General features: G+C 45.9%; 54 protein-coding genes, 7 pseudogenes and 1 riboswitch. Of the genes and pseudogenes, 36 read left to right on the forward strand and 25 right to left on the reverse strand.

The genetic code is table 11. The features are described 5' to 3' along the window. Positions 1-2,329 (reverse strand): ATP-binding protein (locus JEU20_RS09000; RefSeq protein ID WP_198245155.1); only part of this gene is annotated, 2,329 nt, incomplete at its 3' end. A 245-nt stretch (positions 2,330-2,574) separates the two neighbouring features. Between JEU20_RS09000 and JEU20_RS09005 the strand changes: the two genes are divergently transcribed. The 4 genes and pseudogenes from JEU20_RS09005 to fliF form a co-directional block, all read left to right on the forward strand. Beyond that, positions 2,575-3,771 carry a sensor histidine kinase gene (locus JEU20_RS09005; protein WP_245395164.1) on the forward strand — a complete coding sequence of 399 codons (1,197 nt, stop codon included), beginning with the start codon at positions 2,575-2,577 and terminating at the stop codon, positions 3,769-3,771. Continuing rightward, complete coding sequence (locus tag JEU20_RS09010; protein ID WP_198245159.1) at positions 3,758-5,122, forward strand: sigma-54-dependent transcriptional regulator; 1,365 nt, start codon at positions 3,758-3,760, stop codon at positions 5,120-5,122. The genes JEU20_RS09005 and JEU20_RS09010 overlap by 14 nt, the downstream gene beginning before the upstream one ends. A gap of 122 nt (positions 5,123-5,244) precedes the next feature. Next, a complete protein-coding gene (fliE, locus tag JEU20_RS09015) occupies positions 5,245-5,556 on the forward strand; it encodes a flagellar hook-basal body complex protein FliE (RefSeq protein ID WP_198245161.1) in 312 nt (103 codons plus the stop codon). An 18-nt stretch (positions 5,557-5,574) separates the two neighbouring features. Then, positions 5,575-6,300 (forward strand): annotated as a pseudogene (gene fliF / locus JEU20_RS09020) (flagellar basal-body MS-ring/collar protein FliF); the annotation flags it as partial. A gap of 16 nt (positions 6,301-6,316) precedes the next feature. Here fliF and JEU20_RS09025 read toward each other — a convergent pair. From JEU20_RS09025 to JEU20_RS09040, 4 genes and pseudogenes are all read right to left on the reverse strand, one after another. Then, positions 6,317-7,066, reverse strand: a pseudogene (locus tag JEU20_RS09025) (IS5 family transposase). A 45-nt stretch (positions 7,067-7,111) separates the two neighbouring features. After that, positions 7,112-7,582 carry a hypothetical protein gene (locus JEU20_RS09030; RefSeq protein WP_198245165.1) on the reverse strand — a complete coding sequence of 157 codons (471 nt, stop codon included), beginning with the start codon at positions 7,580-7,582 and terminating at the stop codon, positions 7,112-7,114. Positions 7,583-7,684: 102 nt separating this feature from the next. After that, a riboswitch (cobalamin riboswitch) is annotated at positions 7,685-7,908 on the reverse strand. 84 nt (positions 7,909-7,992) lie between these two features. Then, positions 7,993-9,216 (reverse strand): hypothetical protein, encoded by a 1,224-nt coding sequence (locus JEU20_RS09035; RefSeq protein WP_198245167.1) that lies wholly within the window; start codon positions 9,214-9,216, stop codon positions 7,993-7,995. Between the two features lie 7 nt (positions 9,217-9,223). After that, positions 9,224-10,066, reverse strand: coding sequence for an outer membrane protein assembly factor BamD (locus JEU20_RS09040; protein WP_198245169.1), 843 nt, complete (start codon positions 10,064-10,066; stop codon positions 9,224-9,226). A gap of 104 nt (positions 10,067-10,170) precedes the next feature. On the opposite strand from JEU20_RS09040, the gene rluD reads away from it, so the two are divergent. The 6 genes from rluD to JEU20_RS09070 all read left to right on the forward strand — a co-directional run bounded on the left by rluD (position 10,171) and on the right by JEU20_RS09070 (position 13,473). Next, complete coding sequence (gene rluD, locus JEU20_RS09045; protein WP_198245171.1) at positions 10,171-11,115, forward strand: 23S rRNA pseudouridine(1911/1915/1917) synthase RluD; 945 nt, start codon at positions 10,171-10,173, stop codon at positions 11,113-11,115. Continuing rightward, complete coding sequence (gene pgeF / locus JEU20_RS09050) at positions 11,087-11,833, forward strand: peptidoglycan editing factor PgeF (RefSeq protein WP_245395165.1); 747 nt, start codon at positions 11,087-11,089, stop codon at positions 11,831-11,833. Before rluD ends, pgeF begins: the two co-directional genes overlap by 29 nt. An 11-nt stretch (positions 11,834-11,844) precedes the next feature. Continuing rightward, positions 11,845-12,672, forward strand: a complete 828-nt coding sequence (locus tag JEU20_RS09055; protein WP_198245175.1) for a ZIP family metal transporter — start codon at positions 11,845-11,847, stop codon at positions 12,670-12,672. Next, positions 12,669-12,953: a nucleotidyltransferase domain-containing protein gene (locus JEU20_RS09060; RefSeq protein WP_198245177.1), complete on the forward strand. Its 285-nt coding sequence runs from the start codon at positions 12,669-12,671 to the stop codon at positions 12,951-12,953. The genes JEU20_RS09055 and JEU20_RS09060 overlap by 4 nt, the downstream gene beginning before the upstream one ends. After that, entirely contained in the window at positions 12,950-13,111 is a 162-nt protein-coding gene (locus tag JEU20_RS09065; RefSeq protein ID WP_198245179.1) for a hypothetical protein, read from the forward strand. Before JEU20_RS09060 ends, JEU20_RS09065 begins: the two co-directional genes overlap by 4 nt. A gap of 134 nt (positions 13,112-13,245) precedes the next feature. Then, the gene (locus tag JEU20_RS09070; protein WP_198245181.1) at positions 13,246-13,473 is read left to right on the forward strand and encodes an RpnC/YadD family protein; all 228 of its coding nucleotides are present in this window, start codon (positions 13,246-13,248) and stop codon (positions 13,471-13,473) included. Positions 13,474-13,642: 169 nt separating this feature from the next. On the opposite strand, the gene JEU20_RS09075 is transcribed toward JEU20_RS09070, so the two are convergent. Then, on the reverse strand, positions 13,643-14,557 hold the full coding sequence (locus tag JEU20_RS09075) for a PglL family O-oligosaccharyltransferase (RefSeq protein ID WP_198245183.1): 915 nt from the start codon (positions 14,555-14,557) through the stop codon (positions 13,643-13,645). A gap of 113 nt (positions 14,558-14,670) precedes the next feature. Between JEU20_RS09075 and JEU20_RS09080 the strand changes: the two are divergent. Beyond that, positions 14,671-15,418: pseudogene (locus JEU20_RS09080) on the forward strand (IS5 family transposase). On the opposite strand, the gene JEU20_RS09085 reads toward JEU20_RS09080, so the two are convergent. The 8 genes from JEU20_RS09085 to JEU20_RS09120 all read right to left on the reverse strand — a co-directional run bounded on the left by JEU20_RS09085 (position 15,407) and on the right by JEU20_RS09120 (position 22,297). Further along, positions 15,407-16,183: a hypothetical protein gene (locus tag JEU20_RS09085; RefSeq protein ID WP_198245185.1), complete on the reverse strand. Its 777-nt coding sequence runs from the start codon at positions 16,181-16,183 to the stop codon at positions 15,407-15,409. The pseudogene JEU20_RS09080 and the gene JEU20_RS09085 sit on opposite strands and share 12 nt — an antisense overlap. Before the next feature lie 110 nt (positions 16,184-16,293). After that, on the reverse strand, positions 16,294-16,740 hold the full coding sequence (locus tag JEU20_RS09090; RefSeq protein ID WP_198245187.1) for a pilin: 447 nt from the start codon (positions 16,738-16,740) through the stop codon (positions 16,294-16,296). 171 nt (positions 16,741-16,911) lie between these two features. Beyond that, positions 16,912-17,352 carry a pilin gene (locus JEU20_RS09095; RefSeq protein WP_198245189.1) on the reverse strand — a complete coding sequence of 147 codons (441 nt, stop codon included), beginning with the start codon at positions 17,350-17,352 and terminating at the stop codon, positions 16,912-16,914. Between the two features lie 121 nt (positions 17,353-17,473). Next, a complete protein-coding gene (locus JEU20_RS09100) occupies positions 17,474-18,235 on the reverse strand; it encodes a methyltransferase domain-containing protein (RefSeq protein ID WP_198245191.1) in 762 nt (253 codons plus the stop codon). Next, positions 18,232-19,314, reverse strand: a complete 1,083-nt coding sequence (locus JEU20_RS09105) for an acyl-CoA dehydrogenase family protein (protein WP_198245193.1) — start codon at positions 19,312-19,314, stop codon at positions 18,232-18,234. Before JEU20_RS09105 ends, JEU20_RS09100 begins: the two co-directional genes overlap by 4 nt. Then, a complete protein-coding gene (locus tag JEU20_RS09110; RefSeq protein WP_198245195.1) occupies positions 19,311-20,726 on the reverse strand; it encodes an amino acid adenylation domain-containing protein in 1,416 nt (471 codons plus the stop codon). Before JEU20_RS09110 ends, JEU20_RS09105 begins: the two co-directional genes overlap by 4 nt. A gap of 3 nt (positions 20,727-20,729) precedes the next feature. Further along, a complete protein-coding gene (locus tag JEU20_RS09115; protein ID WP_198245197.1) occupies positions 20,730-22,058 on the reverse strand; it encodes a hypothetical protein in 1,329 nt (442 codons plus the stop codon). After that, entirely contained in the window at positions 22,055-22,297 is a 243-nt protein-coding gene (locus JEU20_RS09120) for an acyl carrier protein (protein WP_245395166.1), read from the reverse strand. Before JEU20_RS09120 ends, JEU20_RS09115 begins: the two co-directional genes overlap by 4 nt. Positions 22,298-22,513: 216 nt before the next feature. On the opposite strand from JEU20_RS09120, the gene JEU20_RS09125 reads away from it, so the two are divergent. The 3 genes and pseudogenes from JEU20_RS09125 (at position 22,514) to JEU20_RS09130 (ending at position 25,616) form a co-directional block, all read left to right on the forward strand. Continuing rightward, the gene (locus tag JEU20_RS09125; RefSeq protein WP_198245199.1) at positions 22,514-24,421 is read left to right on the forward strand and encodes a DCC1-like thiol-disulfide oxidoreductase family protein; all 1,908 of its coding nucleotides are present in this window, start codon (positions 22,514-22,516) and stop codon (positions 24,419-24,421) included. 98 nt (positions 24,422-24,519) lie between these two features. After that, positions 24,520-24,642, forward strand: a complete 123-nt coding sequence (locus tag JEU20_RS15505; protein WP_281066807.1) for a hypothetical protein — start codon at positions 24,520-24,522, stop codon at positions 24,640-24,642. Positions 24,643-24,865: 223 nt separating this feature from the next. Next, positions 24,866-25,616 (forward strand): annotated as a pseudogene (locus JEU20_RS09130) (IS5 family transposase). Between the two features lie 14 nt (positions 25,617-25,630). On the opposite strand, the gene JEU20_RS09135 reads toward JEU20_RS09130, so the two are convergent. Continuing rightward, positions 25,631-26,026, reverse strand: a complete 396-nt coding sequence (locus tag JEU20_RS09135; protein ID WP_245395167.1) for a hypothetical protein — start codon at positions 26,024-26,026, stop codon at positions 25,631-25,633. 158 nt (positions 26,027-26,184) lie between these two features. Here JEU20_RS09135 and JEU20_RS09140 point away from each other — a divergent pair, with 158 nt between their 5' ends. After that, entirely contained in the window at positions 26,185-26,544 is a 360-nt protein-coding gene (locus tag JEU20_RS09140) for a hypothetical protein (RefSeq protein WP_198245201.1), read from the forward strand. 60 nt (positions 26,545-26,604) lie between these two features. On the opposite strand, the gene JEU20_RS09145 is transcribed toward JEU20_RS09140, so the two are convergent. Both JEU20_RS09145 and JEU20_RS09150 read right to left on the reverse strand, forming a co-directional pair. Further along, on the reverse strand, positions 26,605-27,066 hold the full coding sequence (locus tag JEU20_RS09145; protein WP_281066808.1) for an RDD family protein: 462 nt from the start codon (positions 27,064-27,066) through the stop codon (positions 26,605-26,607). Further along, on the reverse strand, positions 27,067-27,246 hold the full coding sequence (locus tag JEU20_RS09150) for a hypothetical protein (protein WP_198245203.1): 180 nt from the start codon (positions 27,244-27,246) through the stop codon (positions 27,067-27,069). Between the two features lie 229 nt (positions 27,247-27,475). Between JEU20_RS09150 and pcnB the strand changes: the two genes are divergently transcribed. Genes pcnB through panD form a run of 6 tightly spaced genes read left to right on the forward strand, consistent with a single transcriptional unit; the run spans position 27,476 to position 33,341 of the window. Beyond that, positions 27,476-28,861, forward strand: coding sequence for a polynucleotide adenylyltransferase PcnB (gene pcnB, locus JEU20_RS09155; protein WP_198245205.1), 1,386 nt, complete (start codon positions 27,476-27,478; stop codon positions 28,859-28,861). Further along, positions 28,858-29,358 (forward strand): 2-amino-4-hydroxy-6-hydroxymethyldihydropteridine diphosphokinase, encoded by a 501-nt coding sequence (gene folK, locus JEU20_RS09160; protein ID WP_198245208.1) that lies wholly within the window; start codon positions 28,858-28,860, stop codon positions 29,356-29,358. The genes pcnB and folK overlap by 4 nt, the downstream gene beginning before the upstream one ends. Further along, the gene (panB, locus tag JEU20_RS09165; protein ID WP_198245210.1) at positions 29,355-30,170 is read left to right on the forward strand and encodes a 3-methyl-2-oxobutanoate hydroxymethyltransferase; all 816 of its coding nucleotides are present in this window, start codon (positions 29,355-29,357) and stop codon (positions 30,168-30,170) included. Before folK ends, panB begins: the two co-directional genes overlap by 4 nt. Beyond that, a complete protein-coding gene (panC, locus tag JEU20_RS09170; RefSeq protein WP_198245212.1) occupies positions 30,170-31,048 on the forward strand; it encodes a pantoate--beta-alanine ligase in 879 nt (292 codons plus the stop codon). The genes panB and panC overlap by 1 nt, the downstream gene beginning before the upstream one ends. Further along, positions 31,042-32,904: a mechanosensitive ion channel family protein gene (locus tag JEU20_RS09175; protein WP_198245214.1), complete on the forward strand. Its 1,863-nt coding sequence runs from the start codon at positions 31,042-31,044 to the stop codon at positions 32,902-32,904. The genes panC and JEU20_RS09175 overlap by 7 nt, the downstream gene beginning before the upstream one ends. 56 nt (positions 32,905-32,960) lie before the next feature. After that, complete coding sequence (panD, locus tag JEU20_RS09180; RefSeq protein WP_198245216.1) at positions 32,961-33,341, forward strand: aspartate 1-decarboxylase; 381 nt, start codon at positions 32,961-32,963, stop codon at positions 33,339-33,341. 6 nt (positions 33,342-33,347) lie between these two features. Here the strand turns inward: panD and fliW are convergent, their stop codons facing one another. Further along, positions 33,348-33,824, reverse strand: a complete 477-nt coding sequence (fliW, locus tag JEU20_RS09185) for a flagellar assembly protein FliW (protein WP_245395169.1) — start codon at positions 33,822-33,824, stop codon at positions 33,348-33,350. 126 nt (positions 33,825-33,950) lie between these two features. On the opposite strand from fliW, the gene rlmH reads away from it, so the two are divergent. The 9 genes from rlmH to JEU20_RS09230 are packed head-to-tail and all read left to right on the forward strand — an operon-like array spanning position 33,951 to position 45,083. Beyond that, entirely contained in the window at positions 33,951-34,418 is a 468-nt protein-coding gene (gene rlmH, locus JEU20_RS09190; protein ID WP_198245218.1) for a 23S rRNA (pseudouridine(1915)-N(3))-methyltransferase RlmH, read from the forward strand. Then, the gene (locus tag JEU20_RS09195; protein ID WP_198245220.1) at positions 34,418-34,996 is read left to right on the forward strand and encodes a Maf family protein; all 579 of its coding nucleotides are present in this window, start codon (positions 34,418-34,420) and stop codon (positions 34,994-34,996) included. Before rlmH ends, JEU20_RS09195 begins: the two co-directional genes overlap by 1 nt. Then, positions 34,993-36,447, forward strand: coding sequence for a ribonuclease G (gene rng, locus JEU20_RS09200; RefSeq protein WP_198245222.1), 1,455 nt, complete (start codon positions 34,993-34,995; stop codon positions 36,445-36,447). The genes JEU20_RS09195 and rng overlap by 4 nt, the downstream gene beginning before the upstream one ends. Before the next feature lie 46 nt (positions 36,448-36,493). Then, the gene (locus JEU20_RS09205; RefSeq protein ID WP_198245224.1) at positions 36,494-40,279 is read left to right on the forward strand and encodes a YhdP family protein; all 3,786 of its coding nucleotides are present in this window, start codon (positions 36,494-36,496) and stop codon (positions 40,277-40,279) included. A 22-nt stretch (positions 40,280-40,301) separates the two neighbouring features. Then, positions 40,302-41,126, forward strand: coding sequence for a carbon-nitrogen hydrolase family protein (locus tag JEU20_RS09210; protein ID WP_198245226.1), 825 nt, complete (start codon positions 40,302-40,304; stop codon positions 41,124-41,126). Continuing rightward, complete coding sequence (locus JEU20_RS09215) at positions 41,119-41,694, forward strand: outer membrane protein assembly factor BamC (protein WP_198245228.1); 576 nt, start codon at positions 41,119-41,121, stop codon at positions 41,692-41,694. Before JEU20_RS09210 ends, JEU20_RS09215 begins: the two co-directional genes overlap by 8 nt. Further along, positions 41,691-43,133, forward strand: a complete 1,443-nt coding sequence (gene tldD, locus JEU20_RS09220) for a metalloprotease TldD (RefSeq protein ID WP_198245230.1) — start codon at positions 41,691-41,693, stop codon at positions 43,131-43,133. The genes JEU20_RS09215 and tldD overlap by 4 nt, the downstream gene beginning before the upstream one ends. Before the next feature lie 28 nt (positions 43,134-43,161). Next, entirely contained in the window at positions 43,162-44,496 is a 1,335-nt protein-coding gene (gene pmbA / locus JEU20_RS09225) for a metalloprotease PmbA (protein WP_198245232.1), read from the forward strand. Continuing rightward, positions 44,493-45,083 carry a plasmid pRiA4b ORF-3 family protein gene (locus JEU20_RS09230; protein ID WP_198245234.1) on the forward strand — a complete coding sequence of 197 codons (591 nt, stop codon included), beginning with the start codon at positions 44,493-44,495 and terminating at the stop codon, positions 45,081-45,083. The genes pmbA and JEU20_RS09230 overlap by 4 nt, the downstream gene beginning before the upstream one ends. Before the next feature lie 8 nt (positions 45,084-45,091). Here JEU20_RS09230 and JEU20_RS09235 read toward each other — a convergent pair whose 3' ends face one another. After that, positions 45,092-45,640 carry a DUF1415 domain-containing protein gene (locus tag JEU20_RS09235; RefSeq protein ID WP_198245236.1) on the reverse strand — a complete coding sequence of 183 codons (549 nt, stop codon included), beginning with the start codon at positions 45,638-45,640 and terminating at the stop codon, positions 45,092-45,094. 45 nt (positions 45,641-45,685) lie between these two features. Then, a complete protein-coding gene (locus JEU20_RS09240; RefSeq protein ID WP_198245238.1) occupies positions 45,686-46,153 on the reverse strand; it encodes a CBS domain-containing protein in 468 nt (155 codons plus the stop codon). A gap of 187 nt (positions 46,154-46,340) precedes the next feature. Here JEU20_RS09240 and adk point away from each other — a divergent pair, with 187 nt between their 5' ends. The 5 genes from adk to JEU20_RS09265 are packed head-to-tail and all read left to right on the forward strand — an operon-like array spanning position 46,341 to position 51,210. Further along, a complete protein-coding gene (gene adk / locus JEU20_RS09245; protein WP_198245240.1) occupies positions 46,341-46,988 on the forward strand; it encodes an adenylate kinase in 648 nt (215 codons plus the stop codon). Between the two features lie 14 nt (positions 46,989-47,002). Then, positions 47,003-48,421 carry a 3-isopropylmalate dehydratase large subunit gene (leuC, locus tag JEU20_RS09250; RefSeq protein ID WP_198245242.1) on the forward strand — a complete coding sequence of 473 codons (1,419 nt, stop codon included), beginning with the start codon at positions 47,003-47,005 and terminating at the stop codon, positions 48,419-48,421. Then, positions 48,418-49,050: a 3-isopropylmalate dehydratase small subunit gene (gene leuD / locus JEU20_RS09255; RefSeq protein ID WP_198245244.1), complete on the forward strand. Its 633-nt coding sequence runs from the start codon at positions 48,418-48,420 to the stop codon at positions 49,048-49,050. The genes leuC and leuD overlap by 4 nt, the downstream gene beginning before the upstream one ends. Positions 49,051-49,100: 50 nt before the next feature. Next, positions 49,101-50,186 carry a 3-isopropylmalate dehydrogenase gene (gene leuB, locus JEU20_RS09260; RefSeq protein WP_198245245.1) on the forward strand — a complete coding sequence of 362 codons (1,086 nt, stop codon included), beginning with the start codon at positions 49,101-49,103 and terminating at the stop codon, positions 50,184-50,186. Between the two features lies 1 nt (position 50,187). Beyond that, complete coding sequence (locus JEU20_RS09265; protein WP_198245246.1) at positions 50,188-51,210, forward strand: aspartate-semialdehyde dehydrogenase; 1,023 nt, start codon at positions 50,188-50,190, stop codon at positions 51,208-51,210. A 19-nt stretch (positions 51,211-51,229) separates the two neighbouring features. Here the strand turns inward: JEU20_RS09265 and JEU20_RS09270 are convergent. The 4 genes and pseudogenes from JEU20_RS09270 to JEU20_RS09285 all read right to left on the reverse strand — a co-directional run. Further along, positions 51,230-51,706 (reverse strand): annotated as a pseudogene (locus tag JEU20_RS09270) (IS5 family transposase); the annotation flags it as partial. Next, positions 51,694-51,936 carry a hypothetical protein gene (locus JEU20_RS09275; RefSeq protein WP_198245248.1) on the reverse strand — a complete coding sequence of 81 codons (243 nt, stop codon included), beginning with the start codon at positions 51,934-51,936 and terminating at the stop codon, positions 51,694-51,696. The gene JEU20_RS09275 and the pseudogene JEU20_RS09270, both read right to left, overlap by 13 nt. Before the next feature lie 95 nt (positions 51,937-52,031). Further along, entirely contained in the window at positions 52,032-52,448 is a 417-nt protein-coding gene (locus JEU20_RS09280; protein ID WP_198245250.1) for a helix-turn-helix domain-containing protein, read from the reverse strand. 69 nt (positions 52,449-52,517) lie between these two features. Continuing rightward, a pseudogene (locus JEU20_RS09285) lies at positions 52,518-52,679 on the reverse strand (transposase); the annotation flags it as partial. A gap of 151 nt (positions 52,680-52,830) precedes the next feature. On the opposite strand from JEU20_RS09285, the gene JEU20_RS09290 reads away from it, so the two are divergent. After that, a complete protein-coding gene (locus JEU20_RS09290) occupies positions 52,831-55,341 on the forward strand; it encodes a motility hub landmark protein FimV (protein ID WP_198245252.1) in 2,511 nt (836 codons plus the stop codon). Positions 55,342-55,555: 214 nt separating this feature from the next. On the opposite strand, the pseudogene JEU20_RS09295 reads toward JEU20_RS09290, so the two are convergent. Next, a pseudogene (locus JEU20_RS09295) lies at positions 55,556-56,303 on the reverse strand (IS5 family transposase). Between the last annotated feature and the right edge of the window lie 305 nt (positions 56,304-56,608).

Here is a 56,608-nt window from a genome sequence, read left to right on the forward strand (position 1 = left end):
ATAATACCGGCATATTCAAGTCAATTAGGGCAATATCGTAGTTTTTTTTCAGAAGCTTTTCGAGTGCGAGTTGGCCATTGACGGCGGTATCGTAAGTACAATTGAGTTGATCGAGAATATTTTGCAATAACAAAATATTGATCGGGTTATCTTCTGCGATCAAAATACGTTGCTTATGTGACTGAGACGGATGTTTTTCAATAGCGTTTTCATGGCCTTGTTTACTCTGCTCGGATGTGTTTTGTAGTGGAATTGAAACGGTAAAGGTGCTGCCTTTGTTGAGCTGGCTTTTCACACTAATGTGGCCGCCTAACAAACAGACTAATTCATGCGTAATAGCTAAGCCCAGTCCAATGCCTTCTTTTGAAAAATCACGTTCATCAATTTGGATGAATGGCGTAAATATACGCTTTTGATCGGTTTCAGAAATCCCGCAACCGGTGTCTTTAATGACAATTGTCAGGCGTTTATCGTCGCCTGTGACAGATAATTTCACAGAGCCATAGCTAGTAAATTTAATCGCATTGTTTAACAGGTTAACGATAATTTGACGTAATCTTTTTTCATCTGTCGTAATCATTGAACAGCAGCAATCAATTTTGACATCGAAATGGATGTTTTTTTCCTTAGCCTTGAGTTTGAAAATGGAAATAATATCGTCCCAAAATGGTTTGCATTCAAAGGTTTGTAAATGGAGCTTGAGCTTGTTGGTTTCGATGCGGGAAATATCGAGCAGATCATCGATCAAGGTCAATAGATGCTTGCTGCAATGTTCGATAATATTGATATGCTGCTTATTGTTCTCTGATAAATCATTTTGTCTCTGTAATAGCTGAGTAAAGCCGATAATGCCATTTAACGGTGTACGCAATTCATGGCTGATATTGGAAATAAACCGGGATTTGGCCTGATTGCTGGCTTCGGCTTGATTTTTGGCTGCTTGTAGCTGGGCGGTGCGTTCTTTAACAATGGCTTCACTGGAAAAAAAACGGCCACTTAATAACAACAGCCCGGTCCCCAAAAAACTGACAAATAACAGGCCGATGATCAGTACAGACCACATCATCCAGTGCGTTGAACTATCAATATGGTTTGTAAACAGGTAGGTCAACGTCCAGTCTAAATTATGAATTTGAATCGGGTAGCGGAGTTTTTCGTCATAATGGCTTTTTTGTTGCCCGATAAAAATTGTTCTGCCTGTTCTGTTGTCCAGGATGGAAAACGTATTGGGGGTAAGCGGTGGTGTCAGCTTTAATATGGCACTGAACAATAGCTGTGGGTCAATGACAAAGCTCACCCACTCGGTTTTATCGCTTGTCTGATGTACGGGAACCTCAAACTGTAAAAACTTTTGAAAACGTATGACCGGTGAGAATGTGGCGTATGTTTGTGCTGACAAGGCAGAAATAGGCGGGTGAACAGCTAAGCCAAGCGTGTTTAACGTATTGTTAGCTGAACAGGCCTTGATCGAAACGGCGTGATCGGAGTGTCTAAGCTGATACCAACAAATCTGTTTGATTTCCGGGAAGTCTTGCAGATAGATTGACGTAAAGGGTTTGAATTCATTGTGTTCAATTTTTTCAGAGTTGATAAAAAAAGCATGAATGGCGCGGAGATTTCTGACATGTTCACGCAGACGATCGTCAACCAGATGGGTAGTCGATTGTGATTGCACGGTAAAATATTCATATTGGCGTTGATATTCCAGTTTTTGAATAAACAGGAAAAATGTGGTCACTAGAATAAAGGTAATCAGCATCGGCAGACCTAACAACATGCCTCTACGTTTCCAGACTGCGCTGTCGTGATGGAAAACAGTCAATAGCAACGGCGCAAAAATCAGCACACCAATACTGTCACCGATCCACCAGGTTAGCCCGTTAGGCCAGATTTCAGACGGTTGCAGGATACCGGCCCAGAACATGGTGGCAATACCGATGCTGGCAGAAATAAGGCTGGCCAAAGGGCCGCCGATCAATAGGAAATACACGATTTCCCGGGTGGTTAGTAAGTCATTGGGAAAGCCGATGGTACGTTTTATCAGGTCGCTGCCAAACCAGGCATTTAAGGTAGCACCGGTGCCTGTGGCAATATAAATAGGAAATAAAGCGGTATCGAAACCAAATGCCCAGGCACTGATACAAAAATTACCGATAAATATACCGGGCCAGATTTTGGGGCCATAAAACAGCATGGCGACCAGGCCAACACCGGCAGGTGGCCAGATTGCACCCGCTTGGCTGGGTGGCACGGCCAGTTGGAGTCCAATTAAACCCAATACAAAATAGCTCAATGCAATGACAACAAGGCGTAAAAGATAGTGGGTCACTGACGTTAACATTTTATAAGGGTACTGTTTTCAAAGTTGTCGAGATGTATCAAATTGTAGAGAGGCTTTAGGAATTGTCCAGCGTATATTCGCAGGCTCGTAATGACCTTGAATAAGCTTTTAGGCTGTCGAAAAAATGACAGTTGTATTTTAATCTATTGATAATAAAGATAAAAAAAATCTGGTTCATTTTTTGCTAAAGAAATTGTAACACGGTAAAAAAATGAATGATTATGCAACAGATTATGACACCTTCAACGGATAAAACGTGCCAGTTAACCGATGCGTTTAATTTGTTCAATCAATTATCAGAAGACTTAGCACAGGCCTACCAGGGGCTAGAGGCTCAGGTTGCTCGCTTAAATCAGGAATTGACGGCAGCGCGTAGCGCCAGGTTGCAGACGCTGATGGAAAAGGAAACGCTAGCCACACGCTTACAACAGATTCTAGCGGCCTTGCCAGCCGCCGTTGTGGTATTGGACAAGTTGCGTATTGTCATTGATTGCAACCAGTTGGCAATTGACTATTTAGGTGAACCTTTGATTGGTTTGGCCTGGGATGATGTTTTGCAGCGGCGTCTGTTACCGGTCACCGATTGTCCTCAGGAGCGCAGTCTGGTCGATGGGCGTCGATTGAATATAACCTGCAACTCATTAGGTGATGCGGCTGAGCAGATTGTTTTGCTGTCCGATATCAGTGAGCTTAGGTCATTACAGGATTTACTGGCACAGCAACAACAATTGTCGGCAATGGGAGAAATGGTAGCTCGTATGGCGCATCAAGTTCGAACACCGTTATCGACTGCAATTTTATACGCCTCCCAACTTAAAAAAACACACCTGCCTGAACAGCAACGACAACAATTTGCCGGCAAAATAATGGAGCGCTTGCAATATCTGGAACGGCAAGTCAACGATATGCTGATTTTTGCCAAGCAAGGCAAAATGACGATGGAAAGCTTTTCGATACGACATTTATTGGCGCAGCTTCAAGATAGCAAGGCTGGAATGCGCTGTAAATTGATTGTCGATGATCAAAGTGGACTTGAGTCTATGCGAGGTAATGAAGATGCTTTGCTAGGGGCGTTGATTAACCTGATCAACAATGCCGAAGAAGCTTGTGACACAGAAGGGGTCATTAAAATAAGTCTTCGTTGTTCAGCCAATGGCTGTTTAAGCATTACGATTCAGGATGATGGTCCTGGTATTGACCCGGCTGTACAGCAACGCATTTTTGAACCGTTTTACACGACAAAAGCGAGTGGTACAGGCTTAGGGTTAGCAGTGGTGAACAGTGTCGTCAAAGCCCATGATGGGCATTTGACGTGTCGTTCGGAGGTGGGAAAAGGAACGCAGTTTATTCTGGAATTACCCTGTATTGATACTCACTCCGTATCCCTGTCCAGCCTGGAAAATAAGGAGGCTCAGCATGAAGCTGCATGATATTTTGATTGTCGAAGATGATAAAGACCTGGCTGAAGCTCTGGCGACAACACTGGAATTAGAAGGTTATCGCGTTGTGACAGCGGCTAATGGCACAGATGCCCTGGTTTGTTTGAACAAGAGCGTTTTCCGTTTGGTGGTCAGTGATGTACAAATGCCGGTGATGGATGGGTTTGAGCTGTTGCACAATATCCAGCAAAAATATTCGCAGTTACCGGTATTGCTGATGACGGCCTATGGTACGATTCCAAAAGCGGTTTCGGCCATGCGCGCCGGGGCGGTGGATTATTTGATCAAGCCGTTTGCCGCCGATATTTTGGTCGAAAAAGTGCGAGGCTTGATCAGCACTCGGCAAGCGACAGGGCATAATGCCATTGTGGTCGCCGAAAATATGCAGAAGCTGTATGGCTTATGCCGGAAAGTCGCTAAAACCGATGTCACTGTGTTGCTAGAAGGCGAGAGTGGCTGCGGGAAAGAAGTGTTGGCGCGCTATATTCATCAGCATTCAGGTTATCAGAAAGGACCTTTTGTGGCGATAAACTGTGCAGCAATTCCTGAGAACATGCTGGAAGCGATATTGTTTGGCTACGAAAAAGGGGCATTTACTGGCGCGGTACAGGCGAGTGCAGGTAAATTCGAGCAGGCACAAGGTGGAACGCTGTTACTTGATGAAATTTCAGAAATGGAATTGGGTTTGCAAGCGAAATTATTGCGGGTATTGCAGGAAAAAGAAGTGGAGCGGCTGGGTAGCCAGAAGAAAATCAGTCTGAATATGCGGGTATTGGCGACGACGAACCGGAAATTGAAAAATTATGTTGAAGAAGGTCGTTTTCGGGAAGATTTGTATTATCGTTTGAGTGTTTTTCCGTTGAAAATTCCACCACTCAGAGAGCGCAAACAGGATATTTTGCCATTGGCAGAAGGTTTTGTAGAAAAGTATTTCAGTGGCGGCAACAGCTTACCGGTTTTTAGTGAGCCTGCCCAAGAAAAAATGCTGGCCTACCCGTGGCCCGGTAATGTACGTGAACTGGAGAATGTCGTGCAAAGAGCGCTGATTTTGCAAAGTGGTGGACAAATTCAGAGCCAGGATCTGATTTTTGAAGGCATCGATGCGCTGAATGATTTTTCAGAACCGGAACAGGTCGTGACACCAGTTGAGCTCAGTTCAGAAAATGAAGTCAGTAAATTGGGCGAGGAAGTCAAAACTGTAGAAGAAAAAATTATTTTGAAAACTTTGCAGGAGCTCAATGGCAGCCGTAAGCGTACGGCTGAAAAACTGGGTATCAGTCCGCGCACCTTGCGTTATAAAATCGCCAGAATGAAAGAATCCGGTGTCGCTGTGCCGTGTTGAATGGTTTAACAGGCATCCGCTGTTATTTTGGCATAATTGGAATGAAAAATGCTTGTCATTTTATAAAGTCTATCTGTCGTCAAAAAAATGGCAGATTAAACGGTTGAGAATAAGGTAATGTGATGAGCGAAATGAATGTCGATCAAGTTTTAGCACAAATGCGGGCCATGTCGCTGGAGGCTGGCAATAAGGTTAAGGAAAGTCAGAGCAGTGGCGATTTTTCGGCTATGCTTAAACAATCAATTGATGCGGTCAATGATACTCAGAAGGCGGCCGGCCAATTATCCAAACAATTCGAGCTGGGCAATGAAGATGTCAGTCTGGCTGAAGTGATGATTGCTTCGCAAAAAGCCAGTGTATCTTTTCAAGCGATGGTACAAGTTAGAAACAAGCTGGTCGAAGCCTATAAAGATGTTATGAATATGCCAATGTAATCAGAGACTTAAAAAACAATGAGTGAGCAAGAGGCGGCGAGTACAATTAATTCTGATACCGGCACGCAGTTAACGACGACTGAAGAGGGTGAGACATCCGGGCATCCGGCGTTACAGGCTCTGGCTAAACTGAATATTAACCGACAAATCGGCTTGATGTTGGGGTTAGCCTTGAGTGTCGCTATAGGCGTCGCCATTGTTTTATGGTCACAGACACCCAGCTACGATTTACTCTATACCGGTGTTGCCGAGCAAGACGCCTCTGAAATCATTGATGTGCTCAATGAAATGGGTGTCGATTATCAGGTCGATACCGGCTCTGGTGCGATCATGGTGCCAGCGGGTAATGTGCGGGAGTTAAAGCTGAAATTGGCAGCACGAGGATTACCGCGTAGTACCAGCGATAGTTTAGGCTATGAGTTACTCGATAAGGAAACCGGCTTCGGCACCAGTAAAAATATTGAACTGATGCGATTCCAACGTGCATTGGAAGGCGAAATTGCTCGTACCATCATGACTATTCAAACGGTAAAATCCGCTCGGGTTTTACTGGCGATTCCAAAACAATCGGTTTTTGTTCGTAAGCGAAAAAAACCCAGCGCTTCGGTGGTAATTTCATTGTATCCAGGACGAAGCCTTGAAAAACAACAGGTCGAGGCCATTATTCATCTGGTTGCCTCCAGCGTGCCGATGCTCGAGCCAGGCGAGGTAACCGTTGTCGATCAAAAAGGCCGTTTGCTCAATAGGGGCTGTTGCCATTTCACATAGGTAACCATAAAAAGGCGCAAGCCAGAGCGATAGAGCCTTCAAAATTTCGTTTGAGTTTGTCATATCGCGTGGCGATCGCTCTGAAATGCTTAAGTCTTGCAAACACATTTTCAACGAGATGGCGATATTTGTAGAGACACCAATCCATTTCATCATTTCCCCGAGTTGAATTCTTTTTTTCTTGGGATAACAGGAACAGCCCCTTTGTCTTTAATTTGAAGACGTAATGCTTCACTGTCATAGCCTCTGTCAGCAACTATATAGTCACCTTTTGGGAGCTCTGCAACTAATTTCGGTGCTTCTTTACAGTCATGAACTTCGCCGCCTGTCACTGAGAAATGAATAGGAAGACCACAGGCATCAACGGCCATATGAATTTTACTGGTGTTCCCGGCGACAGATTTCCCTATCGCTGTTTCTTGTTCACAGGCCGCACCACTACTATGCTGATGTGCTTTCACAATACTCCCATCAATAAATTCCCATTCCAGGTCTGGATCAACAACCAAGGCGTTAAAAATACCCATCAGTTTTTCTTTACGAGACCAGTCATTGAATCGTTTATATACCGCATTCCAATTACCAAAAGCCGTGGGTAAATCTCTCCAGGGACAACCTACTCGCAAGCGATAAAAATACCTTCGACTGTTTTTCGAAGACAAGGTTTGTCATAAATTCCCATTTTCAACATAATTATCTTCAGTTTCTCCCAAAGTTCATCCGTAAGCATTTGTCGGGGCATAGTTTGCTTGTTTTTGAGTCAAAATAAACAATCTATGTGGCGGAGTTATTGAATTTCAAGGGGGATTTTCAAAACGGCAACAGCCCCTAAATCGGCCGAAAAAGTTACATCGCCGGAATTATGTTGTAAAGGCGCTAATTCCGAATTCGTTAAAGCGGTTCCATCAGCATGGAATAATTGGCCTGGTTTCAGGTTTAAACTGCTGCTTTGATAAATAACGGTTGTTTGCCCGGAAACTGAGATGCCTTTTAAAGCTGAAGGTGCATACCCCGGCTCTTCCGCTTTAGGGCGCTTGCGCATCTGACCTTCTTGCAAATGGATTAGATGATTTTCCAGTTTATTGACAGTTTCTTTCAAGCGTTTTAATTCGTCCCGAAGCTGTTTTATCTCACGGCTTTTATCCGTATCACTCAGTGTCAATTCTGATGTGGCTGAACTGATTTGTGGAACGGCTCCGGTGAATACCAAGGCCGACAGCAATAGGGATCGGGTTGAGGGAAATGGTTTGAAAATCATGAACAAGCACCCTCCGTGCAAGCTATAAGTTAATGTACAGCAGAAGGGTGGAGACACAATGTGACTAAAAGTACAGAGCGTTTTCGACTTCAGCCCTCCGCTGTTGCGAATCGCTTTAAGGCAGGTCTCCGGGCTTATAAGCTGGCTGGTCCGGGGTCTGTCACCTTCCCATATCATCACGATACAGTGGTTGTCGGCAGACCCTGAAGCGCAAGGCTTCGGCTTTATTTACCGTTGCGGGGGCGGCGTCGGCTTTGTATTAAACGCACCGACTTCCCTTTTAAGTTATGTGTTATACACATAGCACCAAAAAGCAGATAGCCATTATAGGTAGAAAATAGCGGTTGTCAATTGATAATGAAAATTATATGCATTTATGTTAGTCGCATAGTGGACAAACTGCTGGTTGATTACTCACCTAGAGCACGTGCAATAGCATCTTGCCAGAAATTCAAAGGTTCGACGACAGGCTCCGGGCAGCTATCGTAGCCCTGATATTCGATGCCTTTGAAAACATCGTTTTTTAGCCATTGATAGGCATCGGGGGAACTGATTTTAAGTCGCTCGGGAATTAAAATATATTGCGCAAACAGTTCGGCCAGTTTTTCCTGGATACGGCCGTTATAACGCCCTTCATTGACTTCCCATAAATATTCAAAGGCTTCAAACCACTTCGATGGCCATAACGCCAGATGCGCCTGACGGATTTTACGGCTGGTTTCGCTATCGGTGGAGATTTTTCGATACCAGTAGAAAAAAAATAGCTCATCTTCACCATTCCAGAAATGGAAATTATCAATAGTGTGGGCAATTTCATGAACCAGAATAGGCAGCCTGAAATCGACTCGGTATTTCAGGCCAATATCGCGGTATAAATTACCATCTTTAGCTTTGTCGAAGGCTTTAGCGGTAAAAATAATTAAATTTTGGCCGCTGAAGACTTGGGCGACCGTTTCACCGCGGTATCCTGTGCCCGGTACCATCATTAACGGCTTGGTCTGGTCTGTCCAGGTACTGGTGTCATAATCTTTTGGAAAGGCATCATGAATCAAGGCGCGAATTTGGACGGGGATGTTTTCGAGCGCTTTGTTAAAATTCTGATGCGGTTTTGCATGATTGATTTCACGGCGAAGAAAGGGTGGGATTTTGCGAATGCCTTTTTCGAATACGCGCAAGTGATCGGCATTAAAGCGTGGCGATTGATAATCATCACTGTGTTTGATGATCAGTTTAGTATCGTAAAACAAGGCCAATGCGCGGGCGGCGGCCTCTTCGTTGTCCCAGTAAAGGCTTAACACACAGCGTTCCGGTTCGGCCTGGTGTTGGCATTGCTGTCTGAAATCTGCCAAATCGGCCAGGTGGTTAGGGTGTGTGTGGTCGGTGAGTACTTCGACTGAATATTTTTGTAAATCCGGGTTGTGCTGCTGATAAAAGTGGATGATTTGTTCCAGTCGCGCCCGATTAAAGTAGCCTTGTTCATGTGTCGTGCAAATCAGGCTGTTATCCGTTGACAGGGTGAAAAAACGATTCTGGAACAGGGGTTCGGGTGGCGCTGGCTCGGCTTGGCAAAATGGGCTAAAAGGAATGATAAAAATGAGCGCGAACCAATATGCTGGTATGTTCAATTTTATCATCGGGCGGTTATTCGTCCAGGCCTGTGATGTTCCAAATACGCTCAATCGGTGTCGGATTTTGTTGATCTAATGGGGGCGGGCCATCTGGATAGTTTTGTTCATAGACACGCTTGGCATCAGCGGCTAAGTCGGCCAATCGCAGTTTGTCATAAGCTTTTTGCAAAATCAGCAAGGCATAAGGTACCGCGGGCGTTCGTTGATAGTTTTCAATGACATAATTGGCGCGATCGGCGGCGGCAATATAGGCGCGGCGGCGCATGTAAAAGCGGGCGATATGGATTTCCTGGCGGGCGATATTGTTTCTGAGCGCAACCATGCGTTGTTTGGCGTCGCTGACATATTGACTGTTGGGAAAACGACGAATCAATTCAGCAAAGTTTTCATACGCTGTCATCGCATCGCTCAAATCGCGTTGCGAGCGATCTGTCGGCAAAAACCGGTCCAGAAAGCCGATAGTGCGGTTGTAGTTGACCAAACCCTTTAAATAATACGCATAATCGACATGCGGGTTGCGTGGATGCAATTTGATGAAACGATCAGCGGCGGCAATCGCAGCTTCCGGGTTATCGTTTTTAAAATAGGCATAGGCAACATCAAGCTGGGTCTGGGCGGCATACTGGCCAAATGGATAACGTGCTTCCAGCGCTTCATACAACTTAATGGCTTGATTGTAGTTTCCCGTTTTCATGGCGGCGCGGGCTTTGTCATGGAATTTTTTCGCATCCCAGCCGCTGTAATTTTCCGAGTCATCGGCGTTTTCGGACGAACCTAAAGATTTTAATGTTTCGCAGGCCGGCAACAAGAAGGTGAATACGCAAAGTAACAGAAGTTTTGCCAAAATAAATCGCATAATAATGAGGACACGTTGTAATATAGACAGTTTTTCGAATTTTATACTAAACAGGGAGGACGTGAGTAGCTGATTTCCTGAGTATAACGTAAGTTAGGACGAATATGGCGATTTTGACAGCAAAAGTCCCCGATACGCTGGCGGGTAAGCGATTGGATCAATGTTTGGCGGCATTGTTTGGCGATTATTCGCGCAGTAAGTTACAAACCTGGGTCAAGGCCGGGAAAGTTCAGGTCGATGGACGGCAGCTCAAGGCCCGGGATAAACTGGAAGGTGGGGAAACCATTACCCTGGATGCAGAAGCTGAAGTCGTGATGGAAACTGAAGCCGAAGATATTCCGCTGGATATTGTGTATGAAGATGAATCCCTGTTGATTGTCAATAAACCGGCAGGTCTGGTGGTGCATCCGGCAGCTGGAAATTGGCAGGGTACCTTGGTCAATGCCTTGCTCAATCATGCACCGGAACTAAACACCTTGCCTCGCGCAGGTATTGTGCATCGGCTGGATAAAGCAACCAGTGGCCTGTTGATGGTGGCTAAAACATTAAAGGCACATCACAGTTTGACTACGCAATTACAAGAACGCACTATTAACCGGGAATATTTGGCGTTAGTAAAGGGCTGGATGACGGCGGGCGGTACCATAGACGAACCGATTGGTCGCCATCCGGTGGATAGAAAACGCTATACTGTTCGTGCCGAAGGTAAACCTGCGATAACGCATTACCGGCTGGTGCAACGTTTCAAACGCCACACCTTGATTCGAGTCAAATTGGAAACCGGCCGCACCCATCAGATTCGCGTGCATATGGCGCATATTAAATATCCACTGGTCGGCGACCCGGTCTATGGCGGCCGCTTCCAACTGCCGGCGGGGTGCAGCGAAACATTAGAGCAGGCGTTGCGTGGTTTTAAGCGCCAAGCCTTGCATGCCACCTTATTGGGGCTGATTCATCCTGAAACTGGTGACTATAAGGAATGGCAACAGCCGTTGCCGGATGACATGCAAAACTTGCTTGATGTCTTGGCCGAAGATGATCTGGATTGAACCGGACTGGCCGGTACCGACCACGATTCATGCCGTGACGACGTTGCGAGACGGCGGTATCAGCCAACCACCTTACGCCACTCTGAATCTGGCGGCGCATGTAGGTGACCGGCCTGAGCATGTTGCCGAAAACCGGCATATTATTCGACAGGAATTGCAATTACCCACCGAGCCATTCTGGTTGCATCAAGTACACAGCGCCATAGCAGTTCCCGCAACAGCCGATTCAAGTATCACACAGGTTACAGGGGATGCCAGTTTCAGTCGACAAGCCGGTATTGTCTGCGCGGTGATGACGGCCGATTGTTTACCCATTTTACTGGCTGATGAACAAGGAGAGACGATTGCGGCTATTCATGCGGGCTGGCGCGGGCTGGCAGCCGGTATTATCGACAATACCTTCAAGCAGCTACCTGCTGATCATCGTTATCTGGCCTGGTTAGGGCCTGCTATCGGGCCGGATTGTTTCGAAGTGGGTGACGACGTCAGAGTCGCTTTTGTTCAGCGCGACAGTGCATTTGAAAGTGCCTTCAAAAAACAACGCTGTGGCAAATGGCTGGCTGATATTTATCAACTGGCGCGGATAAACTTGCGGAAATTCAAGGTTGACCAGATTTATGGCGGCGACCGCTGCACGGTCAGCGAGCCAGATTGTTTTTTTTCATACCGTCGTGACGGCCAGACCGGCCGCATGGCAACGTTAATCTGGAGAGATTAAACGTGGATTTAATGCTTGTTTTTATCATTATATTTACCGCTGTAGGCGGCGTGCTCAGTGTGTTGGCGGCTGCCATGTTTTTATTGCTTTCGGATGCACGTAGAGAGCAGGTTTTGCCTCATGGCATTAGTTTTGCTACCGGCGCATTGCTGAGCGCATCCTTCTGGGGCCTTATTCCTCACGCTTTTGAAGAGGTCGAGCCGGAACAAATTCATGCCGTATCCGGCACGATTCTGATGGGTATTTTGTTGTTTTTTACCTTGGAAAAATTACTGGTTTGGCGCCATTGTCATTCTCATGCTTGTGAAGCGCATAGCGATCAGGATGCACATGCCAAGCATTCGGCCGGGACTTTGATAATTATCGGCGATGGGATACATAATTTTGTTGATGGCGTCTTAATTGCGGCCGCTTTTCTGACCGATGTGCAATTAGGTATCGTCACCAGCCTGGCCGTCGCCGCGCACGAGATTCCGCAGGAAGTTGGAGACTTTGCGATTTTACTGCACAGTGGCTACAGCAAACGCAGCGCTTTGTTTTATAACATCCTGTCCAGTTTAGCGACCGTCGTCGGTGGCGTTTTAGCGTATTATTCTTTGGCAGATTTGCATTATTATCTGCCGTATTTCCTGGCCATGGCCGCCGCTAGCTTTATCTATATCGCTGTTGCCGACTTGATTCCATCGCTGCATGAAAAAACGGATATAAAAACCTCATTGCAACAGATTTTCTTTATCGCCGCCGGTGTGCTGTTGATTTATCTTTTCCATAGCCTGGCGCATAACGATGAGGCCCATGCAGCAGGCGAGCCTATGATCATGGAGGACACGCATCAATGAGAATGGATAAAGAACAAATAGAGCTATTGAAAAACAGTTTGAAATCCCTGGATTCTGCCGCGCATATATACCTTTTTGGCTCCAGAACCGATGACAACAAAAAAGGAGGGGATATTGATTTGCTGATACGCAGTAAAAAACTGAAGAAATCAGATATCAGAAAACTGAGACTGGATTTTTATCAGAAATTTGGTGAACAAAAAATTGATATCATACTGGATGATGGTAAACAAAACAGTGCCTTCATTGATAAAATTAAACAACAAGCCATTGAGTTATGAATCATAGCCAACGCATACTGATTGACAATATACAGGCTCTGGAAAAGCAATATTACTGGCTGGAGCGGTCTTATTCGATTTGTCGAAAAATACCGATCAGAGAAGAATATAAACCAGAAGAAATGGATGCCTTGGAAACATTGTTATTTCCAATTTAATAGAATGGCTGTCAGCGCCAGAACAAACCCGGTTAAGGCGCAGCTTCAGCATTTGGATTAACAGAGTCTTACAGCCACCGGGGCAATCAGCACAAACGACATCAAATCTTAACGACTTAGTGGAGATAAAAACCATGATCGCACAACGTATACCGCAGTGGATACAAGAAGGTGAGCAACGTGGTGAAGCTAGAGGGGAAGTCAGAGGCGAAGCGAATACACTCTTAAAACAACTGAATCTGAAATTTGGCGTATTACCTGCTTGGGTGGAACAGCGCGTCAATGCAGCGGATAAAAAACAACTGGATGTCTGGGTGGCGCGGATTCTTACAGAGGATACATTAGAAAAAATATTTCTTTAACCCAGCATTATAAGGAAACAGGAAACGAAATCGCCCACGAATCTATTCAAGAAGGGCTGCAACAGCTTTTTGCTGATGTTTTAAAGATAGACCAACGCTTCTCGACGTCATGAAAAAAACGATAGCTTATTGTCAGCGCTTTAGCTAAAAGGCGTTCTACCGGGCAGGCCTAGAAACACAGCTTTGCTGTTTTTTGTAGCCGTTCATTGGGTGGATAGATGGCAGCGCCTTTTTTTGCGGTCTGACATTGTTTATCTTTATTACCAATAAAGCCATAGGCATCACTCAGCATGATGAACATACCGAGTTCAGGATTTTGTTTTATTGCTTTCTCGGCCCAATTGATAAACAAAGGGATTTTGCTTGTATCATGATGCTCAATACTTTGATAGAGCAAGGATTGCATGAGTAGTTTTTCTGCAAAGCGATTAAAATAAAAATCATGCAGGGCAAATTGTAAGTTTCCGTCCGTTGCATACATATATTTAAAAATTTCCCGCTCAGCCTTTTCAATATGTATCAGCATGGCGCTTCCGGCTAGTCCTAGTACAAGGATAAAAGCCTGGAGAGACGTTAATGCCATTTTGCTGATTTTGAGCGGAACTGTCTTTAGTTGATGCCTGAAAACGAGATAAATCAAAAACAGCCATAAAAACCAATGTACCGATGAAATATAAAAGGGCAGTTCAACCTGGGTGTGTAAGGTAATAGGGAATAACATGGCCATATAGGCACCTCCCCGCGAAAACCCACATTGATAAAGTGCTTTACACACAACGATTAAAATCACCATCAGTCCGGCAACGGCAACCAGCCCCCCCTCAATAAACCAGAATAAAATCTCATTATGCGGATGACTGGTTGTTGCAGATGTGACGGCGGCATCGGGGTGCTGTGCTAGAAATTTAGCTTTTTGTTCAACCCAGACACGTGGAAAGCTACCAATGCCATAACCGAAGAGGGGTTTGTCTTTAATTAAATTAAGGCCGATGGCATACATGGTTTGTCGGGCTGAGGCGAACTCCCCTTCCGTCATTTTCTGGGTTTTATCCAGCGTACGAGAAAAACCGGATTGTCCTGTCATTCCACTTGCTAAGGAAGCTAATAGTAGGGGCTGTTGCCGTTTTGAAAATCCCCCTTGAAATTCAATAACTCCGCCACATAGATTGTTTATTTTGACTCAAAAACAAGCAAACTATGCCGCGACAACTGCTTACGGATGAACTTTGGGAGAAACTGAAGATAATTATGTTGAAAATGGGAATTTATGACAAACCTTGTCTTCGAAAACAGTCGAAGGTATTTTTTATCGCTTGCGAGTAGGTTGTCCCTGGAGAGATTTACCCACGGCTTTTGGTAATTGGAATGCGGTATATAAACGATTCAATGACTGGTCTCGTAAAGAAAAACTGATGGGTATTTTTAACGCCTTGGTTGTTGATCCAGACCTGGAATGGGAATTTATTGATGGGAGTATTGTGAAAGCACATCAGCATAGTAGTGGTGCGGCCTGTGAACAAGAAACAGCGATAGGAAATCTGTCGCCGGGAACACCAGTAAAATTCATATGGCCGTTGATGCCTGTGGTCTTCCTATTCATTTCTCAGTGACAGGCGGCGAAGTTCATGACTGTAAAGAAGCACCGAAATTAGTTGCAGAGCTCCCAAAAGGTGACTATATAGTTGCTGACAGAGGCTATGACAGTGAAGCATTACGTCTTCAAATTAAAGACAAAGGGGCTGTTCCTGTTATCCCAAGAAAAAAGAATTCAACTCGGGGAAATGATGAAATGGATTGGTGTCTCTACAAATATCGCCATCTCGTTGAAAATGTGTTTGCAAGACTTAAGCATTTCAGAGCGATCGCCACGCGATATGACAAACTCAAACGAAATTTTGAAGGCTCTATCGCTCTGGCTTGCGCCTTTTTATGGTTACCTATGTGAAATGGCAACAGCCCCTAGAACTGTGATAAATTTTTTATGCTTGGAAAGTTGTTTATGCCTGCTAGACAACATCAATATAGTTGCGACAATTAATGAGAGTAACCCCATCCGTGAACCGGACGATACAATCACAAAAACCAGTAAGGCTGATCCAATCACCATGCCACCCTTTATCCAGACCGGAATGCCGGAAAAAGATGGACGACTGATTAAGTACAGCCCAATAATAAAACCAGATGTTAAAAAGCTTGCCTCTACATTGATTTGCTGAAATACACCAATGGGAAGATGATTCCCATCAAATGGAATCCATTTATGTAATATAGAAATATCTGTAATTTGCGCGATACCGATCAATGCGTGAAGCACTGATGCCAGAAATAAGATATAGAGTAAATAATCTATCTTCCCACTTTTGAGCTGTGTTTGCAGCAGAGCAAATAAAAAAACAAATCCGCCTAGAATATAGAGCTGACGAAAAAACCATATTTCTGCTTGAGGTATATTGGAGAACAGGCCCGATATAATTAATATTACCGGGAATATTAAACAATACAAGAAGGCTGGGTTATATTGAATGCTTCCTTGTCTGAAACGATAAATCAGTGTAAAGCAGCTAAAAAACACAGACACTAGCCAAACTGCAATGTTAAAAGGCACTGCTAGCCCCAGTCCTCCGATATTAGGGTGCATATAAAAGGGGGCAACAAGAAAAAGAATAATTAAGCTAATAAAAGGGGCGTCTAGGTTTGTTATTTTCTGCACTCGTAGTTCCTTTTTTAATTATTAGCATAGTGTAGCTGAAATTCACGACCCATAAAAAAAGCCCCAGCATTACTGCCAGAGCTTTTTATTGTAAAGTCTAAGCTAGCAGACTATTTACAATAACCTTTTGAATAACAAGTAGCTGATGAATTTACTGTCCATGTTACAGCGCCTGAAGCATATGTTCCATCTAGAATATATGTTTCACCTTTGAGACCTTTTTCTGCCTTGCTAGCTGAGCCGACAGCAGTTGCAGTAATTTTGAATGTAGGGTCTGACCACTTAACAGATACTTTGTTGACGTATTGGCCATTTGTCGCATTTGTGGCAGCTGTTGTTACAGCAGGGTCAGAAGAACATGAGCTTAAATCTCCTTCCGTTTGCGCACAGACTTCAGCGGCTGATTTAACAGCTGCTGTCGCCAGAACCACTTCAGAGAATTTTGATTTTGCTGTGTATTGTTGATAAGCCGGGATAGCAATTGAAGCCAGGATGCCAATAATGGCAACGACGATCATTAATTCGATTAATGTAAAACCTTGTTGTGTATTTTTCATGATGACTACCTCTTGAGTTTGGAAAAGTCGGCAAATAGTGCTGCCTTACTGGTGTTTAAGCAGATAGCGTGCCAGTTGTAAGTTGTTGTTTTTACTTGGGTGCGATAGAGGATAGATGGGCTTTGGGTGTTCTTTTTGTCAAAAAGTGACGCAAATGGTCACTTTTATCCGCTATTTACAATAGCCTTTGTTATAACAGCTTGAATTGACAGAATCTAAGGTCCAATGCACCGCACCGGAGTTGTAACTGGCATTAAGAATATAGGTTTCACCCTCTAAGCCATTATTATTGATTGCTATTGCTGTAATCTTGTCGCCATCTGCGTTGATTGTAACAGTACTGACATATTGACCATTAGCAGCACTGGCGGCAGTAGCTTTAGGTATCGGGGCATCTGTGCTTTCATTGCCACAGGAGGCTAAACCGCCGGCAGCCTGGGCACAGATTTCAATAGATGTTTTGAGTGCAGTAGTGGCGGTAATGACTTCTGAGAACTTGGCTTTAGCCGTGTATTGTTGATAGGCCGGTATAGCGATGGCGGCCAGGATACCGATAATAGCCACCACAATCATCAATTCGATTAACGTAAACCCTTGGTGTGTTTTTTTCATTTTTTGTCTCCGTTTAAGAATACTTAGTAGGGTTAAAGCAGGATTTATACCATAGTTATAAAAAACAAGGCATAACGTGAAAGCGTCTAAATGCCGACAATTGACAACGATGAGTCCACTTTTATGTGTCTTTCCGCCCTAACAGGTGCACATAACGCCCCATATCCCGATAAGTGGGCTTACGGCAGTAGCGGTATTCTAATTGGAATAATTGGTTTTTGTCGGTTTGTGCCAGGGCGTCGGGAGGGAGGTAGTCATGGAATATGCGGATGCCGGTGTGCTGGTGGATGCTAAACCCCATCTCGGCCAGGGACTCCTGCACGATGTGCGGATATTGAGGATTGGGTGGCGTTAGTCTGTGGCCTTTGCCGATGTAGCTGTCATTGAGTAGATTGGGCAGCCGCCAGCCGCCTTTTAGCGCATTGCTGTAAACCATGGCGTTGCGGTTATAAAACAGCAGCGATAAATAGCCTCCGGGTTTGACTTTGTTGGCGATGGTTTTTAACGTCAGCAAAGGGTCGGCCAGCCATTCTAGTACGGCATGGAACATGACCAGGTCAAATTCGCCGATGTCGGCGGCCAGAGATTGTGCCGAGCGATGATGAAATTCGGCGTGTAGACCGGCCTGTTCAAACCGATCTTGTGCCCGCGCCAGCATTTTTTTGGAAATATCGCATAGCAGCAGGCGATGGCCATTTTCTGCAAACCATTGGCTGATTTGGGCGAAACCACAACCGGCATCCCAGATGTCAAGCGGCGGGCCTTGCTGTAAAACGGATAGGTCTTCTTTTAACAACTTGAGTCGCCATTGGCCTTTGTCTGTGGCATAGACTTTTCGGTCAAAACGGTCGATCAGGCTGTCGAAATTGCGGTCTTGTTTCATGGGTGTTCGGGGGGTAAGCGATAGCCTTCACCGGTGCCGAGTAGGGCGGCGATGATGTTTTTCTGGATTTCCGAGCTACCGGAAAACAGGCGACTGGCGAGGGCGTCGCTAGTCCAGCGCAGAAAGGGTTGCTCGCCAAGCAGGGCGGCGCTGCCGATAATTTGCACGGCATCGAGGCTGGAGGCGACAAAACTTTCGGCACCATACAGCTTGGTTTGGGCGCTGGCTAGGGTGATGCGCTGTTGGCTGTCTTTTAGGTGTGCGCATTTTTCTAGCCATAGGTTCAAGGTATCTAACCTGAGTTTCATATCGGCAATTTTATGACTAATGGCCTGGTTTTTACCGAGATGGCTGCCGTTTATGCGGCGTTTGCGGCTATGGTCGATGACGCATTTGAGTTGTTCGGCCATGATGCCGCTGATGCCGGCGAATATAAAGGCGCGTTCCAGTTCCAGCGCCTGCTGAATGAGCAGGTTACCGGCGCCGGCTTTACCGAGTAGGCGCTGCTCAGGAATAAGGCAGTTTTTGAGTATGACATCACCCATGGTCGCGCTTTTGCAGCCTTCAACATTGGGGCCGTGACAAAATTCGGCACCGTGGTCGTCCTTTTCTACAATAAATGCGCTCAGGCGGCTATCGAGCCGAGCGTAAACAATCAGCATGTCGGCTATCGGCGTATTGGTAATAAAGCGTTTATGGCCATTGAGTAGAAAGCCGCTATCGGTGCGCTGTGCGTTCAAGGTTAGCCGAGTCAGGTCTGAGCCGGCTTGCGGTTCGGTAATGGCATGGCCGCCGATCCATTGGCCAGTCAGCAATTTTTCAAAATAGTGACGTTGGGTATCGCTGGCGTGATGAAGTAGCGGAAATAGGCTACCCCACAGATGGGCGTTGAGCGATAAAATCAGGCCGGTATCGAGGCTGGTCTGGCCCAATTGCCGGTGTATCTGGACTAAATCCTGAAAATTATCGCCTAGCCCGCCTGCATCACGGGCAATGGCATGTTTGAACAAGTTTTGTTGACCCAGAGTTTGTAGGCGTTGGCGGGTGGCTTTCAAGTCTGTGCTGGGTGTGTGCATCATTTAAATAGTTCGGTGAGTGTGGAATAATCAATTTTGCCGCTGTTTAAAGACGGCAGACGGTCGACAATTTTAATCTGGCTGGGTAGCATGTAGGCGGGCAGGCGTTTGCGCAAGGGCTGTATGATTTCAGTCAGTGCTGTGTTTTGTGATAACACCAGTGCCGCAGCCGGGCGTTGGCCGGCGGTTGGGTCGGCAATGCCAATTACGGCGCATTGGGCGACATGTGGATGACGAAGAATGGCCGCTTCAATTTCGGCCGGTTCCACGCGAAAGCCTGAGCATTTTAACATTCGATCCAAGCGGCCGTGATAGTCATATTCGCCGCAGGCGTTTAATGACACTTTGTCGCCGGTGGGATAATGGCCCGCTTTTAATTTGGGGGCGTTCAGCTTGCCTTGTTGCCAGTAGCCGGAAAAATTATTGGCACTTTTTACCCAGAGTTCGCTATTGTCCGGCGCGATTTTTAAATCAGCATTTGCGGCGGCGATGCCGATGGGAATGGGGCGGTTATCGCTTAAGCGTGTGCGATCCACCGGCCAGTAACAGCAGACATTGGTTTCAGTTGGGCCGTAGAGATTATAAAACGCGGTTTGGGGCAATAAGTCAGTTAGCGTTTTTAAGGTGGCAGTGGGGAAGACTTCGCCAGCAAACAGAATTTGCCGCAATTGCGGCAGCGGCGTGTTGGCTAGGTCGCCTTTTAAGACTAGAAAAGACAATAATGAGGGTACGGTGTACCAGGTACTGATGGCCTGTTTAGCTAGCCATTGGCTTAGGCGGCTGGGCGACAGGGTTAATGCTTGAGGGACAAAGCTGACCGTTGCGCCACGACTTAAGCTAGAGAACAGGTCAAACACGCTCAAATCAAAATGAAACGGTGCGAGCGAGGCGACCTTATCGGTCGAAGACAAGGTGAAAGTGTCTCCGGCCCAGTCGGCAAAATTTAGCATAGCGCGATGGCTGAGAGCGACGCCTTTAGGATGGCCCGTTGAGCCGGAGGTATAAAGAATGGCGGCAATCGATTCGGGGTCGGCCGGATAAAGAGCGTGTTGTTGTGCCGGCAGTTGGAACGGCAGCCAGGTGATGCTGTTAGGTTGCCAGTCGGGCTTGTCACCGAATCCAATCACGGCAGTAGGCTGGGCGTCTTCGAGGATATAGCGCAAGCGGGTAGCAGGGTTTTTGAGATCCAACGGAAGATAGCACGCTCCAGCATAGACAATGGCCAGAATAGCACTAGCGGCATCAACGCCGCGATCCATAGCGACGGCAATGCGTTGGCCAGGTTTGAACAAGGTGCTTAAATGACGCAGGTGCTGTTCTAATTCGGCATAACTGAGTTGGCTTTTCGCATCTTGCAGCGCAATCTTATTTGGGGTTTTATGGCATTGTTGGGTAATAGCTTCCAGCAAAGACATCGGCTATTGATCCAGTAATTCAGCGACAAGCAGTTGATGCAAGGTATCTATTTGCGCTGGCGATACCGCCGGTTTGACAAAGTTGTAGCTTAAATTTAAGCGGTTTTGATAAATGCCGGTTAAAAAAGCGAGCGAAGGCGGTGATGTGACCTGGCAGATGTGGAACATGGTGTCAATTTTTGCACCGGGAAAGCCATTATCCGGTAGGTTTATGTTACCAATATCTGAAAACCAGAATGAGCTACGTTCTTCGCCGGAGCCATAAGAAAGACGCAAAGTTTTTCCGTATTCTTCTAGCGATAACCAACTGCCCGCCCACATCAGCGGCAAAAAGGCATAATCGAGTTGTTGGCGTATCACCTGTTGGTTTTGCTGTTTTAAATAAGTGAATAATTGATTCCGGTCTTTTACGATGTCACGCGGAGCCTGGGCAAACAAGGCGCAGACATGGTTGCCGGTGACGGGTGTCAGCGCTCGCTGTTTGCGTAGATTGAAGGCGTAGGGGGTGCAATAGGCCTCACCTTCAGCGGTTGGGTTAAGTCGCTCTAAAGCCCGCATCAGACAGCCGATGTAATACAGGCTGGTGCCGGTTAGGCCGCAGGTTTTACGGGATAAGGCTTGGATGGTTTTAGTTTGTTTTTCGGTTAGTCGGTGAATGGCAAAGTCCAATTGTTGGGCCGGTTTTTTGATTGGAAACGGCTGAATGCTTTTGAGGTTATCGAGCCGGTCAATATAGCGTTTACCTTTCAATAACAGGCCTAGTTTTTGCCACCAGCAGAATTTGTCTAGTTGCAGATTAACCAGCGGTCGGCTGGCGGGTTGCCCAAATTTCTGACGCGTGCTGTCATCTGCGGCACAGAGATATTGCAAAATCAAATCCGCACCCCGGGCATCGCAAAAAGGGTGTATCCAGCGACAGAAAAAGGTGTGTTGGCTGGGGCTTGAAATGAGATGAAAGGAAATCGGTTGCAGGGTTTCTCTGGGCTTGCATTCGTTGACCAGCTCAAGCAGTGTGTGGTGATGGAATACCGACTCATCTTTGGCATTGTCTGTTAATTTATGCTGGCTTAAAAACGTCGGTGCTTGGTCGGTTTTACACCAATAAAAGCGCCGTCCGCGTTGTTCCAGACGGGCGTTGGCAAGCGGAAATTGCTGAAAAAAACACCGAATACGATGGTTTAATTCTTCGATATTTGGGAATTGATCGAGCTCCAGGGCAAAGCAGCCATAGCTGCCAGCTAGGCCATCATTACGGATTTCTTGATCCATCGCTAAGGTAAAACTGTCGGCTGGGTTCAGGCCTTCGATAATCGCTGCGTTGTTCTGACTCATGGTTTTTTGTGCCGCAAAATCCAACTTTCCAGGGCATTGAAGCTTTTGACGTTATCCGGCTCAATTTCGTTATCCGGTAATGTGACGCCAAACTGGTCCTCGATAAACATAATCAAGCGCATGATGCCCATGCTGTCTAAACCGGCTTCAAGCAAATCGTCATCATCGGAAAATTGGGCGGGATTATCGACAAAAACCAGTTCTCGAAAAATAAAATCACGTATTTTTTGTTTTATCATTAAAGCGCTTCCTGTGGGTTGCTTAAGACCGTATTGTCCGAATATCTGGGCTGTGTTGCAATAATTTGTTTAGCGTGATGTAACGCGCTACAGGTTGGTAACACAGCAGAGGCGATCAATCTGGTAATTGATGTACATGCAGAAATTCGCGACAAAATAATGCTTTCCATGCCAATTCCCTTATAATTTGTACATTTTTTCTGAGCGCGTAAAAGTATGTACCCATTTCTCCGTTCTAAAATCTCACAGCTTTATTTTCAACCGGCTCCGGCGAGTGGTGTTGGTTTGTTCAGGCTGTTGTTTGGCTTGGTGACCTTGCAAGAGGTTTTGTTTCTGCTCTATTTCAATCATCTCATTTTCGACCCCATACCTTATATGGATGTCGAATTTCCGATGATCCCGTTTTTTCTGTGCCTTTGGGCCATTGTCGCAGCCTGTGTGGTATTGGGCTATCGTAGTCAGCCGATGATTATCGCCAATTATCTATTCTGGGTTGTGTTTGTTCATTTTACGCCGATGCAGCGAGATTTTGATGGTGGATTTGATTTGTTCATGATTGGCGTCAATTTTTTTCTGATTTTTATGCCGATTGATAAGGCGTTTTCGCTGGATCAATTACGCAAAAAACTGGCGATGCCATTTAAACATTATTCGGAGTATCCACAGGAGACTGTTTCGCGTTTGGCTTATGTGTTGCCGGTTACGATTTGCTTGGGCTTTTTATATTTCGATTCGGTTGTGCATAAGATGTTTGCCGAGCATTGGCGTAACGGTTTGGGCGCCTGGTTGCCGTCATCTATGCCGTATTACGTTTCTGCGTTGGATATGCAATGGCTGCTTGATCAGGAATGGCTGCAAAAACTGATTGGCTATACCATTATTCTGTTTCAGTTCAGCTTTGTTTTTCTGGTGCATTATCGCCTTTTACGACCACTTTATTTTTTTATCGGTGTGGGTTTGCATTTGGGGATTACACTGACGTTCAATATTTACCCTTTTGGATTGGGGATGTTGATTTGCTATGTGTTGGTTGCGCCATTTTTCTGGTACCGGGCTTTATCGGCGTGGTTGACGGCAAAAACACCGCGATTGATAGTGTTTTATGATGAGCTATGTCCCTTATGCAATCGTACCGTTTTGATTTTGAATCATTTCGATGTGTTTTCCTGTGTCGATTTTAAGGGTGCGCAAAGCTGGGCTAAGCATTACCCTGAATTGAAAGCGATTGAGGCAGAACAGCTACTAAAAGACCTGTATGCCTTAGATACACAGGGAAAGCTTTATGCCGGAGTCGATACTTATGCGCGTATTCTAATCGCCATGCGTTATACCGCACCTTTCGGCTGGCTGCTGTTGGCGCCGGGTGTTCACGTGCTAGCCTCTATGATATATCGCCGTATTGCGGATAATCGGCTTCGGGTCGATTGCGGGGAAGGCTGTGAAATCGCTACTTCTAAACCGGGTCTAACGTTTTATGATCGGTGGTTTACATGTTCTGAGCCAAAACAAGCGCGGCGTGTCATCAATCGTTTGTCTAAAATATTGATACTGATTTTCTTGCTGCAATTGAATACAACAATCCATTATGGCCTGCTGTATCGGTTGCATGTCGATTTGCAGCAATCGCCGGTGACGCGCCTTTTGTCTGGCATCAGCAATAATTTGATCATGTTGTCGCAGGCGTTTTTAGGGATTACGCCGCATGCATTGTATTTGCATGACCATTTTGCCGGCTATGAGCATATTATTGCGATTACCTATCAAAAGGAAGGGGAAACTGAGGAGCATTGGTTGCCGTTTGTTGACGAACATGGCCGAATTCTGGCGCCAAACTGGGGTCGCGTGCATTCGATGTGGGCCAATATTGCGGTGACGCCGAATATCGATAACCAGCGTTTGAAAAAATTTATCATGAAGGTGACGGCTTTCTGGGGTATCAAATCCGGTCTTGATTTAGACAAGACGGTTTTTCATATCAAAATGAAAAAAATATCATCACCCGTAGTCTGGCGTAAAGGCTTGTTGAAACAAAACTTTTCAGGCGATTGGCGGGAGATTGGCACGGCTAAATGGCAGGGTAGGGAGGTTGACATTGTTTTGCCAAAAAATATCAATGTTTTGTAAAAAAGGGTGTTGATTCAAAACTACGGCCGTGATATAAAATACCCGTGCTTAACCAATAGTACATTAAATAAATATAAAAACCTTTTTTGGAGGATGTTATGAAAAAAGTATTGTCTCTTTTAGCTATGACTTTAATGATTGTCGGCCTGACAGGTTGTATGGATGATCCAGATGGTTCAAAACAAAAAGTTTCTAGCTCTACTTCTTCTATCCAGTTGTAATTCAACCGATTAGAACGAGAATGAGGAAAAGGCCTGCTTTAGCGGGCCTTTTTTTTGGCGAGGAGAGCACTCGGATATCACATAAAAAAGCCCGGAAATGTCCGGGCTTTTTTATGTGATAAGTAGATCTGAATTAGGGGCTGTTGCCGTTTTGAAAATCCCCCTTGAAATTCAATAACTCCGCCACATAGATTGTTTATTTTGACTCAAAAACAAGCAAACTATGCCGCGACAACTGCTTACGGATGAACTTTGGGAGAAACTGAAGATAATTATGTTGAAAATGGGAATTTATGACAAACCTTGTCTTCGAAAAACAGTCGAAGGTATTTTTATCGCTTGCGAGTAGGTTGTCCCTGGAGAGATTTACCCACGGCTTTTGGTAATTGGAATGCGGTATATAAACGATTCAATGACTGGTCTCGTAAAGAAAAACTGATGGGTATTTTTAACGCCTTGGTTGTTGATCCAGACCTGGAATGGGAATTTATTGATGGGAGTATTGTGAAAGCACATCAGCATAGTAGTGGTGCGGCCTGTGAACAAGAAACAGCGATAGGGAAATCTGTCGCCGGGAACACCAGTAAAATTCATATGGCCGTTGATGCCTGTGGTCTTCCTATTCATTTCTCAGTGACAGGCGGCGAAGTTCATGACTGTAAAGAAGCACCGAAATTAGTTGCAGAGCTCCCAAAAGGTGACTATATAGTTGCTGACAGAGGCTATGACAGTGAAGCATTACGTCTTCAAATTAAAGACAAAGGGGCTGTTCCTGTTATCCCAAGAAAAAAAAGAATTCAACTCGGGGAAATGATGAAATGGATTGGTGTCTCTACAAATATCGCCATCTCGTTGAAAATGTGTTTGCAAGACTTAAGCATTTCAGAGCGATCGCCACGCGATATGACAAACTCAAACGAAATTTTGAAGGCTCTATCGCTCTGGCTTGCGCCTTTTTATGGTTACCTATGTGAAATGGCAACAGCCCCTATTGTTTTTTCATAAAATAATACAAATAGGTGCATTTCAATGTCATTTCGTTATCGGTAAGTTCGTAAAAAGAACAGGTTTCGTATTTCTCACGCCCTGGTGCCGTTTGTCTTTTTAATTTGCCATCTTCAATCGAGTATTTAAGTTTGATGCTCATCATCCCTGTACGACCGCTGACGACGTCTTTACCTTCGACAGTCATTGTATTGTCAGATTTAAATTCCCAAATAGAGTCTTGTGCGCGTTTTTCTTTGTGCAGTGCGGGTGCTGCCGCATAAACATGCCATTTTCCTACAATTTTAGAATTATCTTCCAGTTTGACTTCGGCATTGGCTGTGCTAGAGAGTACGGCGAAGGCGAGTAAAGTGGTTAGGTGTTTTATTGTTTTTTTCATGGTGTTGTACCTTGTGTGATTGCGTTAAAGCTTATGATAACTTAAATTTTATCGGTATTGAAATGAGCTATGAATAAACGCTTTTTTTGTAAGGATTAAAATGATAAAGTGATTATTCAGCATAATAATAACGTAAAGGTGAATGAAGGGTGAATAGAATGAAAATGAAATTAATTGTTTTAAGCCTGCTGATGAGTTTTTCCGGTTTGAGTTACGCGCTGGCCGTGGACGAATGGAATTATAAGGAAGTGACCGGTGACTTAAAACCTAGCCCGGGGTGTAAAGACAAAGAAGTGGCAATTAAAAAGGTTGAAAAGAAGCCGGATTCATTCAAAGGTTATAGCCGCTTTAAGAAATACTCCAATTTGCTTTGTGAAAATATGGGTTATGGTTGGACGCTGGATAAAGTCATTGATGAAGGTAAAATTGTTTGTGATGAATGCGGTGGCGATTATACCGGCAAGTACCGTTGTCAGGCGGTCAATGTTACGGTTAACTGTAAACAAGTTGCACGTTAATATCGGAAACGTTGTGTGACAGCTTGTTTAAGCCGGGCAATATTTTGAATACGGCCCGGCTTATTTTTGTTCTTCGCTCAAAGAGAGCTTCGTTCCAGATAACTTGTCGTGCCAGGCTTGTTTTTCCGGGTCGATTAAAATCCATAAAAAACCCAATCCCAAGCAGGCCCAGGATAGCAGTGCACTGAAGAAACGAATGCAGGCTTGTGGCCAGCCGATAGTTTTGCCTGATTCAGTATGTAATACCATTTTCCAGCTTTTCAGCCCCAATGTTTGGCCGCCGTGTGTCCAGAACCAGGTATAAAACAGGAAGCTGACCAAAAATAGCCAGGCGGGATAAAGGTATTGATCGGGCGTAAAGGCTTTGCCGCCATTGAAGGGTAAGGCAATTGCAGTGGCTAAAAAAAGGATGGCCAGTAGTAAAATGGCATCATAAAACATAGCCGCTAGGCGGCGAAAAAAACCTGGTCTTGGTGTTGGTTTTGGAGAAGTAGGACCAGGTTTTTCGGTTGTGTATTTCACTTAATCTTTAAATGGCGCCAGTTTTTGTCCCAGATACATGCTTATTGCAACCAAACCGCCTTGCATAATCAGGGCGAAGATAAAAGGGGGTTTGTGTAAGAGCAATATGGCGAGATCAACAACGAAAAGACTGGCTAATAGTGGATGGTCAATGAGACCGTCAATGATTTTTTTTAACATATGTTATCCCCGGCTAATCTGAATGAATGATGTTGTCCTGAGTTTGTCGCATCAATGCGGGTTCAGGGCGGTTTAAACTTGCAGTCTGTTAAAATAGCAGACCTACGTTCGAGTAAACTTAAAAGATTTTACTATATAAAAAAGGGAAATGTAAAAGAAAGCGTCGGCTGGGCTAGAGCAAGGGCTCAAGGTATAATAGGTGCGTCTAATCGAAAATCACACAAGTACAGTGGGCGATAAAAAAAAGGAACATACCATCTTAAAATTTTTCAAACGATTCATTCCCTCTACAAATGGACGGGATAGTAAAAATCATGTGCCACAGATTTATGCACGTTCGGAACATAATGTTTCTCGGGCGCAGATCAGTGACAATGCGCTAAAAGTCTTATATCGACTGAAGAAAGCCGGTTTTGATGCCTATTTGGTTGGCGGTTGTGTCAGGGATTTGCTGTTGGGCCGTGAACCTAAGGATTTTGATGTTGTGACCAATGCGCGGCCAGAGCAGGTCAAGGCGGCATTCAGAAATTGTCGTTTGATAGGCCGCCGATTTCGCTTAGCGCATGTTTATTTTGGTCGTGAGATTATCGAAGTCGCCACCTTCAGGGGGGATGAAAGTGAGCAGGACGATCTACTGCGTGTGCATGAAGATGGTCGCTTGTTGCGGGATAACGTGTTTGGCACGATTGAAGAGGATGTCTGGCGACGTGATTTTACTGTCAATGCCTTGTATTACAATATTCGCGACTTTTCCATTGTCGATTATACCGGCGGCATGCAGGATCATGCCGAGGCTGTCCTGAAATTGATTGGCGACCCGGAAGTTCGGTATCGTGAAGATCCCGTCAGGATGTTACGCGCCATTCGATTTGCCGCTAAACTCGGTTTTAAAATCTCTCCTGAAACAGAAAAGCCCATTCATACGCTGGCTTATTTATTGGAGGCTATTCCGGCCGCACGTTTGTTTGATGAAGTTTTAAAACTATTTTTATCAGGCTATGGTGTGCAGACTTTTGAAATGTTGCGCCATTATGGCTTGTTCAAAATTTTGTTTCCAGCAACAGAGCAGAGTCTGGCAAAGCAAGAGAGTGAATTTCCACGCTTGTTTGTCGCTAGAGCGCTGAAAAACTCAGACGAAAGGATTGCCCGTGGCAAGTCGGTGACGCCGTATTTTTTATTGTCGGCATTCTTGTGGGAACCTTTGCAGGATCGGGTGAAAGAAAAGTTGCAGCGAGGGGAGAGTGAAATCAATGCCTGGCAGCAGGCCGTGAATGAGGTCTTGAGCGAGCAGGTTAAAGTGGTCTCCATTCCAAAAAGATTCACTCAATCAATGCGTGATGTTTGGTTTTTGCAGTCGCGGTTTAATCGACGTACTGGCACCCGGCCTTATCGCTTATTGGCACATCCCCGTTTCAGAGCGGCTTATGACTTTTTATTGTTACGCGCTGAAACAGGCGGAGCAGATCAGGCTTTGGTCGACTGGTGGACGAAATTTCAGTTTGCCGATGAAGCTGAGCAGCGACGGATGACTCAACCGGCAAAAAAAACCGGAAAAGGGCGTCGCAGAAGGCGCAACCATTTTCGTACAGATAACAAGAAAAAGACCGAGCAATGAAGGCACAAGCTGAAATAGAAGTGTATATCGGCTTAGGGAGCAATCTTGAGCAACCTGAAGCGCAGATAAAGTCAGCCCGAAAAGAAATTGCAGCATTGCCGCAGGTGGCTGAATGTGCATTTTCTTCTCTTTATCGCAGTGCGCCAATGGGCCCACAAGACCAGCCTGATTATGTCAATGCAGTGATGAAAATCACGACCGACTTGTCGCCAATGGCGCTATTACACGCTTTGCAGGAAATAGAAAATAGGCATGGTCGCGTGCGGGCCAGACGCTGGGGTGAAAGGACACTGGATTTGGATATTTTATTATATGGCGATCAACATATTGTGCAGCCTGATTTGATTATTCCGCATATCGGCATCGCCGAGCGAGCGTTTGTCCTGTACCCTTTAGAAGAAATTGCAGGGTCTGATTTAGTGATTCCAGGACAGGGTACATTGGCACAATTACTTGCTGCCTGTCCGTTAAATGGGCTCTGCAGGTTGCCAGCATGAATCCATATAAGATAAATTCCGAACGCAGGCTTTTGACGGTTAATCATTTAGCTGAAATGAAGCAGCAGGGTGAAAAAATAGCTTGTTTGACGGCGTATGATGCGAGCTTTAGTGCGCTGTTGGATGAAGCCGGGATTGACGTTATTTTAGTTGGCGATTCCTTAGGTATGGTGATCCAAGGTAATAGCAGCACCGTTCCTGTGACGCTGGATGATATGGTCTATCATAGCCGTTGTGTAACGCGCGGGCGGCGCCGTGCTTTTGTCATCAGTGATATGCCTTTTATGAGCTACAGCACGGTGGAACAGGCATTACAGAGTGCGGCGCGCTTGATGCAGCAAGGTGGCGCACAGATGGTAAAACTGGAAGGCGCGCATGCTGACATCGTCAGCTGTCTGGTTGCTCAGGGCATACCGGTTTGCGGGCATTTAGGCTTGTTGCCGCAATCGATCAATCAGTTAGGCCGCTATAAAATTCAAGGGACAGTATCAGAAATGGCCGAACAAATGATTCAGGATGCGCTCAATATTGAACAGGCGGGCGCTAGTTTATTGGTTCTGGAGTGTGTTCCGGCGGCATTGGCGCAAACCATCACCCGACAGCTTGAAATTCCCGTTATTGGCATCGGTGCAGGACTGGATTGTGATGGACAGGTACTCGTGCTGTACGATATTTTAAATATTGAGTCCGGGCGTAAGCCTAAGTTTTTTAAAGATTTTATGACGGGCTCTGCAAGTGTTTTAGAGGCGGTTAAAAAATATCGGCAGGCTGTTAAAAAGCAAACCTATCCAGCGCCAGAGCATTGCTATTGATGAAAGTTGTTCGAACTATTTCTGAGTTAAGGCGAGTCTTGACAGGCTGGCGTCAGGCAGGCGATAGAATAAGTCTAGTGCCGACTATGGGTAATCTGCATGCCGGTCATCTGCAACTGGTGACTATGGCCCAGCAGCAGGCCGAGCGGGTCGTGGTCAGTATTTTTGTCAATCCAACCCAATTCGGACAAGGGGAAGATTTTGAAAGCTACCCCCGGACAGAAGCCGAGGATATTGAAAAACTTAAGGAAAGTGGTGTCGCTTTGGCTTTTATACCGTCACTGGCTGAAATGTATCCAGGGGCGCAACAGGTTAGTCTTCACGTTACAGGGCTTGCAGAACGCTGGTGTGGCGCCAGTCGCCCTGGGCACTTTGATGGCGTGGCGACGATTGTGGCGAAGCTTTTCAATTTAATTCAGCCAGATAGTGCGGTTTTTGGTGAAAAGGATTATCAACAATTGGCGGTTATCCGGCAGATGGTCCGGGATTTGAATATTCCGGTTTCGATTGTCGGGGCGCCGATTGTCAGAGAGCCGGACGGACTGGCGATGAGTTCGCGCAATAGTTATCTGACGCCGGAGCAGCGTGCGATTGCGCCGCGTTTGTACCAAGCCTTGTGTCAGATGCGGGATGCTATACAAAGGCAGGAGGCTGATACGGAAGCTATTCTTCAGGCCCAACAAACGCACCTGCAACAGGCTGGCTTCAAGCTGGATTATCTGGCGTTGTGCAATGCAGAGACATTGGAACCTGCGCACCCGGACGATCAAGATCTGGTTATTTTGGTGGCAGCCTGGCTAGGAAAACCCAGGCTCATTGATAATTTGCGCTTTTCGCGATTTTCTGGAAATAAAACAAAAACAGGTTGTAGATGTTAAAAAAAATAGCTGGAACAGGGTTGTTACTATGCTGTATTTTTTTTGTGGGGCAGGTGCTTGCCGCGCCGCAAATAGCCGATATTATTGTTCAGCTTGAACAAAACAGAATGCAGCTTAATCAGGAAAAAGATGAAGCCCTTATCAACCAGGCATTGGAGCGACAATCAGAATTGCTGGCAACCTTAATGCAACAGGTCAAGCAGTCTTCTCATTTGGTTTTACCTAAAGGGGTCAGCGAGAAACGCCGTAATTTTCTCAAATCCAGGATTGCGGTCAATCAAAAACTCGGCAATAAACTGGCCGTGTTGCGCGATAAGGCGGAACTGGAAGCGGCAAATACGCGGCAGGCCATTGGCAAATATCTGCATTATTTAAACAATGCAGCAAATAGTTATGCTGACATAGAAGAGCTGGTTTCCTATTCACAAAAATTATTGGAAAAAAGCCGGGCGCTGAATAAAACATTAAAGGTACCTGAGCATTTGCAGCCACTTGAAAGCAAGGTTGCCGCCGAGATGCAGGCAAAACTGGCCGAATTTGAAGCGGTCAATGGGGTTTATCAGGACATTCTAGATTTTGCCATCAGTAATCCGCGGCAGATTGTGACAACCCACTGGTTTCAGGATTTATCCCTGTTTTCTGTTATCAGTTATATCAATCAATTTGATTGGGCCAAGCAAGCCAATCGAAAGTTGATTGCATTGAATATCGATGTAGGCGGTGTCGGGGTTTCTGTCGCCATTATCTTATTGGTTTATTTTTCTTATCCTTTTGTCTTTAAATGCACCAGTTGGTGTATTGAAAAATATATCATTGATGAAGGTGCAGAAAACCAAACCTTAATTTACCACGAAATCCGCAAACCTGCCCGAGCGTTGTTGGTGTTTTTTGGGATTGATCTGGCGACCAATGCATTTTTCTATCGCACCGATTTCAGGCCAGTTATCGAAAAAATCACCTTTGTCATTTATTGTCTACTTATCATTTGGTTATTATTCAAAATTCTCGACAGCGTCATTCTAATACATATCAGTCGTATCAGCCGAACCAATAAGGCCCTCCGTAAAGAGTTGTTCAATCTGGGGATTCAAATCATAAAAGGCCTGATTTTGGTCACCGTACTTGCCATTTGTTTGAGCCATTTTGGTATCAATGTCACGGCTATTGTGTCAACTTTGGGGCTAGGTGGTCTGGCTTTTGCATTGGCGGCAAAAGATACGCTATCTAACTTCTTTGGTGGTATTACCATCTTGTTCGACAATATCTACAGTATGGGGGATTGGGTGCAGATTGGCGAGGTGGAGGGCACTGTCGCGGAGATAGGGCTGCGCAGTACCACGATCAGGACGTTTGATAATGCTTTGATCACGATTCCCAATGCGCAGGTATCTGTCTCCAGCGTTAAAAACTGGAACCGTCGGGCCGTAGGGCGGCGCATCAAAATGTATATCGGCGTCACCTATGAAAGCGATATGAATGATATTCGCCAAGCTTTAGAGGATATTCGAAGTCTGTTGCGGGAACACCCCGGAATAGCCAACCCAAAGCAAAAAAATATTGTTAAACGTCGGCATTTTAAACTTTCTTCTCAGGAAGATTCACAAGGCATAAAAACGACACAATTGGTATTTTTAGACCGATTTAACGATTTTTTCATTGATATTTTGATTTATTGTTTTTCCCGTTCGGTCAACTGGGCGGAATGGCTGGCGGTTAAGGAAGATATTTTGTTCAAACTGGATGAAATTTTAAAGAAAAACAACCTGGAGTTCGCCTATCCAACGCAGGTCTGGATTCAGAAAACCCCGGATACCGACAAGCTGTCGGCTATTGATGCGGAAATGGTCAAAAATTGAGGCTTGCTATCAATTCGGGTAAAATGAATTATTCCCAAGACTAAAGTTTCAAGAAAATGCAGATAACCATGCTAAAAGCAAAGCTCCATCGCGCAACTGTAACCCATGCCGAATTAGGCTATGAAGGGTCTTGTGCGATAGATGGCGATATTCTGGATTTTGCCGGTATCCGGGAATATGAGCAAATTCAGATATATAATATTAACAATGGTGAGCGTTTTACCACCTATGCGATTCGGGCCGAAGCGGGTTCCGGTATTTTTTCCGTCAATGGTGCCGCCGCGCGGAAGGCCTGCCCGGGCGATTTGCTTATCATTTGTACCTTTGCGCAAATGGATGAGCACGAACTGGACGCTTTTAAGCCGACATTGGTGTATTTTGACGAAAAAAACAATATAACGCACTCAAGCCATTCCATTCCAGTTCAGGCCGCTTGAGCGGCATCAAGTCGTCGCGGTTTCGGTCATATTGATTTCGTTTCGGGCTTCATCCGCTAGGGTAATGCTCTGTTCCATGTCGATAAATACTTTTTGAAAACCAATCCGTTTGTCGGCGTTAATAATTAGCGGTGCCTTGATCGAACCTTTGACCGTCGGTTTGTTATCCGTGCTGTTTTCTTCATCGGTATGCAGCAAAATCAGCAGCAGAATGTCAGAGTTCTCGTCAAGCTGCAGGCGCGCGGTTTCTTCTTCACTTAATGAAAAATTGTAGTTGATGTTGAAGGTGGCAGGTGTCGTAACGGCGAAGGTCAAATCGGCATCATCAATAGACTGTAACCAAAATAGTGCCTTGTTGTCCTCTTGATGAAACAACTTGAAGCGCTTTTGATCTTCAAAGCCGGGCAGGCCGTCAGGGAACTGGATGATTGAATCAGGGTCGATTTGTTGTTTGCCGAGCAGGCTGGACTGAATTTCCATCATGATGCATGTCTGAAGTCAGGAGTTAAAAAGATAATGTATCTTGCTAAGGTATAACATAAATTTATTTTTTTACAAGCCGGAAGCCGAGCATTGCAACCGGCCGGTCTTGTGTGTATTCTGCCATTTATGCAAATAAACATGATTGCCGTTGGCAACAAAATGCCCACCTGGGTCGAACAAGGCTACCAGGAATATGCTAAACGCTTACCCCATGAATATCGCTTGATTTTGAAGGAAATCAATCCAGGAAAACGGGGGAAAAATAGCGATACGGCCCGGATTGTTCGGGATGAAGGTCAGCGTATGTTACAGGCTGTGCCTGCAGGTGCCTATGTGGTGACATTGGATATCCCCGGAAAGCCTTGGAGTACCGAACAATTGGCTAAGGCCATGCAGCGTTGGCAGCAAAACAGCCAGCAGGTCGCGTTGATGATTGGCGGGCCGGAAGGCCTGTCCGATCAGGTTCGGGAGCAGGCGCAAGAGTCCTGGAGCCTGTCGCCTTTGACTTTTCCTCACCCTCTAGTGCGTGTGATTGTAGCCGAGCAGATTTACCGCGCCTGGAGTATTCTTAAATCACACCCCTATCATCGTTGATGACAGAACAAATTATATTAGCCTCAGGTTCTCCCAGGCGGCGGGAATTATTGGACCAGATTGGCGTCACATATCGTGTGCATGCGGTCGATATTGATGAGACTGTTTTGCCGGGTGAGCCGCCGGATGTTTATGTACAACGTATTGCCGCTGAAAAGTCAGCATGCTGTGTGCAACAGTTCAAGCCAACGATTCCGGTGTTAGCGGCCGACACCAGTGTGGTGTTGAATGGGGCAATCATGGGCAAACCGAGAGATGCAGCAGATGCTGAAGCGATGCTGACGGCATTGTCGGGGCGGACGCATCAGGTTTATACGGCAGTGTCATTACGGCATCGATGTCAACATTTCGAAGCGCTAAGCGTGACTGATGTTTGTTTTAAACCCTTGACGCAGGCTGAAATCCGCGCCTATTGGCGCAGCGGAGAGCCTATTGACAAGGCTGGTGCCTATGCGATTCAGGGCTTGGGAAGTGTATTTATTCAGTCGCTATCAGGAAGCTACAGTGGTGTGGTGGGGCTACCATTATTTGAAACTGCCGCGCTTTTACAGCAACAGGGAATCAAAATTATCCAATGAGTGAAGAAATTTTAATCAATGTGACCCCGCCAGAAACCCGTGTGGCTGTGGTTGAAAACGGTGTGTTGCAAGAGCTGATCATCGAACGGATGCTGCAAAAAGGATTGGTCGGCAATATCTATAAAGGCACTGTTTGCCGGGTTTTGCCCGGTATGCAGGCCGCTTTTGTCGATATTGGCTTGGGTAAGGCGGCTTTTCTTCATTTGTCCGATTTCAGCACCAAGGAGCTGGAAGCCCGGGGCTCGGATAACATTGAGCATTATCTGAGAGAAGGGCAGACGATTTTAGTGCAAGTCACCAAAGACCCGTTAGGCAGCAAGGGTGCCCGGCTGACTACAGAGATTTCCATTCCGTCGCGCTATCAGGTTTATATGCCTTATGCGAAAACCTGTGGTGTATCGCAACGTATAGAATGTGAAACAGAGCGGGCACGACTCAGAGCCTGTATCGAGGCCTATCAACAAAAAAATGACACCGGCGGCTTTATTGCTCGAACCGCTGCTGAATGTGTGGAAGAGGCTGTTTTGATCTCTGACATGACATTTTTGCTCAAATTGTGGGAAGCGATACAGGAAAAAGCACGCAAAGCGCCAGGTAAAACCCTGATTCACGAAGACTTGCCGCTCAGTATTCGCACCTTGCGCGATTTGTATAAGGAAGGTCTTGAAAAGGTGCGCGTCGATTCAAGAGAAACCTATCATAAACTGATTGAGTTTTCCGAAGTGTTTGTGCCTGAGGTTGTGCCGGTAATTGAGCATTATTCGGGTGAACGGCCATTGTTTGATATTTACAATATCGAAGATGAGATCGCCAAGGCCTTAGAGCGGCGCGTGCAACTGAAATCAGGTGGGCATTTAGTGTTCGATCAAACCGAGGCGATGACCACGATCGATGTCAATACCGGTGGCTATGTCGGCGGCCGCAATCTGGAAGAAACCATTTACAAGACTAACCTGGAAGCGGCGCAGACTATCAGCCGACAACTTAGATTGCGCAATCTGGGCGGAATTATCATTATCGATTTTATCGATATGAAAAGTGAGGAGCATAAAAAACAGGTGCTGGATGCATTGCAGCGCCATCTCGATAAAGATCATGCCAAAACCAAAATCACCGAAGTTTCGGTTCTGGGTCTGGTTGAGATGACGCGCAAACGTACTCGGGAAAGCCTGGAGCATATTTTATGCGAAACCTGTCCGGCCTGTTCCGGGCGGGGCGTATTGAAAACAGCAGAAACCATTTGTCTGGAGATTTTTCGCGAGATTATTCGTGAAGTACGACAGTACAAGGTCAAGAAAATTCTGGTTCTGGCTTCGAATGAAGTGGTCGAGATGTTGTTAGATGAAGAAGCGGATATGTTGGCTGAGCTGGAAGTGTTTTTGGGAATTTCGATAAAATTTCGTGCCGAAACGGAATATAACCAGGAGCAATACGATGTTGTTCTGCTTTAGCTGTTGTTCATTATCGATTCAGTTATTCTGACCACCTGTTTGCGTTGTGATTCATCATATCACCCGGGCGACCCGGCACTTGATTTTCTGGTCATTATTGATACTGGCTTTAGGCTCTATCGGCATTCGCCTGGGATTATTGGCTGTTGAACACTATAAAACCGAATTAGAGCAAAAAATTGCCGAGTTTGGCGGCGTGAAGGTCAAAATTGGTTCGCTCAGAGGCGGTGTACAAGGCATTAACCCCGAGATTATTTTACGCAATATTTCGATATTATCGCAGGATGAAGAAGGCCAGTCTGCAATACAGCTTAAACAGATTAGAGTGGGGGTGAATGTTTTTCAATTCATTCAGAGTCGGGATGTGTTGGCGTCGACCTGGATTACGTTGGTAGGCACTCGAGTCACTGTTATACGTGATAAACAGGGCAATATTTCGATTAAAGGCCTGGCTGTCAGTGAGGATGCGATTCCAGCCTGGATGCTCAGTTTCAGACACTATGAAATTCTCGATACGGAAGTGATTTGGCGAGATCAGCAGCATCCGCCGCAATCTTTCAAGGATGTGGATTTCTTATTAAAAAGCGATGAAACTCGGCGCGACTATGATATTCATGCTGTGGCTTTATTACCACCTCCCTATCACGGCTCTTTGCGCTTGTCTGCACGCTTGCAAGGTGATCTTTTTGCGGCTAACGTAGCGGCCGGCGATGTTTATATCGAAGGCAAAAATGTTGCCTTACCCGAAGCATTGTCGCAATCTCTCATAGAGGATGCCGCGCTGACCAGCGAGGCGGCTGATTTTAAAATCTGGCTACAATGGCAAGATCGCAGATTACATGCCTTGGCAGGGCAATGGACGGGCGGTGAATTTAAGCTGCAACAGGGGCAGACTGAACAGGTTTTTGATGACGTATCCGTGCTGTTTTCCTGGCAACGGCAACAGCAAGGTAGTCGGTTGGATGTCGTGGATTTACAGCTGCAAAAGGACGATAAGGTGATTCCTGCAATGCGGTTTAGTGTCGTCTTCCGGGAAAACTCTGTCGCGGGCGTCATCAGTACGCTGGATCTGACTTCGCTAAGGTTTTTTACGCCATTTATGCCGGCGGATTGGCTCAGTGCTTATTCACTGACGAAATGGCGGCAGGCAGGTCTATTGCAGAATACAGCGTTCTATGCCGATTACACGGATAATACTTATGCCTTATCCGGTCAATTTGAACACTTAAGTCTGGATTTGTCGCCAAACTATCCTTCGTTTTCAGGGCTTTCTGGCACTATTCAGGGTGATAACGATGAAGGTATGCTCAAGTTAGACAGTGAGGCGGGTAGTGTTACCTTTCCTGATTTATTCAGGGATCCCTTGCAATTTAAGCAAATTCAAGGCGAGTTATCCTGGAAGCAGAGTGAACAGAGCTGGTTTCTTCAAAGTCATCAATTACGTTTGAAAACGAAGGAACTGGATGCGGTGGCGGCCTTGAGTCTGCGAGTACCTAAAAAAGCGCAGAACGCTATCGAAATGGATATGCGGCTTGGCTTTGACAGTTATCAACGGGTACAAAATATCGGTCGCTATTTACCAACTGGCATCATGAATAAGGATCTGGTGTACTGGTTGGATAATGCCGCCATTTCCGGCGTGATCAAAAATGGACGGATGCGCTTGCAGGGGCCCTTGGATCAGTTTCCATTTCAGCACGGACACGGTAAGTTTGAAGTCTTGTTTGATCTGAATGATGGTGTATTGCAATATTCTCCCGTTTGGCCGCGCTTGAGTCAGCTGAATGCGCGTGTACATTTTCTGGCCAATACATTACAAATTGATATCGATCATGCGCACTCGAAGAAACTGAGCAGTCACTTCGCTCAGGTTGTGTTGCCGGACCTTGAAAAGGGCGAGCGAGTGCAAGTCAAGGCCAAGGTTGATGGAAAAGTGGATGATTTTCTGCATTTTTTACAACAAACACCTTTGCACGGAACAATCGATAATGTCATTGATGCAATGCAGGCCAAAGAAAAGACCCAAGTAGCGTTTAATTTGGATATTCCTCTGCTTGAAACAGCAAAAAATTTCCATATAGCAGGACATTTTCATCTTAATCAGGCATCTTTGCAGCTTAAGTCATTAGCACTTCCCATTGAAAATATTCACGGCACCGTGACGTTTACCGAACGGGGCTTGTTCAGTGATCAGATAAAAGGGACGTTGGCACGCTTGCCCTTACAAGCCGATATTTCTTCTGATGCACAGGCGGTACGGATTCGTAGTCGGGGGAAAATGAAGACAGCCGTCCTTTATCAATTATTCCCTGCACTAAAAAACGATACCATCTCGGGTGTGTTTAATTATAAAGCGATTGTAACCCTGCCAGATCAGGCGACTTCGCCGATAAACATTGATGTTTATAGCAATCTGAAAGGTGTTGCGTTACCTTTACCCGCACAATTGGGCAAAACTCGCCAGGATGTAAAAAAGCTGGCGCTCAATATCAAGCTGAAAAAAAATCAGAACAAAAAGATTTACTTAAATTATGCCGATTTATTCAAAGCTGCGTTAGTTCTGGAAGGAGAAGCCTCTCACTTGAAAATGGCGCATGTCTTGATTGGCAAAGGCAAGGCGCGCTTTTTAGCTGTACCGGGGATATATGTCGATATGCGCCTGCAGCAGCTGCATGTTGAACAATGGCTGGCCGCATTGACGGCTGTGTTGAAAGGTAAGAATAACGCGACTGACGTTCGCCGTATCAATTTGGCGATTGATCAGGTCTGGTGGGAAAAACGGCCGTTGGGGCCGCTTAAATTACAATTAAATCCCGGAAAACAATTTTGGCAGGGAGAGCTCGATTGTCAGATTGCACGTGGCGAATTATTGATTTCTGTTCGGCAAAATATCGATAAAATCACCTTGCAACTGGATGAGCTGAATCTGGATGCGTTGCTGGCATCCTATTCTGACGAGGGTGGCGCGATTGATTCTGACCCCGGGTCAATGCCATTGTTTGATATTTATGCCAAAAAACTGATTGTGAATGGGCGCGACCAGGGTATGTTGTTGATTGAAACGGCACGGCAAGATGAGGCGATTGCATTTAAGAGAATAAGCCTGGTGGGTGAATATGGCGCAGTGGATATGACAGGACACTGGCGTAACACACCCGTAGGCGTTAAAACCGAATTGACGGGCAAATTACATAGTCAGGACTTTTCAATGTTTTTGGATCGACTGGGGTTTGCTAATGACTTACGGGATACCTCCGCCATGCTCGATTTCTCATTGGATTGGGTGGGGGCGCCCTATCAAGTCGCGTTGGAAATACTTGAAGGCAATGTGGAATTTAAATTACACGGCGGACGCATTGCCAGTATCGAGCCCGGTGTAGGGCGTTTGCTTGGGCTCATCGCCATTCAACAATGGGTGAAACGCTTCAGTCTGGATTTTACCGACATTTATCAAAAAGGACTGGCCTATAACCAAATCAGCGGTCGTTTTGAGTTGACTGCAGGAATAGCCCGAACGCAGAATTTGCTGATCGATGCGATTGCGGCGCGCATCAAAGTTGCAGGATTGCTCAATCTGGCACAAAAGACGATCAATGCCCATGTTTGGGTTGTCCCTAAAAGTTCTGCCGCCGTGCCTATTGCTGGTACAATTATCAGCGGTATTGCCTCAGCCTTAACACGGGCTATCGACGAGGATTATAAAGAAGGGTATTTCTTCGGTTCTGAATATAAAGTCACGGGGAAATGGTCGGATGCCAAAGTGACGCCGTTACATGAAAATGACGGGGTTATTCGAAAATTTTGGCAAAATCTGACGGTTTCACCCAAATAAACTGTTAAACAAGAGACAAAAAATGACAATATGTGCCGCCATACAAATGGCATCGAGCCCCAATGTGAGCGCCAACTTGCTGAGTGCCGGGCAATTGATTGCAGAAGCCGCCGACGCTGGGGCAAAGCTCATTGTTCTACCTGAAAATTTTGCCATTATGGGCGAGCATGAGCAGGATAAAGTCAAGGTCAGGGAAGTCGAGGGCGAAGGGCCGATTCAGGACTTTTTGTCCAATACCGCTAAAAAATATGGCGTCTGGCTGGTGGGAGGAACGATTCCATTGGTTGCCAATGCCGATAATAAGGTCCGCGCCGCCTGTCTGGTCTATAACGACCAGGGTGAGCAAGTAGCCCGTTATGACAAGATTCATTTATTTGATGTCAATGTACCGGGAACAGATGAAGTTTATAAGGAATCGGATTCTATCGAAGCCGGCAATTATATCGGCATGGTGGATACGCCTTATGGCAAACTGGGTATTGCCGTATGTTATGATTTGCGTTTCCCCGAATTTTTCAGAACAGCGGCAACTGAGGGCGTTGAGATTTTGGCAGTGCCTGCTGCCTTTACGGCCGAAACAGGTGCTGCGCATTGGGAAGTATTATTGCGCGCTAGGGCGATTGAAAATCAATGTTATGTGATTGCATCCAATCAGGGTGGATTTCATATCAATGGCCGGAAAACCTTTGGCCACAGTATGATTATCGACCCATGGGGCGTTATTCTTGACTGTTATAAAACCGGCACCGGTTTTGTGCGTGCTGATATTGACCTGGAAAAGTTGGAAAAAATGCGCCAGTCCTTTCCGGTTTTACAGCATCGACGCTATTTTATTGCCAATGAATAAAGTACTGCTCTGTTTAATGATAGCCGGCGTGACAGGGGGGTGTGCGGCTAAGTCACCTTATCGTGATACTTCCGAGTTGGAAATGCCGCCAGTTATTGAAGCGCAGGAAATGCCTTTTTCCAAGCCATCGTCTGTTGTCGAGAAAAAACCAGCACAGAAGTCCTTCGTTGCGCTTGATGACAGTCAGTCGCCGCCGGTTGTCATGATTGAAAAATTATTGGACAGAAGCTGGGAGCTGGTGGGGCAGGCCTTAAACGATAAAAAGATTGAAATTGTCGATAAAAACCGTGAAGCTTGGATTTATCGGGTCAAGTACGATGCCAGTCAGGATAGTGGCAAATATTTTGGAAATGTTCATTTTCTCTGGTTTGAAGACGACTATGGCGAAGCGGAATATGAGATTAAATTAAACTGGAACGGTACCGAAACAGAAGTCCATGTTCGTTTGCTAGAACAGGCCGAAACGAATGATGAGGATGAAGATCTGGCAGATGGCTCAGAAAAACTGGCGCAAACGATTTATCAGGCGGTCAAGGCGATCGTCAATCCGGAGGAAAAGGAACAATGAGTGTATTGGAGCAAGTTTCTCAATCTTTGTTATACCCCCAAGGGTTGCAGCATCGTGATATTGAACAGGTGATGAATCACTTGCTCAGCGTGCCGGCGGATCTGGCGGATATTTATTTCCAGAGCACGCATTTTGAGTCTTGGCAGTTGGAGGACGGCATTCTCAAACAGGGCAGTCACAGTATCGAAACGGGCGCCGGAATACGTGTCGTGGCCGGCGAAAAAACCGGCTTCGCTTATAGTGACAGATTGGAATTGCCGATTTTGCTGGAAGCGGCTGCGAATGTTAAAGCCATTATTCGGCAGGGACAAAGTCGGCAAGTGAAAGTTCTGGCTAAAAACGACAGCACAAGCCTGTATGCGCCGGTCAATCCATTAACATCGATGGCGGATGATGAAAAAGTCGCCTTTTTGAAAAATATCGAACAACAAACGCGTAAGCTCGACCCGCGCATAGAAGAAGTCATGATCAGTCTGGTCGGGGTGTATGAAAATATCTTGATTGCCAGCCAGGATGGAGCGTTGACAGCCGATATTCGGCCACTGGTGCGATTTAATGTGACCGTGATTATGGCACAGGATGGACGCCGCGAATCAGGCAGCATGGGCGGTGGTGGCCGTAGTGATTATAGCTATTTTATGCAGCAGGATCGGGCCATGGCATTTGCCCGGGAGGCAGTGCGCCAAGCTCAGGTCAGCCTTGAAGCAGTCGAGGCGCCGGCCGGTACGATGACCGTCGTTCTTGGCCCTGGCTGGCCCGGCATCCTGTTGCATGAGGCTATCGGTCATGGTTTGGAAGGCGATTTCAACCGAAAAGGAACATCAGCCTTCAGTGGGAGAATCGGTGAAAAGGTTGCCTCGGATTTATGCACCGTGGTCGATGACGGCACTCTGGCCGGTCGGCGGGGTTCATTGAACATCGACGATGAAGGTGTCGCCTCTGAAAATACCGTTTTGATTGAAAACGGTATTTTAAAAGGCTATATGCAGGATAAACTGAATGCGCGGCTGATGGGCGTGGCGTCGACCGGTAATGGACGCCGCGAATCCTATGCTCATTTACCATTGCCGCGGATGACGAACACCTATATGTTGCCGGGGCCGCATCAGGCAGATGAAATCATCGCTTCAGTCAAAAACGGTCTGTATGCGCGTAATTTTGGCGGTGGACAGGTCGATATTACCTCGGGCAAATTTGTGTTTTCCGCCAGCGAAGCCTATTTGATTGAAAACGGCAAGATTACCCGACCTGTAAAGGGCGCGACTTTAATCGGTAATGGGCCGGATGTTTTAACTCGGGTGTCTATGGTTGGCTCCGATCTTGAGCTGGATACTGGGGTTGGCACATGTGGCAAAGAGGGGCAGAGCGTGCCGGTTGGAGTAGGGCAGCCAACGCTAAAAATTGATAGTTTAACCGTGGGCGGGACACAGCTTGCCTGAGCATAATTCTATAAAGTCAAATAAAACCGTGCAAACACAAGAACAGATCGAAACATTAAAGAATATTGTTCAGGATTTGCTGAACGAAGCTAAAAAACAAGGCGCAACTGCTGCAGAAGCAGGCTTGAGTGTCGATGACGGGTTGTCGGTTACCGCACGCTTAGGCGATGTCGAAACTGTTGAGTATCATTGTGACCAGGGCTTGGGTGTCACTGTTTATTTTGGCCAGCGTAAAGGCAGCGCCAGCAGCAATGATTTATCACCCGAATCTTTGCGCGAAACGGTAAGTGCTGCCTGCAGTATTGCCCGCCATACCAGCGAAGACCCGTATGCGGGGTTACCGGAGCCCGAGTCATTGGCGACAGAGTTTCCCGACTTAGACTTGAGTCACCCTTGGGGACTGAGTGCCGAACAGGCGATCGGATACGCCATACAATGCGAAAATGCGGCACGCGGATTTGACCCTGCGATCAGTAATTCAGAAGGTGCCAGCATAAATAGCCATCAAGGTATTCGGGTATTTGGCAATTCCTTAGGTTTTTTGCATGGCTATCCGAGCACTCGCCATTCCATAAGTTGTTCGGTACTGGCTGGGCAAGGTGATCAGATGCAGCGCGATTATTGGTACACGCTATCGCGTAAAGCTGAGGATTTGGAATCACCCGTACAGGTCGGTGAGAAGGCCGCCGAGCGTACGATCAAACGTCTGGGCGCACGTCCCCTTAGCTCGCGTCAATGCCCGGTGCTATTTTCAGCCGATGTGGCAAGCAGTTTGTTTGGCTCATTAGTTGGCGCACTGAGTGGCGGTAACTTGTATCGTAAAAGCTCGTTTTTACTCGATAGCCTGGGACAGCAGATATTGCCGGAATTTGTGCGGATTCATGAACAGCCACTATTGCCGGCCGCTTTAGGCAGTGCTAGCTATGACGCCGAAGGCGTTGCGACCTGCGCACATGATCTGGTTACAGAGGGTATTATTAAGTCCTATGTGCTCAGCAGTTATTCGGCGCGCAAATTGGGTCTTAAAACCACTGGCAATGCTGGTGGCGTGCATAATTTAATCATTGAACCGGGTGAGATGGATTACGCAGGATTGTTACAGGAAATGGGAACCGGATTGCTGGTCACAGAGTTGATGGGGCAAGGCGTCAATATGGTGACAGGTGATTATTCCCGTGGTGCATCCGGCTTCTGGGTGGAAAATGGCGAGATTTTGTTCCCGGTGGAAGAAATCACCATTGCTGGTAATTTAAAAGAGATTTTCAAACATATTGTCGCCATCGGCAACGATGTCGATTATCGAAGCAATATTCGGACAGGTTCTGTTCTAATTGCGCAAATGGCTATCGCAGGTGAAGCATGAATATCACAACATTACGTAAAGTTTATCAATTGAAAATATCCCTAGATGGTGCAAAGCCACCGATTTGGCGTCGAGTACTGGTGCCCAGTTCGTATACGTTGGCTGATTTACACGATGTTATTCAGATCAGCATGGGCTGGTACGATTGTCATATGCATCAATTCATTATCAATGGTGAATTTTATGGTGTTCCTGAGCCGGATTTTGATTTCGATATAAAACCAGAGCAGAGCGTTCGTCTGAGTAGTGTACTAAAGCGCGAGAAAGACAAGATTCAATACGAGTATGATTTTGGCGATGGCTGGAGTCATACCATTATTTTGGAAAAAATATTGCCTTTTGATCCCAAACAAAAGCTACCTTACTGTGTCACTGGTCGCAAGGCATGCCCACCTGAAGATGTTGGTGGTATCTGGGGGTATGCAGAATTTCTGGAAGCCTGGGATGATCCAGAGCACCCCGAACATGCAAATTTCCGAGAGTGGATGGCGGAAATAGGCGATGATTTTGATCCCAATATCTTTGATCGGGATGAAGTCAACGACATGCTGGCGCAGTGGGCGAGTCCTGGCGATGAGGATGGTTGACAGTTCGGTCAACGCTGCTGTAATTGACTAAGTAGGGCTGTAAGTGTGTCCAGCCCCATTTTTCTGAGCAGATGAATATTGTTTTCAGGGATAGATTCTGGATCAGACGGGTAGTGTTTCAGTGCTTTTTCGATGCTGGCTTCGCGAATGAGGTGCAGCATGGGGTAGGGCGAGCGGTTGGTGTAATTAGCCGGGTCATTGTCATCACTGCCTTCAAAGCAGTAATGGGGGTGAAAACTGGCGAGTTGATAGATGCCCTCGAAGCCGTGCTGATATAAGAGCTGTTCGGCCAGACTTAAAAAATCGAGAAAAGCGTCAAAGTGTGTAAAGGCTTCGGGGTAAATTAGCAGCGTGGTTTCCGTTTCCGGATGTTGATCTAGATAGCGGCATTCAGAAATCAGATTGAATAAATGATCTTCTAAGTTTTGCCCTGATAGACATTGATAGCGGATACGGTTGTTTTGAAATTCACGTTTGGCGAACGGGCAGATGTTGAGCGGAATGATAAACGATTCAATCCACTGGCGAGTTAGGTTAATTGCTGAGTTTTGAGGCATCTGTTAAGGCAGGGCAACACGTTGCAAAGGTATTGCCCTTCGTATTTAAGTGTGACTAATGCCTTCGGCGATGCGTTTTTCACGCGCTTCTTTGGCATGTTCTAGTTTGGAAAAAACGCGCAAAATATCGGTGGCAGACAGGATGCCGACTAGTTTGCCATTATCTAGGACGGGTAAGGCACCGATTTTATGATCAGCCATAAGGCCGGCGGCTTCCGATGCGGGTGTGTCTGGCGCGACGGTAATGACGCCACGACGCATGATATTCATGACTTTTTTAGGTACGACATGTAGCTCGTGGCTTTTCGGGCCGCCTTCAATCGCATTCGAGTTGCTTTTAGGGCCTAGGGCTTTGTATAGGTCTCGGTCCGAAACAATGCCGACAAGTTTACCTTTTTCCAAAACCGGTAAATGGCGAACTTTTTCATAATGGACCAGGAAAAAGACCCGGTCGATCATGTCATGGGGTTCGACAGTAAAAACCTTGGCGGTCATTAATTCTTCAACACGCATTGATAACTCCCTCTGATTTAAATGGATAAAGCATAAGTAAAATAGGGTAAATATACAAGAGTTAAAGCAACATAACGCTAATTACGCTAAAATAACCGGCTTATTTTTGAGTGGTGTTAATCGTTATGGCGTGATAGGCGCATCTAGTGATTGGCATCTTCTGGCAAAACACAATTATGGAGTTTTTATGCGTATTATCCTGTTAGGCAGTCCAGGTTCTGGTAAGGGGACACAGGCACAGTTTATTTCTAAAAAATACGGTATTCCGCAAATTTCAACGGGCGATATGTTGCGTGCCGCAGTACGCGAAGGGACACCTTTAGGCCAGGAGGCTAAAAAAATTATGGATGAAGGCGGTTTGGTGTCCGATGACATTATTTTAGGCCTAATCAAGGAGCGGATTGCGCAGGATGATTGTAAAAACGGATTTTTGTTAGATGGTTTCCCTCGCACCATTGCCCAGGCGGAAGGCTTGAAAAAAATGGGTGTTGATATCGACTATGTGATTGAAATCAATGTCGATGATGAAGAAATTATCAAGCGCATGGCGGGTCGGCGCGTTCATCCGGGATCGGGCCGCACCTATCATGTGGAATACAACCCGCCGAAACAGCCTGGCGTAGATGATGTGACCGGGGAACCTTTGATTCAACGTGATGATGATAAGGAAGAGACCGTGCGTAAGCGACTGCAGGTCTATCATGAGCAAACACAGCCTTTGGTTGATTACTACGCTAACCCTGAAAATCCGGCAAAATTTGTTTCCATACCTGGCGTGGGTGCGGTTGAAGATATCACGGCGAAAATTTTTGCTGTGTTGGATCAAGCAAAATAAAGTGGAAAATTAAAATGGCAGGTAAAACTTTATACGATAAGTTATGGGATGATCATGTCGTTAGCACCGAAGATGATGGTTCGGCTTTGATTTATATTGATCGACAATTGGTGCATGAGGTGACCTCACCCCAGGCTTTTGAAGGCCTTAGGTTGGCTGGTCGAAAACCTTGGCGTACTGAGCGTAATTTAGCGGTAGCTGATCATAATGTTCCGACTACTGATCGCGATAAAGGGATTAGTGATCCTGTCTCACGTTTGCAGGTGGAAACGCTGGATAAAAATTGCCACGAATTTGGCATTACCGAATTTGGTATGGACGATCTCAGACAGGGTATTGTGCATGTGGTCGGTCCTGAGCAAGGCGCGACGTTACCTGGAATGACGGTCGTTTGTGGCGATTCACATACCTCGACGCATGGCGCATCCGCAGCATTGGCCTTTGGCATTGGTACTTCTGAAGTCGAGCATGCACTGGCGACACAATGCCTGGTGCAGAAAAAATCTAAAAACATGTTGATTCGGGTCGATGGCAATGTGGCACCGGGGGTGACGGCTAAAGATATTGTACTGGCGATTATCGGCAAAATTGGCACGGCTGGCGGTAACGGTTACGCGATTGAATTTGCAGGTGAGGCGATCAGGCAGTTGTCGATGGAAGGGCGTATGACAGTGTGTAATATGGCGATTGAAGCCGGTGCTCGAACCGGTTTGATTGCTGTCGATGATACGACGATTGATTATTACAAAGACCGTCCTTTTGCGCCTAAAGGCGAACTCTGGGATAAGGCCGTAGAGGCCTGGCGGCAATTGCATTCTGATGCCGATGCCGAGTTTGATAAGGTAGTGATATTAAATGCGGCCGAGATCAAACCGCAGGTGACCTGGGGAACCTCGCCCGAAATGGTCGTGGCTGTTGATGCCTGCGTCCCTAATCCTGCCGATGAAACCGATACCGTGAAACAGCAAAGCATGCAACGTGCATTGGAATACATGGCATTAACCCCAGGTCAGAAAATCACCGATATTCAGTTGGATAAAGTTTTTATCGGCTCTTGCACCAATTCACGGATCGAGGATTTGCGTCAGGCGGCTGAAGTTGCCAAAGGTAAAAAAGTGGCGGCTAATATTAAACAGGCTCTGGTGGTACCCGGTTCTGGTCTGGTCAAAAAACAAGCCGAGGAAGAAGGATTGGATAAAATTTTTATTCAGGCCGGTTTTGAATGGCGTGACCCAGGCTGTTCTATGTGTCTGGCGATGAATGCCGACCGTCTGGAGCCGGGCGAACGCTGCGCTTCGACATCCAACCGGAATTTTGAAGGTCGACAAGGCTATGGTGGGCGTACGCACTTGGTGAGTCCGGCGATGGCCGCCGCCGCTGCGGTTAACGGCCATTTTGTTGATATTAGTAAGCAGCAAGGAGCACAAGTATGAAGGCATTTACGCAACTGAAAGCTATCGTGGCCCCACTGGATCGGGCTAATGTCGATACCGATGCAATTATTCCAAAGCAGTTTTTAAAATCGATCCGTCGCGCGGGTTTCGGCCCTTATTTATTCGATGAGTGGCGTTATCTGGATCGAGGTGAGCCGGAGATGGATTGCACAAACCGGCCATTGAATCCTGACTTTGTTCTAAACAAACCTCAGTATAAAGATGCTCAGATCTTGTTGACCCGGGAAAATTTTGGTTGTGGCTCTTCAAGGGAACATGCGCCATGGGCCCTGGAAGACTATGGTTTTCGCGCCATTATTGCGCCGAGTTTTGCCGATATTTTTTATAACAACTGCTTCAAAAATGGGCTGTTGCCGATTGTGCTCGATGCTGACGTGGTCGATAGTCTGTTCAATGAAATCGAGCCGGACTATCAACTGGCGATTGATCTCGAGGCACAAACAATTACCACACCAACGGGGCGGACGATACCTTTTGATATCGACGAAAACCGCAAATTCCGCTTGCTGAACGGGCTTGATGATATTGCGCTGACGCTACAGCAAGCCGATAAGATTCGCGCCTATGAGGCGGAGCGGGCCAAGCGCGCACCGTGGTTATTTCAGTAAAACTCGACGATTAGGCGCAAAGCGTAAACTATTTGACGATAAGGTTAACAATGACGAAAAAAATTGCAATTTTACCTGGTGACGGGATTGGCCCCGAGATTGTTGCCGAAGCACTGCGGGTGTTGACGTTTTTAAATGCGGACATGAATCTTGGCTTGGAATTTGAGCAAGGCTTGATTGGTGGGGCCGCTTATGATGAATATGGGACGCCATTGCCACAAGTGACGCTGGACTTATGTCAGGCGGCCGATGCTGTTTTATTAGGGGCCGTTGGCGGGCCAAAGTGGGAGCCTTTAGATCATGCGGTACGTCCCGAACGTGGTTTGCTGGGTATTCGCGCAGAATTGAAATTGTTTTCCAATCTGCGTCCGGCCATTTTATATCCGCAACTGGCAGATGCGTCGAGCTTGAAATCCGAGATTGTTTCTGGCCTGGACCTGATGATTGTGCGGGAATTGACCGGCGGTATTTATTTCGGTCAGCCGCGTGGCGTCAGAACACTGGAAAACGGCGAAAAACAAGGTTACAACACACTGGTCTATTCAGAATCTGAAATTCGGCGCATTGCTCATTCAGCTTTCCAGATTGCACAAAAACGCAACAAACGCTTATGCTCGGTGGATAAGGCCAATGTGCTGGAATGCACCGAATTATGGCGTGAAGTGATGAATGAGGTGGCGACACAATACCCGGATGTGACATTGAGCCACATGTATGTCGATAATGCATCGATGCAATTAGTCAGAGCACCCAAGCAGTTTGATGTGATGGTGACGACGAATATGTTCGGAGATATTTTGTCGGATACTGCTGCGATGCTGACAGGCTCCATCGGTATGCTGCCTTCAGCCTCGTTAGATGAATCTGGCAAGGGCATGTATGAGCCGATTCATGGCTCTGCGCCGGATATTGCAGGCCAAGGGGTGGCCAATCCATTGGCGACTATTTTATCGGTTGCCATGATGCTGCGCTATACCTTTGCCGAGGCGACAGCGGCCGATCGTATCGAAGCCGCTGTCAATGCGGCCCTGGATGCAGGCGTTAGAACAGCCGATATTTTTGCCGAGGGGAATAACAAAGTGAGCACATCGGAAATGGGTGATGCGGTTATCAATGCGCTAAAGGTAGGAGTCTGATATGTCAAAAACTTATGATGTCGCCGTCGTCGGTGCAACAGGTGCCGTCGGTGAAGCAATGTTGTCGATTCTGGAACAGCGTGATTTTCCGGTCGGTCATGTTTATGCGTTAGCTAGCAGCCGTTCAGTGGGAAAACGGATTCCCTTTAAAGGTGGTTCGGTTGTGGTTGAAGACTTGGCCGAGTTTGACTTTTCTAAGGTACAAATTGGTTTGTTTTCAGCCGGTGCCAGTATTTCAGCAGAATATGCGCCAAAAGCGGCGGAGGCAGGGTGTGTCGTTATCGATAACACGTCGCAATTTAGGTATGACGATGATATTCCGCTGGTGGTGCCGGAAGTGAACCCTGAGAAAGTGGCAGAATACAAAAATCGCGGCATTATCGCCAACCCGAATTGCTCAACCATTCAGATGCTAGTGGCATTGAAGCCAATTTATGATGCGGTGGGCATTGAAAGAATCAACGTCTGTACTTATCAGGCTGTTTCCGGCACGGGTAAGCCTGGCATTGAGGAGGTTGTTAAACAAACTGCCGCCTTGCTGAATGGTAAACCGATTAAATCTGAAGTTTATCCTAAGCAAATTGCATTTAATGTTTTACCGCAGATTGATGTATTTCTTGATAATGGTTATACCAAGGAAGAAATGAAGATGGTCTGGGAAACGCGCAAGATTTTTGGCGATGATTCGATTCAGGTCAACCCGACCGCGGTGCGGGTACCGGTATTTTATGGCCATTCCGAAGCCGTGCATATTGAAACGGGCGAGAAAATTGCGGTGGAAACGGTGCGAGAACTTTTGCAAAAAGCACCGGGCGTCACTGTCGTCGATACCCGTGAAGATGGCGGTTATCCAACAGCTGTGACCGAATCCTCAGGGCATGATGATGTGTTTGTCGGACGGATTCGTGAAGATATTTCACATCCTAAGGGATTGAATTTATGGGTGGTTGGCGATAACGTCAGAAAAGGAGCCGCATTAAATAGTGTTCAAATTGCTGAAGAACTGGTAAAAAAATATATCTAGTCTAGGGGCTGTTGCCATTTCACATAGGTAACCATAAAAAGGCGCAAGCCAGAGCGATAGAGCCTTCAAAATTTCGTTTGAGTTTGTCATATCGCGTGGCGATCGCTCTGAAATGCTTAAGTCTTGCAAACACATTTTCAACGAGATGGCGATATTTGTAGAGACACCAATCCATTTCATCATTTCCCCGAGTTGAATTCTTTTTTCTTGGGATAACAGGAACAGCCCCTTTGTCTTTAATTTGAAGACGTAATGCTTCACTGTCATAGCCTCTGTCAGCAACTATATAGTCACCTTTTGGGAGCTCTGCAACTAATTTCGGTGCTTCTTTACAGTCATGAACTTCGCCGCCTGTCACTGAGAAATGAATAGGAAGACCACAGGCATCAACGGCCATATGAATTTTACTGGTGTTCCCGGCGACAGATTTCCCTATCGCTGTTTCTTGTTCACAGGCCGCACCACTACTATGCTGATGTGCTTTCACAATACTCCCATAGTCCCAGCCTTCGGGTAACGTTCTTCAATCGCCTTACAAAGATCAATCGTTGCCTCGCCATTGATGGTGTCATAGAAGCGGCAGACAGTATCCAGAGAATCGATATTGACTGCACCGTTGACATTGAGACGTTGACGCCCGGTATTACTCTGAATCGTGAATTCCACACCACGCTTAATCCAACCACAAGCCATTACAGGATTATGTTGTGGATGAACACCATCCATGAACAATATCAAGTCTTCGGGCTGCTTGTCTTCCTTTAGTTGTTGATATTTCTCAAGGAACTCCAGTTGGGCTTTTGCATTAGCTTTGCCGGGTATCAGCTTGGGCTTTTATAGACATAACCCAAGCGATGCAGCAAGGCTGTCACACCGCGTTCACTATAGCGAACCTGCCAACGCTCTTTAATGTAAGCTGCAACCGATTTAGCGGTTAAGTGAAGATTTTTCTGCAGATATTCATCCAACTCGGTCGCTTCTGAAACCGATAAGAAACTGGCACTTCCAACATGCTGAGTTTGTAGGAGTTTAGCAAGACCACCTTTCTTATATTTTCGATAGTAGGTACGGATTGTATTGCGGTCAATGAGAAGTGCTTCGGCAACGTTTGTTGCTGACCAGCCTGAACCTAAAAGAATGATGGCTTTAACTCGGTCTGCATCACGTTTTTCTCGAAGCTCACCATGGGCTTCGCGCAAATCGGCTAATTCAGTCTCTGGAAGGGTGTAATTCGACATGGCCTTATTTTATATATTTCACTCCATTACGTCATCTTTTTATGCTAAATTCTCATTTGCGAAGAGTATACCAAAAGCCGTGGGTAAATCTCTCCAGGGACAACCTACTCGCAAGCGATAAAAAATACCTTCGACTGTTTTTCGAAGACAAGGTTTGTCATAAATTCCCATTTTCAACATAATTATCTTCAGTTTCTCCCAAAGTTCATCCGTAAGCATTTGTCGGGGCATAGTTTGCTTGTTTTTGAGTCAAAATAAACAATCTATGTGGCGGAGTTATTGAATTTCAAGGGGGATTTTCAAAACGGCAACAGCCCCTAAGCTTATTCCAAATACTCTTTTTGGAAAACATTGTGACGGGATTATTCGGTAGGAGAACAACGTGCGCAATTTGAACAAACCTTTGGCCATTGTCTCTCTTTTAGCGCCGATGAGTGCGCACCCTTTGGGGATTGGAGACATTAAATTGCATTCGGCGCTGAATCAAAAGTTGAATGCAGAAATTCCGCTGATTGTTTCTAAAGACGAAAATCCCGCCAATATCAGGGTCAGTCTAGCGGCGCCGGAAAAATTTGATGAAGCTGGGGTGCCGTGGAATTACTTTCTGACTAAAATAAAATTCAATACGCAAGTGCGGCGGGATGGCTCGGTGGTCATTAAACTAACCTCCAATGAAGCATTACGCGAGCCGTTTTTGGATTTTCTGCTTGAAGTAACCTGGGATAAAGGTAATTTATACCGGGAGTTCACCGTTTTAGTTGACCCACCCAGCAGTTATACCCAACCGGTCATTCCTGTCGCACAAACGGCGGTTTCGCCTGCATCCGCTCAAACTCAAACCAATAAACCGGCTACTGATGCGACCATTCGGGTTGAAAATGAACGGCTGGCAAGCCATGAATACGGCCCCACTCGGCGCAGTGATACCTTATGGGATATTGCGGCAAGACTCAGGCCGCGTAAGGATATTTCTATCGAACAAATGGTTGTCGCCTTGTATGAAGCGAACCCGAAGGCTTTTTACAAGAAAAATGTGAATGCCTTGATGGCTGGGAAAAAACTGAAAATTCCCGATGTTGACAGCATTTTAAAACTGTCTCGAAAACAGGCCGCTGATATTTTTCGGCAGCAATATCAACAATGGCAGCAAAAATCCACAAAAGCTGCTAAAGCTCAAAAAACGACGAGTGCCGCTGAAGCCTCAGCTAAAAAAACGGGCAGTCAACTGGAGTTGATTGCGCCGGTGGAGTCGGCTGTTGAAGAAAGTGCAAGCGTTGCAGCACTGCAGGCGTCAACTGAAAAATCAGCAGAGGCGACAAAGGCAACGGCTGAACATGAAAAAGGCTCGACAGCTCAGCTTGATAATCAGGCATTATTGGCGAGACTTGAAAAACTTGAGCAACAATTGACGGCTATGCAGCAGTTGCTGGCGGTCAAAGATGCGAAATTAGCGGCTTTGCAACAAGCCGGTCAGTCAGGTGCCATAAAAACAGCGACAAAAGCCGAGGTTACAGCAAAGCCTGTGGAAAAATCAAAAACTGTTGTGAAAAAGGCAGTCGCTAAACCGGTACCTAAACAGTCAATTAAAAAGCCGCTGACACCTTCGTCCCAGGAAGAAGAAAGTAGTTTTTTCAGTGATTTTTATTACATTATCGTAGGCGGCGCCAGCATTTTGATTTTAGGCTTGTTAGCCTGGCTGTGGACCAGGAAGCGTCGGGCGGAAGAAGAAATGGATGCCGACAGCATGTTTTCGGCATCCAGTCAGATTGTTATGCCTGACTCAGAAATGAATAGTCAGTCAGAGAGCTCAATCGTGTCTCATGAAGGCGAAGCTTATGATGTCGGGACGGTCGGTGAAAGCTCCTTCTTGAGTGAGTTTACACCCAGTGATTTTGATGCTTTCGATGCCGAGCAAAGCGAAGTCGATCCAATCGCAGAAGCCGATGTTTATTTGGCCTATGGTCGCTATCAGCAAGCGGAAGAGCTGATGCAGCAGGCGATTAAAGAACATCCTGAACGTAAGGAATGCAAGCTGAAGCTGTTGGAAATCTTTTATGCCAGTGAAAACAAAGCTGCATTTGCAGAATATTTGAGTGAATTGGAGCAATCGGGTACAAAAGATGAGGATCCTGAATTCTGGGCAAAAGCTGTGGAAATGCAAAAGGAGTTGGGGCTGGAGAGCAGCGCCTCGGATTCAACGGCGACAGCAAGTCAGAAAAATGATAATGAACCAAATCAGGATAAGTCGTCTGCTGATTTAGGTGCCAATAATCTAATTGATGAAACAGAACTCGATAATATTTCTTTGGATATCTTCGGCTCGTCGAGTAAAGATGATGCGGCTGATAATAAGGGTTCGGCTGAAACTGATGAGAGCACGGTTTTAGACCTGGACTCAATGGAAGATCTGGACTTTAATCTGGATAGTTTTGCGAGTGAGGATGTCGAGAAAAACAAAACTGATGAAAAAGTTGAAGATGATATTGAGTCATTAGATTTTGATTTGGATATTGGCACGCTATCTGAAGAAATCGATAAAACAGCTCCGGCTAAAGATGATAATGAAGATTTGGAGACCTTCGATTTCGATACGGCTTCAGAGCCCGTAACACAAAAGCCTGCGACTGAAGAGAATGCGGATGATGAGTCTTTTGACTTTGACTTTAATTTTGAAGAAAGCAGTTTTGAAGTTAAAGATGAGAAACCATCTGTGGCAGATGGTGAGGTATCTGATCTGACTGATATGGATGAGTTTGAAACCAAATTGGATCTTGCTAGGGCGTACATTGATATGGGAGACCTTGATGCAGCCAGAACAATTGTAGATGAGGTTTTAGCGCAAGGGAATGAGCAACAAAAGAAAGCAGCTCAAGAAATCATTGATTCATTGTGAGTAACTACTCACCTCTTCAGAAACACTGGGCGTAGGGTATTGGGCTTGTGCAACAAGTACAGCACCATTTTTCACTGCCAACTTATTACAATACAATGCGTAAGCTAATGAAATACAGTAATTCCTACTAAGAAATATTTATCTTTATAATCAATAACTTATGAATTTGTTTTTTCGCAAACTTTTTTATTAAATCTTAGGGGCTGTTGCCATTTCACATAGGTAACCATAAAAAGGCGCAAGCCAGAGCGATAGAGCCTTCAAAATTTCGTTTGAGTTTGTCATATCGCGTGGCGATCGCTCTGAAATGCTTAAGTCTTGCAAACACATTTTCAACGAGATGGCGATATTTGTAGAGACACCAATCCATTTCATCATTTCCCCGAGTTGAATTCTTTTTCTTGGGATAACAGGAACAGCCCCTTTGTCTTTAATTTGAAGACGTAATGCTTCACTGTCATAGCCTCTGTCAGCAACTATATAGTCACCTTTTGGGAGCTCTGCAACTAATTTCGGTGCTTCTTTACAGTCATGAACTTCGCCGCCTGTCACTGAGAAATGAATAGGAAGACCACAGGCATCAACGGCCATATGAATTTTACTGGTGTTCCCGGCGACAGATTTCCCTATCGCTGTTTCTTGTTCACAGGCCGCACCACTACTATGCTGATGTGCTTTCACAATACTCCCATCAATAAATTCCCATTCCAGGTCTGGGTCAACAACCAGGGCGTTAAAAATACCCATCAGTTTTTCTTTACGAGACCAGTCATTGAATCGTTTATATACCGCATTCCAATTACCAAAAGCCGTGGGTAAATCTCTCCAGGGACAACCTACTCGCAAGCGATAAAAATACCTTCGACTGTTTTTCGAAGACAAGGTTTGTCATAAATTCCCATTTTCAACATAATTATCTTCAGTTTCTCCCAAAGTTCATCCGTAAGCATTTGTCGGGGCATAGTTTGCTTGTTTTGAGTCAAAATAAACAATCTATGTGGCGGAGTTATTGAATTTCAAGGGGGATTTTCAAAACGGCAACAGCCCCTATTATTCATCAATGACTTACATGATTTTTTCAGCGGGAATTGCTGAATGAAATACAAAATAAATATTACAACTCCACCTGACAGTATAAAAATGGTGCTGTACAAGGATGTTGCACAGAGCTACATGGATGTATCTACGCGTCCTTAAAAATCAATACCCTACGGCCACTAAATGATTACCGTGCGAGTAGTTACCATTGTGAGTCAATACATTTGAT

Source organism: methane-oxidizing endosymbiont of Gigantopelta aegis (assembly GCF_016097405.1).
Taxonomy (GTDB): Bacteria; Pseudomonadota; Gammaproteobacteria; order Methylococcales; family Methylomonadaceae; genus Methylomarinum.

Excerpts from the sequence above, each read along its gene's own strand:
- leuC (WP_198245242.1), top strand. The coding sequence starts at position 47,003 with ATGGCAGGTAAAACTTTATACGATAAGTTATGGGATGATCATGTCGTT.
- fliE (WP_198245161.1), top strand. The coding sequence starts at position 5,245 with ATGAGCGAAATGAATGTCGATCAAGTTTTAGCACAAATGCGGGCCATG.
- JEU20_RS09105 (WP_198245193.1), bottom strand. The coding sequence starts at position 19,314 with ATGATGCACACACCCAGCACAGACTTGAAAGCCACCCGCCAACGCCTA.
- JEU20_RS09135 (WP_245395167.1), bottom strand. The coding sequence starts at position 26,026 with ATGAAAAAAACAATAAAACACCTAACCACTTTACTCGCCTTCGCCGTA.
- JEU20_RS09070 (WP_198245181.1), top strand. The coding sequence starts at position 13,246 with ATGATCGCACAACGTATACCGCAGTGGATACAAGAAGGTGAGCAACGT.
- JEU20_RS09265 (WP_198245246.1), top strand. The coding sequence starts at position 50,188 with ATGTCAAAAACTTATGATGTCGCCGTCGTCGGTGCAACAGGTGCCGTC.
- rluD (WP_198245171.1), top strand. The coding sequence starts at position 10,171 with ATGGCGATTTTGACAGCAAAAGTCCCCGATACGCTGGCGGGTAAGCGA.
- leuD (WP_198245244.1), top strand. The coding sequence starts at position 48,418 with ATGAAGGCATTTACGCAACTGAAAGCTATCGTGGCCCCACTGGATCGG.
- JEU20_RS09040 (WP_198245169.1), bottom strand. The coding sequence starts at position 10,066 with ATGCGATTTATTTTGGCAAAACTTCTGTTACTTTGCGTATTCACCTTC.
- JEU20_RS09195 (WP_198245220.1), top strand. The coding sequence starts at position 34,418 with ATGACAGAACAAATTATATTAGCCTCAGGTTCTCCCAGGCGGCGGGAA.
- JEU20_RS09005 (WP_245395164.1), top strand. The coding sequence starts at position 2,575 with ATGACACCTTCAACGGATAAAACGTGCCAGTTAACCGATGCGTTTAAT.
- JEU20_RS09035 (WP_198245167.1), bottom strand. The coding sequence starts at position 9,216 with ATGATAAAATTGAACATACCAGCATATTGGTTCGCGCTCATTTTTATC.
- JEU20_RS09210 (WP_198245226.1), top strand. The coding sequence starts at position 40,302 with ATGACAATATGTGCCGCCATACAAATGGCATCGAGCCCCAATGTGAGC.
- JEU20_RS09065 (WP_198245179.1), top strand. The coding sequence starts at position 12,950 with ATGAATCATAGCCAACGCATACTGATTGACAATATACAGGCTCTGGAA.
- JEU20_RS09235 (WP_198245236.1), bottom strand. The coding sequence starts at position 45,640 with ATGCCTCAAAACTCAGCAATTAACCTAACTCGCCAGTGGATTGAATCG.
- rng (WP_198245222.1), top strand. The coding sequence starts at position 34,993 with ATGAGTGAAGAAATTTTAATCAATGTGACCCCGCCAGAAACCCGTGTG.
- JEU20_RS09125 (WP_198245199.1), top strand. The coding sequence starts at position 22,514 with ATGTACCCATTTCTCCGTTCTAAAATCTCACAGCTTTATTTTCAACCG.
- JEU20_RS09090 (WP_198245187.1), bottom strand. The coding sequence starts at position 16,740 with ATGAAAAATACACAACAAGGTTTTACATTAATCGAATTAATGATCGTC.
- JEU20_RS09120 (WP_245395166.1), bottom strand. The coding sequence starts at position 22,297 with ATGATAAAACAAAAAATACGTGATTTTATTTTTCGAGAACTGGTTTTT.
- JEU20_RS09010 (WP_198245159.1), top strand. The coding sequence starts at position 3,758 with ATGAAGCTGCATGATATTTTGATTGTCGAAGATGATAAAGACCTGGCT.
- leuB (WP_198245245.1), top strand. The coding sequence starts at position 49,101 with ATGACGAAAAAAATTGCAATTTTACCTGGTGACGGGATTGGCCCCGAG.
- JEU20_RS09095 (WP_198245189.1), bottom strand. The coding sequence starts at position 17,352 with ATGAAAAAAACACACCAAGGGTTTACGTTAATCGAATTGATGATTGTG.
- JEU20_RS09240 (WP_198245238.1), bottom strand. The coding sequence starts at position 46,153 with ATGCGTGTTGAAGAATTAATGACCGCCAAGGTTTTTACTGTCGAACCC.
- panC (WP_198245212.1), top strand. The coding sequence starts at position 30,170 with ATGAAAGTTGTTCGAACTATTTCTGAGTTAAGGCGAGTCTTGACAGGC.
- JEU20_RS09175 (WP_198245214.1), top strand. The coding sequence starts at position 31,042 with ATGTTAAAAAAAATAGCTGGAACAGGGTTGTTACTATGCTGTATTTTT.
- JEU20_RS09100 (WP_198245191.1), bottom strand. The coding sequence starts at position 18,235 with ATGAAACAAGACCGCAATTTCGACAGCCTGATCGACCGTTTTGACCGA.
- adk (WP_198245240.1), top strand. The coding sequence starts at position 46,341 with ATGCGTATTATCCTGTTAGGCAGTCCAGGTTCTGGTAAGGGGACACAG.
- JEU20_RS09280 (WP_198245250.1), bottom strand. The coding sequence starts at position 52,448 with ATGTCGAATTACACCCTTCCAGAGACTGAATTAGCCGATTTGCGCGAA.
- pgeF (WP_245395165.1), top strand. The coding sequence starts at position 11,087 with ATGTCTTGGCCGAAGATGATCTGGATTGAACCGGACTGGCCGGTACCG.
- JEU20_RS09150 (WP_198245203.1), bottom strand. The coding sequence starts at position 27,246 with ATGTTAAAAAAAATCATTGACGGTCTCATTGACCATCCACTATTAGCC.
- JEU20_RS09140 (WP_198245201.1), top strand. The coding sequence starts at position 26,185 with ATGAAAATGAAATTAATTGTTTTAAGCCTGCTGATGAGTTTTTCCGGT.
- JEU20_RS09215 (WP_198245228.1), top strand. The coding sequence starts at position 41,119 with ATGAATAAAGTACTGCTCTGTTTAATGATAGCCGGCGTGACAGGGGGG.
- panB (WP_198245210.1), top strand. The coding sequence starts at position 29,355 with ATGAATCCATATAAGATAAATTCCGAACGCAGGCTTTTGACGGTTAAT.
- JEU20_RS09055 (WP_198245175.1), top strand. The coding sequence starts at position 11,845 with ATGCTTGTTTTTATCATTATATTTACCGCTGTAGGCGGCGTGCTCAGT.
- panD (WP_198245216.1), top strand. The coding sequence starts at position 32,961 with ATGCAGATAACCATGCTAAAAGCAAAGCTCCATCGCGCAACTGTAACC.
- JEU20_RS09115 (WP_198245197.1), bottom strand. The coding sequence starts at position 22,058 with ATGAGTCAGAACAACGCAGCGATTATCGAAGGCCTGAACCCAGCCGAC.
- fliW (WP_245395169.1), bottom strand. The coding sequence starts at position 33,824 with ATGATGGAAATTCAGTCCAGCCTGCTCGGCAAACAACAAATCGACCCT.
- folK (WP_198245208.1), top strand. The coding sequence starts at position 28,858 with ATGAAGGCACAAGCTGAAATAGAAGTGTATATCGGCTTAGGGAGCAAT.
- JEU20_RS15505 (WP_281066807.1), top strand. The coding sequence starts at position 24,520 with ATGAAAAAAGTATTGTCTCTTTTAGCTATGACTTTAATGATTGTCGGC.
- JEU20_RS09275 (WP_198245248.1), bottom strand. The coding sequence starts at position 51,936 with ATGGATGGTGTTCATCCACAACATAATCCTGTAATGGCTTGTGGTTGG.
- JEU20_RS09030 (WP_198245165.1), bottom strand. The coding sequence starts at position 7,582 with ATGATTTTCAAACCATTTCCCTCAACCCGATCCCTATTGCTGTCGGCC.
- tldD (WP_198245230.1), top strand. The coding sequence starts at position 41,691 with ATGAGTGTATTGGAGCAAGTTTCTCAATCTTTGTTATACCCCCAAGGG.
- JEU20_RS09110 (WP_198245195.1), bottom strand. The coding sequence starts at position 20,726 with ATGTCTTTGCTGGAAGCTATTACCCAACAATGCCATAAAACCCCAAAT.
- JEU20_RS09075 (WP_198245183.1), bottom strand. The coding sequence starts at position 14,557 with ATGACAGGACAATCCGGTTTTTCTCGTACGCTGGATAAAACCCAGAAA.
- JEU20_RS09060 (WP_198245177.1), top strand. The coding sequence starts at position 12,669 with ATGAGAATGGATAAAGAACAAATAGAGCTATTGAAAAACAGTTTGAAA.
- JEU20_RS09230 (WP_198245234.1), top strand. The coding sequence starts at position 44,493 with ATGAATATCACAACATTACGTAAAGTTTATCAATTGAAAATATCCCTA.
- rlmH (WP_198245218.1), top strand. The coding sequence starts at position 33,951 with ATGCAAATAAACATGATTGCCGTTGGCAACAAAATGCCCACCTGGGTC.